The 57,671-nt window shown below is 35.0% G+C and carries 51 protein-coding genes (2 of these 51 running past the window's edge); 26 read left to right on the forward strand and 25 right to left on the reverse strand.

Annotation, left to right across the window (positions count from 1 at the left end):
* The 3 genes from VB264_RS04690 to VB264_RS04700 form a co-directional block, all read right to left on the reverse strand.
* Positions 1-9 carry the 5' end (the start) of a hypothetical protein gene (locus VB264_RS04690; protein WP_309924228.1) on the reverse strand. 438 nt of this gene lie to the left of the window's left edge, so only the first 9 of its 447 coding nucleotides appear in the window; the start codon lies at positions 7-9; its stop codon lies beyond the left edge, outside the window.
* A gap of 78 nt (positions 10-87) precedes the next feature.
* The gene (locus tag VB264_RS04695; protein ID WP_323247195.1) at positions 88-513 is read right to left on the reverse strand and encodes a hypothetical protein; all 426 of its coding nucleotides are present in this window, start codon (positions 511-513) and stop codon (positions 88-90) included.
* Between the two features lie 28 nt (positions 514-541).
* A complete protein-coding gene (locus VB264_RS04700; protein ID WP_323247196.1) occupies positions 542-970 on the reverse strand; it encodes a hypothetical protein in 429 nt (142 codons plus the stop codon).
* A gap of 230 nt (positions 971-1,200) precedes the next feature.
* Between VB264_RS04700 and ileS the strand changes: the two genes are divergently transcribed.
* A complete protein-coding gene (gene ileS / locus VB264_RS04705) occupies positions 1,201-4,716 on the forward strand; it encodes an isoleucine--tRNA ligase (protein WP_323247197.1) in 3,516 nt (1,171 codons plus the stop codon).
* Positions 4,717-4,820: 104 nt separating this feature from the next.
* Here the strand turns inward: ileS and VB264_RS04710 are convergent, their stop codons facing one another.
* Both VB264_RS04710 and VB264_RS04715 read right to left on the reverse strand, forming a co-directional pair.
* Entirely contained in the window at positions 4,821-6,026 is a 1,206-nt protein-coding gene (locus VB264_RS04710) for a hypothetical protein (RefSeq protein ID WP_323247199.1), read from the reverse strand.
* Positions 6,027-6,109: 83 nt separating this feature from the next.
* Positions 6,110-7,306 (reverse strand): hypothetical protein, encoded by a 1,197-nt coding sequence (locus VB264_RS04715; protein WP_323247201.1) that lies wholly within the window; start codon positions 7,304-7,306, stop codon positions 6,110-6,112.
* A 244-nt stretch (positions 7,307-7,550) separates the two neighbouring features.
* Here VB264_RS04715 and VB264_RS04720 point away from each other — a divergent pair, with 244 nt between their 5' ends.
* From VB264_RS04720 to VB264_RS04755, 8 genes are all read left to right on the forward strand, one after another.
* Positions 7,551-8,177, forward strand: a complete 627-nt coding sequence (locus tag VB264_RS04720; RefSeq protein WP_323247203.1) for an ABC transporter ATP-binding protein — start codon at positions 7,551-7,553, stop codon at positions 8,175-8,177.
* Positions 8,178-8,180: 3 nt separating this feature from the next.
* Positions 8,181-9,437 carry an ABC transporter permease gene (locus VB264_RS04725; protein ID WP_323247204.1) on the forward strand — a complete coding sequence of 419 codons (1,257 nt, stop codon included), beginning with the start codon at positions 8,181-8,183 and terminating at the stop codon, positions 9,435-9,437.
* A gap of 169 nt (positions 9,438-9,606) precedes the next feature.
* Positions 9,607-10,074, forward strand: a complete 468-nt coding sequence (locus VB264_RS04730; RefSeq protein WP_407654643.1) for a DUF3299 domain-containing protein — start codon at positions 9,607-9,609, stop codon at positions 10,072-10,074.
* A gap of 307 nt (positions 10,075-10,381) precedes the next feature.
* On the forward strand, positions 10,382-12,001 hold the full coding sequence (locus VB264_RS04735; RefSeq protein WP_323247205.1) for an acyl-CoA carboxylase subunit beta: 1,620 nt from the start codon (positions 10,382-10,384) through the stop codon (positions 11,999-12,001).
* Between the two features lie 309 nt (positions 12,002-12,310).
* On the forward strand, positions 12,311-12,493 hold the full coding sequence (rpmG, locus tag VB264_RS04740; RefSeq protein WP_109742450.1) for a 50S ribosomal protein L33: 183 nt from the start codon (positions 12,311-12,313) through the stop codon (positions 12,491-12,493).
* Between the two features lie 121 nt (positions 12,494-12,614).
* Positions 12,615-12,767 (forward strand): DUF4295 domain-containing protein, encoded by a 153-nt coding sequence (locus tag VB264_RS04745; RefSeq protein WP_309924211.1) that lies wholly within the window; start codon positions 12,615-12,617, stop codon positions 12,765-12,767.
* A 196-nt stretch (positions 12,768-12,963) separates the two neighbouring features.
* Positions 12,964-13,935 (forward strand): signal recognition particle-docking protein FtsY, encoded by a 972-nt coding sequence (ftsY, locus tag VB264_RS04750; protein WP_323247207.1) that lies wholly within the window; start codon positions 12,964-12,966, stop codon positions 13,933-13,935.
* Between the two features lie 8 nt (positions 13,936-13,943).
* A complete protein-coding gene (locus tag VB264_RS04755; RefSeq protein ID WP_323247208.1) occupies positions 13,944-14,501 on the forward strand; it encodes a carboxypeptidase regulatory-like domain-containing protein in 558 nt (185 codons plus the stop codon).
* 210 nt (positions 14,502-14,711) lie between these two features.
* Here the strand turns inward: VB264_RS04755 and VB264_RS04760 are convergent, their stop codons facing one another.
* Entirely contained in the window at positions 14,712-16,385 is a 1,674-nt protein-coding gene (locus VB264_RS04760; protein ID WP_323247210.1) for a glutamine--tRNA ligase/YqeY domain fusion protein, read from the reverse strand.
* Positions 16,386-16,720: 335 nt separating this feature from the next.
* Between VB264_RS04760 and VB264_RS04765 the strand changes: the two genes are divergently transcribed.
* On the forward strand, positions 16,721-17,005 hold the full coding sequence (locus tag VB264_RS04765) for a TIGR03643 family protein (protein WP_323247212.1): 285 nt from the start codon (positions 16,721-16,723) through the stop codon (positions 17,003-17,005).
* Between the two features lie 293 nt (positions 17,006-17,298).
* Positions 17,299-17,766 carry an Lrp/AsnC family transcriptional regulator gene (locus tag VB264_RS04770; RefSeq protein ID WP_309924199.1) on the forward strand — a complete coding sequence of 156 codons (468 nt, stop codon included), beginning with the start codon at positions 17,299-17,301 and terminating at the stop codon, positions 17,764-17,766.
* An 84-nt stretch (positions 17,767-17,850) separates the two neighbouring features.
* Here the strand turns inward: VB264_RS04770 and bshC are convergent, their stop codons facing one another.
* Positions 17,851-19,398 carry a bacillithiol biosynthesis cysteine-adding enzyme BshC gene (gene bshC, locus VB264_RS04775; RefSeq protein ID WP_323247214.1) on the reverse strand — a complete coding sequence of 516 codons (1,548 nt, stop codon included), beginning with the start codon at positions 19,396-19,398 and terminating at the stop codon, positions 17,851-17,853.
* 520 nt (positions 19,399-19,918) lie between these two features.
* Here bshC and VB264_RS04780 point away from each other — a divergent pair.
* Entirely contained in the window at positions 19,919-20,950 is a 1,032-nt protein-coding gene (locus VB264_RS04780) for a PorP/SprF family type IX secretion system membrane protein (protein WP_323247216.1), read from the forward strand.
* Positions 20,951-20,957: 7 nt separating this feature from the next.
* On the opposite strand, the gene VB264_RS04785 is transcribed toward VB264_RS04780, so the two are convergent.
* From VB264_RS04785 to VB264_RS04795, 3 genes are read right to left on the reverse strand one after another with little or no spacing between them, the layout of a single operon-like run.
* Positions 20,958-21,305 carry a hypothetical protein gene (locus VB264_RS04785; protein ID WP_323247218.1) on the reverse strand — a complete coding sequence of 116 codons (348 nt, stop codon included), beginning with the start codon at positions 21,303-21,305 and terminating at the stop codon, positions 20,958-20,960.
* A gap of 10 nt (positions 21,306-21,315) precedes the next feature.
* Positions 21,316-21,783, reverse strand: a complete 468-nt coding sequence (locus tag VB264_RS04790) for an NADH-quinone oxidoreductase subunit A (protein ID WP_309924263.1) — start codon at positions 21,781-21,783, stop codon at positions 21,316-21,318.
* A 17-nt stretch (positions 21,784-21,800) separates the two neighbouring features.
* Entirely contained in the window at positions 21,801-22,421 is a 621-nt protein-coding gene (locus tag VB264_RS04795; RefSeq protein ID WP_323247220.1) for a DedA family protein, read from the reverse strand.
* A gap of 314 nt (positions 22,422-22,735) precedes the next feature.
* Here VB264_RS04795 and VB264_RS04800 point away from each other — a divergent pair, with 314 nt between their 5' ends.
* A complete protein-coding gene (locus VB264_RS04800; RefSeq protein ID WP_323247222.1) occupies positions 22,736-23,251 on the forward strand; it encodes a DUF192 domain-containing protein in 516 nt (171 codons plus the stop codon).
* Between the two features lie 219 nt (positions 23,252-23,470).
* Here VB264_RS04800 and VB264_RS04805 read toward each other — a convergent pair whose 3' ends face one another.
* The gene (locus VB264_RS04805) at positions 23,471-24,022 is read right to left on the reverse strand and encodes a hypothetical protein (RefSeq protein ID WP_323247224.1); all 552 of its coding nucleotides are present in this window, start codon (positions 24,020-24,022) and stop codon (positions 23,471-23,473) included.
* A gap of 117 nt (positions 24,023-24,139) precedes the next feature.
* Here VB264_RS04805 and VB264_RS04810 point away from each other — a divergent pair, with 117 nt between their 5' ends.
* From VB264_RS04810 to VB264_RS04820, 3 genes are all read left to right on the forward strand, one after another.
* A complete protein-coding gene (locus VB264_RS04810) occupies positions 24,140-24,547 on the forward strand; it encodes a MerC domain-containing protein (protein WP_323247226.1) in 408 nt (135 codons plus the stop codon).
* Complete coding sequence (locus VB264_RS04815) at positions 24,514-25,722, forward strand: GTP-binding protein (RefSeq protein ID WP_323247228.1); 1,209 nt, start codon at positions 24,514-24,516, stop codon at positions 25,720-25,722. The genes VB264_RS04810 and VB264_RS04815 overlap by 34 nt, the downstream gene beginning before the upstream one ends.
* Before the next feature lie 313 nt (positions 25,723-26,035).
* A complete protein-coding gene (locus VB264_RS04820) occupies positions 26,036-26,995 on the forward strand; it encodes an AAA family ATPase (protein ID WP_309924180.1) in 960 nt (319 codons plus the stop codon).
* Positions 26,996-27,046: 51 nt separating this feature from the next.
* On the opposite strand, the gene VB264_RS04825 is transcribed toward VB264_RS04820, so the two are convergent.
* The 3 genes from VB264_RS04825 to VB264_RS04835 all read right to left on the reverse strand — a co-directional run bounded on the left by VB264_RS04825 (position 27,047) and on the right by VB264_RS04835 (position 30,239).
* Entirely contained in the window at positions 27,047-27,994 is a 948-nt protein-coding gene (locus VB264_RS04825) for a glycosyltransferase family 2 protein (protein WP_309924178.1), read from the reverse strand.
* Positions 27,995-28,136: 142 nt separating this feature from the next.
* The gene (locus tag VB264_RS04830; RefSeq protein WP_323247230.1) at positions 28,137-29,027 is read right to left on the reverse strand and encodes a DMT family transporter; all 891 of its coding nucleotides are present in this window, start codon (positions 29,025-29,027) and stop codon (positions 28,137-28,139) included.
* 132 nt (positions 29,028-29,159) lie between these two features.
* The gene (locus VB264_RS04835) at positions 29,160-30,239 is read right to left on the reverse strand and encodes an LptF/LptG family permease (RefSeq protein WP_309924174.1); all 1,080 of its coding nucleotides are present in this window, start codon (positions 30,237-30,239) and stop codon (positions 29,160-29,162) included.
* A gap of 590 nt (positions 30,240-30,829) precedes the next feature.
* On the opposite strand from VB264_RS04835, the gene VB264_RS04840 reads away from it, so the two are divergent.
* Together VB264_RS04840 and VB264_RS04845 are read left to right on the forward strand one after the other, a co-directional pair.
* On the forward strand, positions 30,830-31,240 hold the full coding sequence (locus tag VB264_RS04840; protein WP_323247232.1) for an RrF2 family transcriptional regulator: 411 nt from the start codon (positions 30,830-30,832) through the stop codon (positions 31,238-31,240).
* Positions 31,241-31,525: 285 nt separating this feature from the next.
* A complete protein-coding gene (locus VB264_RS04845) occupies positions 31,526-31,711 on the forward strand; it encodes a hypothetical protein (protein ID WP_309924170.1) in 186 nt (61 codons plus the stop codon).
* On the opposite strand, the gene VB264_RS04850 is transcribed toward VB264_RS04845, so the two are convergent.
* Both VB264_RS04850 and panB read right to left on the reverse strand, forming a co-directional pair.
* Positions 31,677-32,402, reverse strand: coding sequence for an RluA family pseudouridine synthase (locus VB264_RS04850; protein WP_323247234.1), 726 nt, complete (start codon positions 32,400-32,402; stop codon positions 31,677-31,679). The two genes, VB264_RS04845 and VB264_RS04850, sit on opposite strands and share 35 nt — an antisense overlap.
* Before the next feature lie 51 nt (positions 32,403-32,453).
* Positions 32,454-33,299, reverse strand: coding sequence for a 3-methyl-2-oxobutanoate hydroxymethyltransferase (panB, locus tag VB264_RS04855; RefSeq protein ID WP_407654644.1), 846 nt, complete (start codon positions 33,297-33,299; stop codon positions 32,454-32,456).
* Between the two features lie 331 nt (positions 33,300-33,630).
* Between panB and VB264_RS04860 the strand changes: the two genes are divergently transcribed.
* Positions 33,631-35,361, forward strand: a complete 1,731-nt coding sequence (locus VB264_RS04860) for a hypothetical protein (protein WP_323247236.1) — start codon at positions 33,631-33,633, stop codon at positions 35,359-35,361.
* Positions 35,362-35,926: 565 nt separating this feature from the next.
* On the opposite strand, the gene typA is transcribed toward VB264_RS04860, so the two are convergent.
* The 6 genes from typA to VB264_RS04890 form a co-directional block, all read right to left on the reverse strand.
* Positions 35,927-37,735 (reverse strand): translational GTPase TypA, encoded by a 1,809-nt coding sequence (gene typA / locus VB264_RS04865; RefSeq protein WP_323247238.1) that lies wholly within the window; start codon positions 37,733-37,735, stop codon positions 35,927-35,929.
* Between the two features lie 331 nt (positions 37,736-38,066).
* Positions 38,067-39,905 carry a sensor histidine kinase gene (locus VB264_RS04870; RefSeq protein WP_323247240.1) on the reverse strand — a complete coding sequence of 613 codons (1,839 nt, stop codon included), beginning with the start codon at positions 39,903-39,905 and terminating at the stop codon, positions 38,067-38,069.
* 125 nt (positions 39,906-40,030) lie between these two features.
* Positions 40,031-40,528: a hypothetical protein gene (locus VB264_RS04875; RefSeq protein ID WP_323247242.1), complete on the reverse strand. Its 498-nt coding sequence runs from the start codon at positions 40,526-40,528 to the stop codon at positions 40,031-40,033.
* A 167-nt stretch (positions 40,529-40,695) separates the two neighbouring features.
* Complete coding sequence (locus VB264_RS04880) at positions 40,696-41,538, reverse strand: phytoene/squalene synthase family protein (protein ID WP_323247244.1); 843 nt, start codon at positions 41,536-41,538, stop codon at positions 40,696-40,698.
* Between the two features lie 34 nt (positions 41,539-41,572).
* Positions 41,573-43,042 (reverse strand): phytoene desaturase family protein, encoded by a 1,470-nt coding sequence (locus tag VB264_RS04885; protein WP_323247246.1) that lies wholly within the window; start codon positions 43,040-43,042, stop codon positions 41,573-41,575.
* A gap of 263 nt (positions 43,043-43,305) precedes the next feature.
* Positions 43,306-43,812: an RNA polymerase sigma factor gene (locus VB264_RS04890; protein WP_323247248.1), complete on the reverse strand. Its 507-nt coding sequence runs from the start codon at positions 43,810-43,812 to the stop codon at positions 43,306-43,308.
* Between the two features lie 360 nt (positions 43,813-44,172).
* On the opposite strand from VB264_RS04890, the gene VB264_RS04895 reads away from it, so the two are divergent.
* The 4 genes from VB264_RS04895 to VB264_RS04910 all read left to right on the forward strand — a co-directional run bounded on the left by VB264_RS04895 (position 44,173) and on the right by VB264_RS04910 (position 51,939).
* Complete coding sequence (locus tag VB264_RS04895) at positions 44,173-46,497, forward strand: TonB-dependent receptor (protein ID WP_323247250.1); 2,325 nt, start codon at positions 44,173-44,175, stop codon at positions 46,495-46,497.
* A gap of 223 nt (positions 46,498-46,720) precedes the next feature.
* Complete coding sequence (locus tag VB264_RS04900) at positions 46,721-48,283, forward strand: site-specific DNA-methyltransferase (protein ID WP_323247252.1); 1,563 nt, start codon at positions 46,721-46,723, stop codon at positions 48,281-48,283.
* A gap of 3 nt (positions 48,284-48,286) precedes the next feature.
* The gene (locus VB264_RS04905; protein WP_323247254.1) at positions 48,287-49,291 is read left to right on the forward strand and encodes a virulence RhuM family protein; all 1,005 of its coding nucleotides are present in this window, start codon (positions 48,287-48,289) and stop codon (positions 49,289-49,291) included.
* A complete protein-coding gene (locus tag VB264_RS04910; RefSeq protein WP_323247256.1) occupies positions 49,291-51,939 on the forward strand; it encodes a DEAD/DEAH box helicase in 2,649 nt (882 codons plus the stop codon). Before VB264_RS04905 ends, VB264_RS04910 begins: the two co-directional genes overlap by 1 nt.
* Positions 51,940-52,086: 147 nt before the next feature.
* Here VB264_RS04910 and VB264_RS04915 read toward each other — a convergent pair whose 3' ends face one another.
* Complete coding sequence (locus VB264_RS04915; RefSeq protein ID WP_323247258.1) at positions 52,087-53,205, reverse strand: DUF2891 domain-containing protein; 1,119 nt, start codon at positions 53,203-53,205, stop codon at positions 52,087-52,089.
* A 283-nt stretch (positions 53,206-53,488) separates the two neighbouring features.
* Here VB264_RS04915 and yiaA point away from each other — a divergent pair, with 283 nt between their 5' ends.
* From yiaA to bla, 3 genes are all read left to right on the forward strand, one after another.
* The gene (yiaA, locus tag VB264_RS04920; RefSeq protein ID WP_323247260.1) at positions 53,489-53,887 is read left to right on the forward strand and encodes an inner membrane protein YiaA; all 399 of its coding nucleotides are present in this window, start codon (positions 53,489-53,491) and stop codon (positions 53,885-53,887) included.
* A gap of 84 nt (positions 53,888-53,971) precedes the next feature.
* A complete protein-coding gene (locus tag VB264_RS04925; RefSeq protein WP_323247262.1) occupies positions 53,972-54,586 on the forward strand; it encodes an HD domain-containing protein in 615 nt (204 codons plus the stop codon).
* A 67-nt stretch (positions 54,587-54,653) separates the two neighbouring features.
* Entirely contained in the window at positions 54,654-55,556 is a 903-nt protein-coding gene (bla, locus tag VB264_RS04930) for a class A beta-lactamase, subclass A2 (protein WP_323247264.1), read from the forward strand.
* 67 nt (positions 55,557-55,623) lie between these two features.
* On the opposite strand, the gene VB264_RS04935 is transcribed toward bla, so the two are convergent.
* Positions 55,624-57,327 (reverse strand): hypothetical protein, encoded by a 1,704-nt coding sequence (locus VB264_RS04935; RefSeq protein ID WP_323247266.1) that lies wholly within the window; start codon positions 57,325-57,327, stop codon positions 55,624-55,626.
* Positions 57,328-57,563: 236 nt separating this feature from the next.
* Positions 57,564-57,671, reverse strand: the final stretch of a protein-coding gene (locus VB264_RS04940; protein WP_323247268.1) for a LytR/AlgR family response regulator transcription factor. It continues 663 nt past the right edge of the window; the window shows 108 of its 771 coding nt (coding positions 664-771); its start codon lies off the right edge, out of view; it ends in the stop codon at positions 57,564-57,566.

The following is a 57,671-nucleotide window of genomic DNA, read 5'->3' on the forward strand; positions in this document are numbered from 1 at the left end:
TAATTTCATGTTATTTAAAGTTTAAATTTTAATAAACTGTTTTTATAAAGACGTAGAAATTATTTTGATGGTTGGAATTGTCGTTTCTTATTTTACCCTGACAAATTGGTTTTTAGTAGAACATTGCACTAATACCAATGTATCATTTTTCAATTGCTCAATTTTCAATGTATTACAAATAAAACCACAGTCAACCGTAGGGCAAATTTTGGGGTCTGAAAATGTAATTACTTTATCTGATAGGCTGTATTTATTTCCTGCAAAACAACAATCTCCTCCTGCCTTACCATCTCGCAAAAAATCTCCTTTTTTTGTAAACTCCCAAACAGAAGGTGTTACAGCAGCAAAGGTTTGAGGCACGTACCAATCACTCCAAGTACCATCGGCTTTTTTGGATTGCATCTGCCCAGTAGATAGCCATTTATTAACCAAACTATTTGGGTCAATTTCTTCTTTTGATTTACACGATGCTAATATTGCAAGAAGTAAAATATAATAATATGGTGTTTTCATAATATTCATATCTAATTAAAGTGTAACATTATTGAGTTTTGTAAAACTTACTTCTACTAAAACATTCCTTTAATACTAGAGTATCTTTATTGGTAAACTCAAAAGACCAATTATTGCAATTCATGCAAAATACAGCTGCACAAGGAGATGCTAATTCTGTAAAAGAAATTTTATTCCCCGATACCAAATATTTGTTGCCAGCAAAGCAACAAGTACCACCGGCTTTCCCGTCCCTCAAAAATCTTCCATCACTCGTAAATTCCCAAATTGAAACAGGTACTGCAACTAAAGTCTGTGGTACATACCAGTCGCTCCAACCACCGTCTGTATTTTTGGTTTGCATCTGCCCAGTAGCTATCCATTTACCAACAATACTTTTTGGCTCTGTTGCTATGTCTGATTTACAACTAATCAAACTAAAAAAACATAATATCATCAATACAAGTATTTTTTTCATCAGTTTATTTGTTAGCTATTAAATGATTGTTTTTTAATATAGAATGCTTCACTAAACAAAGACACCATTCTTATCTAAAACGTTGGAATATTGAAAATACTTTTCTTACTACTTATTCCTTCCAAAAGCCAGTCATTTATTGTACTTTTGCAGGAATTTTCTCAGCCTATTAGATAAAAACATCTCAACAGATAATTTTTAACAACGTAATAAACGAATTATAGTCCATAATGAATTTTGAAGAATATAAAAACCTTGACTATGGTCAGGTTGCAGACGAAATCCTTAAATTTTGGCAAGACAAAAAGATTTTTGAAAAGTCTATCGAAACCCGTGAGGGCAATCCAACTTTCACTTTTTATGAAGGTCCCCCTTCGGCAAATGGAACACCGGGTATTCACCACGTGATGGCTCGTGCGATTAAGGATATTTTCTGTCGTTATCAAACTTTAAAAGGCAAGCAAGTAAAACGCAAAGGCGGATGGGACACCCACGGTTTGCCGGTGGAATTACAAGTAGAAAAAGAATTAGGAATTACCAAAGACGATATTGGTAATCTTAAATCTCCAAAATATGTTTCGGTAGAAGAATACAACAAGAAGTGTCGTGAAACAGTCATGAAATTCACTGACCAGTGGAACGATTTGACTGAGAAAATGGGCTATTGGGTGGATTTGGATAACCCATACATTACTTATGAAAACGATTATATCGAGTCGGTTTGGCATTTGTTGAAAACCCTTTACGAAAAAGGATTATTATATAAAGGCTATACTATTCAGCCATATTCGCCAGCAGCAGGAACGGGGCTTTCTTCCCATGAGCTTAATCAACCGGGTTGTTATCGTGAAGTAAAAGATACTTCGTTGACGGCTCAGTTTAAAGTAAAATTGACTGGCAAATCGGGTTTCTTGTTTGACGGTGCCGATAGTAGCAATATTTATATCTTAGCTTGGACGACTACCCCTTGGACTTTACCTGCGAACTCAGCTTTAACGGTGGGTAAAAACATAGAATATTCTTTAATTAAATCTTTCAACCCTTACACTTACGAACCCGTAAACGTAGTGTTGGCCAAAGATTTAGTTGGCAAGTATTTCAATGAAAAAGGAAAAGATGGTGATTTTTCGAAATATAACGATGGAGATAAAATCATTCCTTGGAAAGAAGTATTCAGTTTCAAAGGGAATTTCCTAGAAGGCATAGAATATGAGCAACTAATGCCTTATGTTCAACCTGAAAGTGCTGCTTTCAGAGTAATCATTGGTGATTTTGTTACGACAGAAGATGGTACGGGTGTAGTACATACTTCTCCGACCTTTGGTGCGGACGACTTTAGAGTGGCTCAACAAAATGGTATTCCTTCTATTTTTGTCAAAGACGAAACGGGCAAAGAAGTACCAATTGTCAATCGCCAAGGTCGTTTTGTAGCTGAAATTACTGATTATGCCAACGAGCCTGTAAAAGAAGCTTATTTATCAGATGAAGAAAAAGAAGAACAACGCATCAAACAAGGAAGAGATAAATATCTATCTGTTGACGAACGCATTGCTATTCAATTGAAAACGGAGAACAAAGCGTTCAACGTTCAGAAATTTGATCACTCTTATCCACATTGCTGGAGAACCGATAAACCTGTATTATACTATCCATTGGATTCTTGGTTTATCCGCACGACGGCAGTAAAAGATAAAATGATTGCACTAAACAATACCATCAACTGGAAACCAGAATCTACGGGCACTGGTCGTTTTGGTAATTGGTTAGAAAACTTAGTAGACTGGAATTTATCTCGTTCAAGATATTGGGGAACTCCTCTACCAATCTGGCGTTCGGAAGATGGCGAAGACGTTTGTATCGGTTCTTTAAAAGAACTAGAAAACGGCATAACACATGCTTTGAAAGATGATGTATTATCGGCAGAACAACGTGCAGCTAACGAGAAGTTTTTAGACTTATTAAAAGCAGGTACTGAAGACTTACACCGTCCGTTTGTAGATGAAGTATATTTGGTTTCAGCTTCGGGTAAAGTAATGACGCGCGAAACAGACCTTATCGACGTTTGGTTTGATTCTGGAGCGATGCCTTATGCACAATGGCATTATCCGTTCGAGAACAAAGATATTTTTGATGAAGCTTATCCAGCCGATTTTATCTCGGAAGGTGTTGACCAAACACGTGGTTGGTTCTTTACCTTACATGCTATTTCGGCAATGGTTTCTGATTCTGTTGCTTTCAAAAACGTAGTTTCTACGGGCTTGGTATTGGATAAAAATGGTAACAAAATGTCTAAACGTTTAGGCAATGCTGTTGATCCATTTGAAACCCTGAAGAAATATGGTGCAGACCCAACGCGTTGGTACATGATTACGAATGCACAACCTTGGGATAACCTTAAATTCGATTTATCAGGCATTACCGAAGTACGGAACAAATTCTTTGGAACGCTTACCAATACCTATAATTTCTTTGCACTGTATGCCAGCTTAGACGGCTACACGCCAACAGGAAAGCTTGATAAAAGCATTGCCACAGAGCTTGACCAATGGATTTTATCAAAACTACAAACATTGATAAAAGAAGTAGATGAGGCTTACAATACTTATGAACCAACTAAAGCTGGGCGTGCCATTCAAGAATTTGTGGGTGACCACCTTTCTAACTGGTATGTACGCTTGGGTAGAAGACGTTTCTGGAAAGGCGAAGTGACCTCAGACAAACAATCGGCTTATGAAACGTTAGCTTACTGTTTGAAAACGATTGCTCAATTGATGTCACCAATTGCACCATTTTATGGAGATTGGTTGTATCAAAAGATAGATAAACCTAGAATTTTTGCTATAAAAGACACAATAAAGAAATATCAGGGTGCGGATAAAAATTCCTTATCTGGGAAAGCAAGAATGTTCTTAGAGTCAGAGTTGAAACAAATTTCTCCGAATCTTCCTTCGGATGATATTATATCTGTTCACTTAACGAACTTCCCGAAAGTACAGCACGAATGGATTAATACTGAATTGGAAACTTCGATGGATTTGGCTCAAAGAATTTGTTCTTTGATTCACTCTTTGAGAAAAACCAATCGTATTAAAGTACGTCAGCCATTGTCGAAGATTTTGATTCCGATATTGAGCGAGCAAACACGTGAACAAATCCGTCATGTAGACGAATTGATTAAGACAGAGGTAAACATCAAAGCAGTTGAATACTTAAATGATGCGTCGGGCGTATTGTCGAAAAAAGTAAAACCAAACTTTAAAGCATTAGGTCCTAAATTCGGTAAAGACATGAAAGCAGTTGCTGCTGTAATTACTGCAATGACTGCCGAAGACTTGAAAGCTTTAGAAGAAAACAAGACGATAAGCCTTGATAATTATACGATTGCCCTAGAAGATGTTGAAATCCAAACAGAAGATTTACCAGGATACCTAACAGCATCAGACGCAGGTATCACGGTGGCATTAGACATCAATATTACACCTGAGCTGAAACAAGAAGGTATCGCTCGTGATTTTGTGAATCGTATCCAGAACTTACGTAAAGATTCAGGCTTTGAAGTAACCGATAAAATCAGCATCCAATTACTAGATTCTGATGCCGAAGTAACGGCTGGTGTGGTAGCCTTCAAAGACTTTATCAGTCAGGAAGTACAAGCACTTTCGCTAGAAGTAGTCAACGAATTAGCCGACGGACAAGATGTTGAATTTGAAGAATTGACTTTGACAGTAAAAGTTGCAGTAGTGTAGTTCGAGTTTACAACTCGAAAAATAGAAAGGGAAGTTTTCATGTATGAAGGCTTCCCTTTTATGTTTAAATTACTTTTTCTTAATACGCCTTAAAAGTCACCTTATTATTTCCCAAGTGCATAGCTAAGTATAAACGAAATCTTTTGGATATCGCCAGTAATATAAACAAAAGAGCTAAGCCCTGCATCTGTTTTGCTATAAGCTAATTCAAAATTCATTTTATTGAGCTTTGTACCTATACCCAATTGATACCCCATTGAGCTACTCAATCCTTGGTAAACAAAATCTGTATTTTTTTCAGCTAATCTCTTTTCTAACGATAGTCCTGCGTTAAGGTACACATCAATCTTTTTAGGTACATTTTTATAAAAGGAATATTGAGGGCCTAAATAAAAGCCTAAATACGAAGTATTAGTAGGTACATTGTAGCTTTGATACAACCTTATATCCTCTTCATAATGGTTATATAACAAATCTATTTTCACACCTAATCTTCTTCTTTTAGAAGGCAATTCAAATAATGCCCCTACTCCAATTGAAGCCGATTTTAAGCCCGATTTGTTATAGTTTTCTTCATAATATGATAGATTTCGATCTACATTATAACTATATGTTCCCAGAGCAGCACGTAAAAAGAAGGTAGTTTTAAACTTTTCTTTTTTTGATACCTCAATAGGTTTACTATCGCCAAAAAAAGTATTATACTTCATTATTAGGGGCATTAGCGCTGCTTCTCTATATTGATATTTAAATATTAATCCCGAATAGTTCGAACAGTCTTCACACAGTTCATAAAGTTGTTTATTATAGATATCAAGGTGTACTTCATAATTACCAGAATTATTCTTTCTTATAAAACGGTGGTCAACAAGCTCTTGAATAGTATCATTTAACTTTTCGATAAAAAAGTGTTCTTTGTTATTATTGTCTTGTAAATAATATAAACTTATCCTTCCTTTTACCAATTGTTTCAAAAACAAAGTGGTATCAACAAGTTCTCTATCGTAGGTTTCTAGTAATTTACCCTGTTGATGGGGTGTAATGTCTAAGGATATTTTTTTTCGCACATAAGTCGCCTCATTTTGTACAACAAAGCTTTGTATTTTGCTTATATCATACTTAACCATTTTTAGGTTTTGATCTTTAAATGTAATTTGTGAAGGAGCTTTTACCCATTTTTTATTATCAATTTCACCCCTGATAGTATCGCCAGTATTATTTACGATATAACCTGCCATAAACTCTTTTTGAGCGTTGATAGAGTAGTGGGATAGAACTGTAAAGAATAAAGCAAATAGAAGTTTTTTCATAAAACTGATAAAATTATTGATAGAAATTATGATTGAGAATATTCGATGGAACGTATTATTTTGGGGAATAAAAAGGGGATATTTTACTTATTTTTACCAAGTGCATAGCTAAGCATAAGTGATATTTTTTGAATATTACCACTAATAAAATAATAATTACGAATCCCTGCATCTGTCCTGCTGTAAGTTAGCTCCATATTTATTTTACCAAGTTTTGTTCCTACTCCAACTTGGTAGCCAATTGCATTGTTCAAATTTTTATAAAAAGAGTCGGAGTTTTTCTCTACTAATCTCTTTTCTAAAGATAACACTGCGTTAATATATACATCAACCTTCTTCGGTACATTTTTATAAATTGAATATTGAGGACCAATATATAGCCCTAAATAAGAAGTATTGGTGGGTGCCACGTAGTTTGTGTACAACGTTACATCCTCTTGATAATAGTTATATAATAAATCCATTTTTATGCCTAACTTTCTTCTTTTAGAGGGTAAATCAACCAATGCTCCTACCCCAAGCGATGCTGATTTTAAGCCCGATTTATTATTGATATCCAAAGCTCTATCTACATTATAACTATAGGATCCTAAAGCAGCACGAACAAAAAATGTAGACTTAAACTTTTCCTTCTTCGATACCTCAACAGGCTTATCATCACCAAAGAAAGCATTATATTTTATCACTAAGGGAGTTAAATCCGCTTCTCTGTATTGATATTTGAAAATTAAATGAGAATAATTTGAACAGTCTTCACATAAATCATGTAGCTGTTCATTATATAAATCAAGGTGTACAATGTAAGTGCCAGATTCAGTCATTCTTAAAAGACGTTGATCAAAAAGCTCTTGGATAGTATCCCTTAATTTCTCAATAAAAAAATGGTCTTTGCCATTCTTGTCCTGTAAATAGTATAAACTCAATCTTCCTTTAACTAATTGTTTTAGAAATAAAGTAGTATCCACAAGTACTCTATTATAACTTTCTAATAAATTATCAAATTTATGCGGAGTAATGTCTAAAGATATTTTTTTGCGCACATAAGTTACCTCGTTGTTGATAACAAAGCTTTGAATATCACTTAGTCCATACTTATTAATAATATTTTGATTTCTAAATACAATTTCTAAAGGAGAATACACCCATTTTTGGTTATCAATTTCACCCCTAATGGTATCGCCTGTATTATTAACAACATAACCTGCCATAAACTCTTTTTGGGCTTTGATAGAGTGGTGTGATAGAACTATCAAGAATAAAGCTAATAGAAATTTTTTCATTGATTTTTTTTAATATAGAATGAATGTTTGAAAATGCTAGAAAGAACTTATTAAATATTGCAATTTGTGGTCTTATAAATTTCGGTTAAAGCTAAATGATAATTGAAATAAAAGCAACTTAATTAATTATGAATAGTTAGATTAACAAATCCCTATTAATTTCTCATTTCCCCAATATTAAACAATTCCACAAATTTCTTGCAATATCATTGCATTAGCTATCTTTGTATAAAACATCAACAGCATGATAGCCACGCAAAACCTTACCTTCTCGTATTCTTCTGAAAAGAGCTTTGCTTTTCCAGATTTTTCCTGTGCCGACCGCGAAACAATGCTTATTTTGGGTAAATCAGGGAAAGGCAAAACAACCTTTTTACATTTAATGGCTCTTTTACTAAAACCAACAGGAGGTAAAATCCAAATCAATAACCAAGAAATTAGCGACTTATCAGTCGGGTCAGCAGCAGATTTTAGGGCAAAAAATGTAGGTATTATTTATCAAAAACCTCATTTTGTTCATTCTCTTTCTGTATTAGAAAATTTAGTTTTGACGAACTATCTAGCAGGGAAATCTCAAGCAAAAGACCTTGCCAAACACCTAGCCGAAAGTTTAGGTTTCGCCGAACATCTTCATAAAAAAACTACCCAATTATCACAGGGTGAACAACAACGTGTGAGTATCGCCAGAGCATTAATGAATAAACCTTCTGTGATTTTAGCCGACGAGCCAACATCTAGTTTGGATGATGACAATTGCTTGAAAGTAGTAGATTTATTGAAAACACAAATTGAGGAAATTGGAGCAAGTTTGGTAGTAGTAACCCATGACCAACGCTTGAAAGATGTGGTTGAAAAACGTATAAACTTATAGCAAATGAACTTACTAAAAATATCTTGGAGTAACCTAAAAGACAAACCCCTTACTAGCTTTTTAAGTATCTTATTGATGGCACTGGGTATTGCTATTATTTCGTTATTACTCTTGGCAGGCAAGCAATTAGAAGAAAAATTTACCCGCAATGTAGCTGGGATAGATATGGTGGTGGGTGCAAAGGGTAGCCCACTACAATTGATTTTAGCTAGTATTTATCAAATAGATGCGCCGACGGGAAATATTTCTTTAGATGAAGCTAACAGACTAACCCGTAATCCTTTGGTAAAATCAGCCATTCCATTATCAATGGGAGATAGCTATCAAGGATATAGAATAGTAGGCTCTAACGAAAAATACCTTCAACATTTTGAAGCAGCATTTGAATCAGGCAAAGTTTTTTCTGAACCCATGGAGATAGTATTAGGGACGAAAGTGGCTAAAAATTTAGAATTAAAGGTTGGTGATACTTTTGCTTCGCAACACGGCTATGACAAAGAAGGCGATGTGCATGAAGAAAAGAAGTTTAAAGTAGTGGGTATTCTAAAAAATACTAATGCTGTTCTCGACCAATTAATGGTTACGCCACTTGAGAGTGTTTGGGCAGTTCATGACGAGCATCATGAAGAAGAAGTGGGTAAAGGAGCAAATGCATTGAAATTATTAGAAGAAGACGCCCCTCCTACTGAGGAAGAACATCACCATGAAGAAGAATCTAAAGAGATAACCTCGATGTTGATAAAATTCAGAAATCCTGCAATGGGTATGATGATGGCTAGAAGTATCAATCAAAATACTACAATGCAAACGGCTTCGCCTGCTATTGAAATCAATCGATTGTTTGCTTTAATGGGCTTTGGGATTGATACGCTTAAAATCATTGCATTGGTCATTATCATCGTTTCTGGCTTAAGCGTATTTGTATCGCTTTACAATTCGCTTAAAGAGCGAAAATATGAAATGGCGTTGATGCTTTCAATGGGTGCTAGCAGAACCAAACTATTCTTCTTATTATTGCTTGAAGGATTGATTATCAGCTCTATCGGGTTTGTGATTGGCATTGCTTTAAGTAGACTAGGATTGTGGTTAATGTCGAAAAACGTTGAACAAAATTTTCATTATGACTTCAACGTTTTATCTTTGCTAACAGAAGAATTATGGTTGTTCATTGGCGCATTAGTAATTGGGTTATTGGCAGCAGCTATTCCTTCATTAGGAATCTATAAAATAGATATTTCAAGAACTTTGGCGGATGAATAATTATCAGATATAGTAAAATATTCCCGCTGATTTACACAGAAAAAATACGGAGATGTCACAGATTAATCAGCGAGAATCAGCGATTAAAAATCTCTAAAATCTGCGGGAAAAACTAATATAAAAATCAACAAAAAAGCTAAAAGCTCAAGGCTGATAGCATACAACTAAAATGAAAATCAAGACTTTAATCACATTCAGTGCCTTGTTGTTGACTTTGATGTCGGCAACTCCTATGAAGAAACCAGTTGCTCTTCCTTCGGAGAAACTTACTTGGGATATTTTGAAAGATGTGGTATTTAAGAAAAAATGGTATCCGCAAGAATCTATTTTTATGCTATACCCTACTTTTGGGCCAGCTGTAAAGAAATTAGAAAACAAGGAGGTTATCATCAAAGGCTATGTAATTCCTGTTGATGCTGCTACTAATATGTATGTGCTTTCAGCATTTCCGTATAGCCAGTGCTTTTTCTGTGGAGGGGCAGGGCCAGAGTCCGTAATGTCGTTAAAGCCTAAAAAGGGAGCTTCACATAAATACAAAACTGACGAGATGCATACTTTTAAGGGTAAACTAAAACTGAATGCTGATGATATCTATGAAATGAATTACATTTTAGAAGAAGCAGACTTAGAAGAATAACGTAATCTACTATTATACAGAAGCCAGAGGAAGCTATTTCTCTGGCTTTTTTTATGCCTAACCTACTCCACAAAAGTTTTTTGTTTTTTATTTAACCAAATAATATTTGGACGAATAAATAAATCTCCATCACATTTAGGTTTAAATAGTATTTCACCAACATTACCAATGCACCATTAAAGCCAATAGCCAAATATTTCATTAAATCTCCATTTTTCTCAAAAATTACATTATCAAAAAATAATTGTAAATTATCAAAAAATAGTACTATTTACATTCATCAATAATCTCAAATCATCATCATACTATGGCTGTAAACAATAAGGAATTTCATCAACAATTGCTTACAGAAATGAAGCAACGATTGGATAAAATAAAAGAAGGAGGAGGACTAAAAAATGTACAAAAACAACATGAACGAGGTAAATTAGTCGCCCGAGAACGCATTAATTATTTAATAGATACTGACACTGAATTTCAGGAAATTGGGGCATTTGTGGGCTACGAAATGTACGAAGAATATGGTGGTTGTCCAGCAGGAGGAACAGTTGGCGGACTAGGCTATATTGCTGGTCAATTATGTGTAATTGTAGCCAATGACCAAACTGTAAAAGCTGGTGCATATTTTCCCATTACAGGTAAAAAGAATCTTCGCTTCCAAGAAATCGCTATGCAAAATCAATTACCGATTATTTATTTGGTAGATAGTGCAGGTGTATTTTTACCCATGCAAGATGAAATTTTTCCAGACAAAGAACATTTTGGAAAAGTATTCTTTAACAATTCTGTGATGAGTGCTATGGGAATCACTCAAATATCTGCCGTATTAGGCAGTTGTGTGGCTGGTGGAGCATATTTACCCATTATGTCAGATGAAACCTTGATGGTGACAGGACAAAGCTCTATTTTTTTAGCAGGCCCTTACTTAGTAAAGGCGGCAATTGGTGAAGAAATCGATGCCGAGACCTTAGGAGGAGCCAATACGCATAATGCTATTTCGGGCAATGCTGATTATCAGTTTGACAGTGAACAAGAATGTCTTGACCAAATAAAAAGGACTATCAGCAAACTAGGGAAATTTGAAAAGGCTGGTTTTAATAGAACTATCCCAAAAACACCTACCAAGCATCTGGAAGAAATACTGGATATTCTTCCTGAGCTTAGAACCAAACCTTATGATATGCGTGAAATCATTGAACGGTTGGTGGATGATTCTGAGTTTGATGAGTTTAAAAAAGATTACGGCAAGACTATCCTGTGTGGATACGCTCGTATTGATGGTTGGGCGGTAGGCATTGTAGCTAACCAACGATTGGTTATTAAAAATACTAAGGGTGAAGTACAAATCGGAGGGGTAATTTATAATGATTCAGCCGACAAAGCTGCACGTTTCATCATGAATTGTAATCAAAAGAAAATCCCTTTGGTTTTCTTACAAGACGTAACGGGTTTTATGGTGGGCAGTCGTTCAGAACATTCGGGCATTATCAAAGACGGAGCCAAAATGGTGAATGCTGTTTCAAATTCGATTGTTCCCAAAATCACGATTATCATAGGTAATTCTTATGGCGCAGGTAATTATGCCATGTGTGGGAAGGCTTTCGACCCTCGCTTTATTTATGCTTGGCCAAGTGCTAAAATTGCAGTAATGGGTGGCGAGCAAGCAGCCCAAACTTTATTACAAACTCAGGTAGCATCCATGAAAGCCAAAGGCAAGGTAATTACGAAAGAGGAAGAAGATAACATTTTGAAAGGTATCAAAGATAAATATAATACGCAAACCACGCCTTATTATGCTGCCGCCCGATTGTGGGTTGATGAAATTATCGACCCTTTGGCTACAAGAAGTATTATTTCAACCAGTATTCATGCAGCTGACCACTCTCCAATTACGAAGGACTTTAAAATGGGACTTTTACAAGTTTAGATAAAGAGCAAATAGCTATTAAAAACGGCTTTGGTGGTGAATATTGTACTAAGCTCTTGAAAATTATGTTCTTGAAAATGATAAGGTTTAAGCATAAATTGGGTTAAAAAGGGCTAAAATTGGCTATTTTTCACATTCTATCAATATTTATTAAAAACTTTTGAAAACATATTTGTCTAAAACTCAAACATTTACTACCTTTGCAGTCCTGTTTCAAAGACACATCTTCGTTTTTCAGTTTGATTGGGTTGTAATTTACTGATAATCAATAGAAAACGATTTTTTATAACCAATTAAGCAAACAAAGCAATGGCTAAGAAAGGCAATAGAATCCAAGTGATTTTGGAATGTACTGAGCAAAAAACTTCAGGCGTTCCAGGGATGTCTCGTTACATCACTAAGAAAAACCGTAAAAACACTACAGCTCGTTTAGAGTTAAAGAAATACAATCCTTTCTTGAAGAAAGTGACTGTTCATAAAGAAATTAAGTAATTCATTTAGTTGTCAATTACAAGTTATCAAGTCTGTGTTATCGTAATTGATGGGTTTGCTCATCAGTTAAGTTGCAGTCAGTCGATAACTCAAAACGGATAACAATAACTTATACAAAGAAATGGCAAAGAAAGTAGTTGCAACCCTTAAGAAAGAAGGTGGCGTAAAATACGCAAAAATCGTTAAAGCAGTGAAAAACCCTGCTACTGGTGCTTACACATTCAAAGAAGAAATCGTTCTTCAAGATGAAGTAGCAGCAGCGTTGAAAGGTTAATTCTTTCGACTTTAAAGAAAGTCCCCTATCTAAATAAGGTTAGGGGACTTTTTTTGTTTTATATTTGGGGAACTAGTTGTTGCTTATTTAATATTAGTTTAAAGAGAAAAAATTGGGTAATTTCAGCTAATGATATTTAACATCCAACGCTTGACTACTACAAACCAAAACGATAACTGAAAACTGATAACCAAACATGGGCTTATTTGATTTTTTTAAGAAAAAAGAAACCTTAAATACCGAAGAAAAAGAAACACTTGACAAAGGATTAGAAAAAACCAAAGAAGGTCTTTTTTCTAAATTGAGTAGAGCGGTAGTCGGCAAATCGAAAGTCGATGAGGAGGTATTAGATGAATTAGAAGAAATTTTAATCTCTTCGGATGTGGGTGTAGATACAACCCTTAAAATTATCCGTAGAATTGAAGAACGTGTAGCCAGAGATAAGTTTGTAACAACGACTGAGCTTGATAGTCTTCTGAGAGAAGAGATTGCTGAGCTATTGGCACAGAATAAGTCGGAGGATGTATCTGAGGCCTTTAAAAGCAATATCAAGCCTTATGTAATTATGGTGGTGGGCGTAAATGGTGTTGGTAAAACAACTACTATTGGTAAGTTGGCTTCACAATTCCACAAGGCAGGTAATAAAGTAATATTAGGGGCTGGGGATACCTTTAGAGCTGCCGCTGTTGACCAGCTTAAATTATGGGGACAAAGAGTAGGCGTAACCGTAATAGACCACGGAATGAATAGCGACCCTGCCTCAGTAGCCTACGACACCGTAAAGCAGGCTGTAGAACAAAATGCTGACGTGGTAATCATTGATACAGCAGGACGCTTACACAATAAAGTAAACTTGATGAACGAGCTTTCTAAAATCAAGCGTGTGATGCAGAAGTTTTTGCCTGATGCTCCCCACGAAATTTTATTAGTGCTTGATGGCTCGACAGGACAAAATGCCTTTATTCAGGCACAAGAGTTTACAAAAACAACTGATGTAACGGCTTTGGCTATTACTAAATTGGATGGAACAGCCAAAGGTGGCGTAGTTATCGGAATTTCTGACCAGTTTAAAATTCCTGTGAAATACATTGGCGTTGGTGAAAAGATAGAAGATTTACAGGTTTTCAATAAAAAAGAGTTTGTTGATTCATTATTCAAAAGAAAATAATCTTTGATATGATCAAGGTTAAAATCTTCATACTTATTCTTGGGTGCCTTTCGATGATTGGTGCTTTTGGACAGAAGACCAAGAAAAAATTGAAAAGGAAAAATACGCTTCCTGCTTCTGTACAAAAGGCTATTATCAATCCCGACACTCCTACTGGTACCAAACCAATTACTAATGAACCTGCTTTGGTTCAGCAAGGAATCTGTGGCACTATTTTCTGGAAATCAGGGAACATGATGCCTTCGCCTGATAGACCTACCCCTAAAGCAAAACCTGTCCAACGAGAATTAGTAGTATACGACTTAACGAATACCGCTGAAACTACTCGTGAAAATGGGTTCTATCAAACCATTGCTACCAAATTTATTAAAAGTGTGAAGTCTGATGAAGAAGGGAAGTTTTGTGTTGATTTAGAAGAAGGACGTTACTCTTTATTTATTCGTGAAGGAAATAAAGGCTTGTATTCAAATTTGTTTGATGGAGATGGAAATATTTTTCCCATTAAAGTAAGTAAAGACAAAATATCTATCACTGTTTTTACGATTGACTATCAAGCTTCATATTAAAACATAAGAGTCCCCTCGAATTTTAAAGTCATAAAACATGAGTCATCCCGAATTTTGAAATCATAAAAAAAGCGGTCGAAAAACTAATTTCGACCGCTTTTTTTATGATTGATGCTCCCCGAATTCCTATTGTTTGAGCGAAGCGAGTCGGTTCGCCGATGCGATTAGGAATTCTTGAATTTCAAAGAAAAATTCGTAATGACTCAAATTCTACTTTCCTTTTTCTTTTACCCAAGTATCTTTCAAGCCCACTGTTCTGTTAAATACCAAATGCTCAGTTGTTGAGTCTGGATCTAAACAGAAATAGCCTTTACGCATAAATTGGTAGTTCGTTCCTACTTGTGCTTCTTTCAAGCTTGGTTCTACAAAAACTTCTGGAATAACCGTCAGAGAATCTGGATTGATAAATTTCTTGAAGTCGTCTCCTACTTGCGAAGCATCTTCCAAAATCAATAGTCTATCGTATATACGCACTTCTGCTTTGCTAGCATGTTGTACAGATACCCAGTGAATAGTACCTTTTACATGAAGACCCGAAGTATCAGCACCTGAACGGCTTTCTGGAATATAGCTACAATGTAATTCGGTAATATTGCCAAATTCGTCTTTTACAAAATCATTGCATTGGATAATATAAGCACCTTTCAAACGAACCATCAAGCCAGGACCTAAACGGAAGAATTTCTTCATCGGAACTTCCATAAAGTCATCTTGTTCGATATAAATCTCACGACTGAATGGCACAATACGGCTTCCCGCATTTTCATCCTCTGGATTATTTTCTACGTGTAGTTCCTCTACTTGTCCTTCAGGATAATTGGTAATTACTACCTTCAATGGATCTAACACAGCCATTACTCGGGTAGCAAGTTTGTTCAAATCTTCTCTGACACAGTAATCTAGTACGCCTACATCAATCAAATTATCTCTTTTGGCCACACCGATTTTTTCGCAAAAATTACGAATTGATGTTGGTGTAAAACCACGGCGACGCAATGCTGAAATAGTTGGCATACGCGGGTCGTCCCAACCATTAACAATACCTTCGTTGACTAATTGAAGCAATTTACGTTTACTCATGACTGTATGAGTAAGGTTCAATCTTGCAAATTCGTATTGATGTGAAGGATAAATGCCTAGCTTTTCAATAAACCATTCGTATAAAGGACGGTGAACATCAAATTCTAACGTACAAATAGAATGGGTAATTTCTTCGATAGAATCTGACTGACCATGTGCAAAATCGTACATCGGATAAATACACCAAGCATCGCCCGTACGGTGGTGTGGTGCATGCTTAATACGATACATCAGCGGGTCGCGCATGTGCATATTCGGGTGAGCCATATCAATTTTAGCTCTTAGTACTTTAGCCCCATCTTCAAACTCACCAGCACGCATTCTACTAAATAAATCTAAATTTTCGTCTATGCTACGGTAACGGTATGGGCTATCTTCACCTGCGAAATTAGGATTCCCTTTTTGTGACGCAATTTGTTCAGATGTTTGGTCATCTACATAAGCCAACCCTTTTTTGATAAGCTCTACTGCAAAATTATATAAGGTTTCAAAATAATCAGAAGCATACAATTCTTCTCCTGCCCAATCAAACCCAAGCCAGCGAACATCTGCTTTGATAGAATCTACGTATTCAGTCTCTTCCTTTTCAGGGTTTGTATCATCAAAACGAAGGTTAGTTTGTCCACCATATTTAGCAGCCAAGCCAAAATTCAAGCATATTGATTTAGCGTGCCCAATGTGTAAATATCCATTAGGCTCAGGTGGAAAACGAGTCAAAACACGTCCTCCGTGTTTGCCCGCTTGTAAATCTTCTTCTACAATTTGTTCAAGGAAATTAAGTGATTTTTTTTCTTCTTCTGCCATAAGCTTAATCGTTATCAATTTGTTGGTTCTCGCATATTAGCACTTGTTTTGCTAATTAACAAAATCGTGACAAGACTATCTTACGAAATTACGGATTTTTTAGGGAATGAATCAGAGTTTTCTAGCAAATCAGATTTTAAAAACATTTTTTAACTCCGAAAGTTATAAAGTGGGGCTGTGGGCCATAAGCTTTTATCAAGCTGATTGCTATTGTACAAGTTCCCAACTCATCGTCTTTATATTATTCAATGCGTTATAAGCCTTGGATAACCATTTCAAAAACTCATCGAATCATTCACTCAATCAGAACTAACTAATTCACCCTTACAATACAAATGAAAGCTTTATTATTAAATGAGCAAGACATCGATAGAATTATAGAGATGGCTTGGGAAGACCGAACTCCCTTCGATGCTATTTTTATACAATTCGGATTAAAAGAACAAGAGGTAATAGCACTTATGCGCCGAGAAATGAAGGCGTCGTCTTGGCGAATGTGGCGTGAAAGAGTACAAGGAAGAGCGACAAAACATCTTGCAAAAAGAACTGTTGACCATACACGATTTAAATGTGCGCTACAAAGAAAAATTTCTCTGAACAAAATTTCTAAACGAAAGTAAGCATTTATACAAAATAAGATTCTGTTTTGCACTTTTCTATTTTTAGCATATAAATTCTGTTTTCACAGAATTTTATGAATAGATAGGTATATAATTGCCGAATAATAAAAATATTATTCTAAAAAATAGCTTTTTTGTAGAATTTCTTACAAAAATCACAAAAAAGCTATTAGATTTGCAATAGATTTCCTATCGCACTAAAAATAACCCATATTAAACAATCATGTAATTTGAAAAACCATTGAAATTATCAATGGCGTTTTTCGCTTTCATCAATTCTAAACTCCGAAGAAATGAGTATTAAACTAGATCAAATAGACCATAAAGTATTAGAAATTTTACAACAAAATGCCAAAATTACTAATGCACAATTATCAAAAGAAATAGGACTATCGCCTGCCCCAACACTGGAACGTGTTAAGAAATTAGAAACTGCTGGAATCATTGAAAGCTATCACGCACAATTAAACCGCGAGAAAGTGGGTTTAGGAGTCACTACTTTCGTAACTGTTACTTTGATAGGACATAAAAAGCAAGTTACAGAATCTTTCGTTTCACAAATAAACTCGATACCAGAAGTCATTGAATGTCACCACGTGACAGGTTCTGGAGATTTTTTGTTGAAAATAATTGCTAAAGACATTGCTTCATATCAGAAATTGATGCTTGAAAAAATCAATGAGATTGAAGAAGTAGCAGGAACACAAACGATGGTCATTCTTTCTACTTTCAAAGAAAGTAAAGTATTACCTATCCCTTGAACTTTATTTAGATAGATAATCCCTCATAAAAAAGGTCGGAAATGATTCAACATTTCCGACCTTTTTCTATGATTTTACTTTTTACTATTCTTCAATAACTATATAAAACTTAAAGTTGAGCGGGTCAAAGACTGCTGATATTTGCGTTAAGAATTCAGGATTGTTCAAATAGAAATTTAAAAAGTTTTCGCTTCTTTCTTGGGGTGTTCCATTCGGGAAAAGCTTCTGTTTTACTCCCAACAGCTGATTTACCTCAGTTTCATGGTTTCTTTCTTCTGCTTTTTTCAAACGCTTTTCTAGGTTTTCAAGCGCATTCAATACTTTTTGTTGCTCTCCTTTTACGGCACCTTCCAACGTTTTATCTATTTTTACCGCTTTTGTCAGAATTTCCTCAAAAACCTGCACAAAGGAATTACTCTCTGTAGAAAGGCTTAAACTATTTTCAGAATGCTTTTCAATAAAGCTTTTCTTCAAACTTATTTCATCCAAAAATAAATCCTGACTGGTTAAGTCTAATTTTTCCATCCTTTTAGCAGTAGCTTTATTGACTATCAAACAGAAGTTACGAGGCATCAAAATAGGGAACGCTACCTGATGGAAATCAAAAATGCCTTTTAATTGAAGCCAATAGGGTACTTCTGATGGACCGCCGATATAGGCTAGGTTTGGAAGAATCACTTCTTCATAAACGGGTCTTAACACCACATTAGGACTGAATTTTTCAGGTTCAGTTTCCAATAGGTCAAGGATTTCCGTTTCAGAAAACTGTAAACTAGTATTCAATACTTTATAAGTATTGCCTTCTTTGACAATACGCTCACGAAGTCCATTTTCTAAATAAAAGAAGTTGATTTCACGGGGAGAGATTTGGGTTTTGTAGCCCAAAGATTCTAGTTTTTCAGAAGTTTTTGAAACGACATCAAAAGCAGTATGGTGTAGTAAATCGTTTTTAATAATAGGGGCAAACAGTTTTTTCAAATTTCTATCATCTGCATCGATACAAATTAAGCCTTGGTCTCCGAATAAATCGTTAGCGTAACATCGTGCTGCATTCGCCAAAGTCTCATTGTTGAGGTATGCATCTTTGAAAATAGCAGGACATTCAGCCATTTCTGTTATCAAAGCCTCTAATTCCTTTGGATTCATTCTGCCCACTGCTCCTTTTTGGGCTGTTTCCCATGCTAATTTCTTGCCGAACAATGAAAAATGATTGATTTCCGCAAAATCATGGTCTTCAGTTGCCATCCAATAGACTGGTACAAAATTGTAAGCTGGGAAAGCATTTTTCAATGATTTCGCCAAGTTAATCGTTGTAACAAGTTTATAGATTACATAAAGAGGCCCTGTAAAAATATTGAGTTGATGCCCCGTAGTGACGGTAAACGTATTTTCCTCTAAAAGAATATCAACATTTGGCTTATTGCTTATATCTGAATACTGTTTTTTTAGCGTTTCTACTAAAATACTACGTTTGGCTGAATCAAATTGTTTTAAAGCGATTTGCTGCTCAAATCCTTTAAGATCTGGATAATTTTCGTAAAAATCTTTAGTTTTTGTGGATTGATTAATGAAGTCTAAGAAAAGAGACGAAAACTGATTGACGTCCTCTAACGGTAGTTGATGTATTTGCATTATTGCCTTATGCGTTTGATATTTAAAATTCAAACAGTCTTGTTTGGATTACAAGTTTAACGTAGAAGTTTTAAACTTTGTTCTTTTCTATCAAAAATTTCAACAAAAAAGCCTTTAGAAAATTTCTAAAGGCTTTCGATATTCTCCATAAGCTATTTAATTATCTTTTATTTCCATAAAATTTTGCAGTAATGCATCTTTATGAAAACTTGTACAATCTTATTTCTACACAAACCCGAATCGATTGTCTTTCTAATATTATCTACGTGATAAAAACAACGAAGGTTTCATAGGGCTTTACTTTTTTTAACTTACCTCTTTGATTTCTAAATATTTATCCCACAAAACAAGCTTATTTGCCCATTATTTTGATGGAAGTGAGTAAATTGACTAATACGCACGAGTAAGCATGATAATAGACACATTTTTTTTTCAAAAGGTTGGATACTCATTAGAATATTAATAGAAAAACCTCTTTTATTATTATCTTTAGTATTAAAATGTGAACTTCATCGCTATTATGCCCAAAATTATACTTGTTTTTTTGATGATTACCATGAGTTTGATGGCATTTGCCCAAACTCAACCTCAGTATAGTCAGTACATGATGAATAGTTATTTAATCAATCCAGCAGTTGGAGGCATTGAAGATTATACTGATATTAAAACGGGTTATCGAAACCAATGGACAGATTTTGAGGGAGCTCCAACTACTTATTATTTGTCAGCTCATATGCCTATTGGCAAGACAGATAGGACAAGTACGGGTGCTCGTCCTAATTTTAGTAAATCTATTCGGCGACCTATGCCATTATCAAACCAATTCAATACTTCGGCAAAAGTGCCTATTCATCATGGTATTGGTTTTATATTAGTGTCTGATAAAACAGGAGCCAATACGCAGAATAGTTTTAATATCAGCTATTCATTACACGTCCCTATTACTACGAAAATGAAACTAGCCATCGGGCTTTCTGGTGGAATATCTCAATACACAGTAGATTTCAGTAAAGTTCAGGTAAAAGACAACCCAGACCAAGCTATTGTTGCAGGCTCAAGGCTTACAGCCCTTCAACCCAATCTGAATGCTGGTGCTTGGCTGTATTCAAAGCAGTTTTTTGTGGGTATTTCAGCCAATCAATTTATTTTTAATAGCTTTAATTATAAAAATACTGATAACCCTAATCAGCGTTGGAGTGGCGATGCCATACCTCATTACTTTCTAACAGCAGGTTTTAGACAAGAACTCAGTGAAGATTGGACGCTCATACCTTCTACACTTATTAAAAGAGTAGCACAAGCTCCAATCAGTTTTGATGTTAACTTAAAAACAGTTTTCAGAGAACGATTTTGGTTTGGCACATCCTATAGACACAAAGATGCTTTTGTGGGATTAGTCGGTGCAAATATTAGTTCATTAATCAACTTGGGATATTCTTATGATTACACCTTATCAGGGCTAAAAGAACGCTCAAGAGGCTCACACGAAATAGTGATTGGTATTATGTTGAATAATCGTCAACGAGTGCTTTGTCCGCAAAATCTATGGTAGGGTATCACTAAACCATTTCCAAATACTTTAAGAAACTCCAAGCTCTTCTATTTGCCAAATATGCTAGCTTGTCTTCGTTTTCATAGGCTTCCTTCTCAAAACAAATATTTCTATACGCTACCTGATGATTTTGTCCTTTGAGCCTATTCAGCAGATATTCTGATAGATACCAAATATAAAATGGGAGGATGAGCAACTCAAGCTGTTGGGCTAGATGAATGCACTCATGATTGATTAATATTTTAGAAGGCAACTTGGTTCTAATAAGCACAAATGGAAAAATCGCCATACCATCGACATTCAGAAAAGGGCAATAGATGGTAAAAAACAACAATTTTTTACGATTTTCCAACATCTTATGGCTTTTACTTGCTATATTTTTCGTTTATTTTATCGTAAAGCGAAGCAGGTATTTTAGATGTATATTCAGTGATTTTTACTTCGGGACGTACCCAATCTAAATGACCTTTTATCCAAGCATAGGCTAAGCCAATTAATAATACGCCTATAAACACAAACATTTCTACTAACGAGAACCATCCCCACAGCCCATCCGTATCAGCAATTAATCGCTGATTTCCAAAAACTGTTGCCCAAGGAAATAAGAAGATAATCTCGACGTCGAAAAGGATAAAAATTAAGGCAATTACATAAAAACGGATATTAAATCGAACGTTTGCATTCCCATCTGGCTCTTCTCCTGACTCATAAGTAGTGAGTTTTTCCACATTCGGACGGTTCGGGCGAATCAGTTTTGCTATAAATAATATTACGGCTACAAAAACTATCGCAGCAATGATAAAGAGTAATATATAACCAAAATCAGTAATCATCTTAAAAGGTATTGGCGTTATTTATTTTTTCTGAAATTCAAGTATCCTTTTACTACCGTAAAAGTAGTGATGGCCAAAAAGAATAAAATAACGTAATGAACATAGTTGATAATCCAAGGGAATTCTACTCCAAAATAATAGCCTCCACCTACTAAAGAACCAACCCAAATTGCACCGCCCGTAATATTCAACAAGAGGTATTTAGGATAATTCATTCGGCTAATTCCTGCTAAAATTGGGGCAAAAGTACGAATGTAAGGCAAAAATCGGCTAATTATTAATGCTTGGCTACCGTATTTTTCAAAAAAATCGCGGGTAGAATCCAAGTGTTTTTGCTTAAAATACCAAGTATCGGCCTTATTTTCGAGGTTACTGCCAAAAAACCGCCCAAACAAAAAGCCCGTTAAGGAACCTACTACAGCCGCCACAAAAAGATATAACAAAACCGTTCCGATGGTATACTTTAGGAAGCCTGTTCCTACAAAAACACCCGTCAAAAAAAGGAGATAGTCGCCAGGAAGGAAAAAGGCAAAGAACAAACCGTTTTCAGCATATACTACAAAAGTAATAGCAAAAAGCCCCGCACCAATGATTTCTTTAGAATCTGATAAGTATTTAATGATTTCGGATATGTCCATTTTAAAATAGATGAAATGCCTGTCGGGCTGAAGTATAAAATACTTTTTTCTGTTAAGAGGCTTTTTTCAACGTTAGTTTAATAACTAAACACTTGAAAGACAAAATTAGTCTATCAATCTGTTTATTTTAATTTTATTAATTGATTTAAAGAGTATTTCATCTAATCAAAAACAAAATACATAACAAAGCGTTCTGATAACATTGAATGTTAGATTAGTAAAATTACTTAAATTTCAGACAAATTCTCTAATCCTAAAATCATTAATTAATCAAATCATTGTTTCCTAAAAAACAATTAAATGAATTAAAGACTATGAAAAAAACAATCATTATCATTTTAGTGCTTCTACTACTTTTGGGAGGGTTTTTCTCTTCTAACCTGATTCGTTTTTTTTATAATTTATCTTCTGATGCCGAGACCGAGGCAGATACGATAAGCGTGATTCCAGAAATGGCAGAACCTGTTTTTAAAAAAGAAGGAGAATTAGAATTTGTAAATACTAAACAAAAATTAACGATTGAGATTGCCGACAATGATAAGGAAACAGAACAGGGCTTAATGTTTCGTCGTTCAATGCCCGACTCTTGTGGGATGTTGTTTATCATGCCCGAAAATGAGCCTCAAAGCTTTTGGATGAAAAATACTTTTATTCCTCTTGATATTATTTTTTTAGATAATCAAAAAAGAGTTGTAACCATACAAGCTAACAGAGCTCCATTTTCAGAAGAAGCAATACCTTCTTACGAGAACGCAAAGTATGTATTAGAAGTAAACGCAGGATTTTGCCAAAGAAAGGGGATTGAAAAGGGGGATTTGTTGAAGTGGTGAGTTGTAGGTTTTGGACTGGAGGATTTTGGACTAGAGGACTTTAGGATTGGACTTTAAGATTATTGGACTGGAAGACTTTATTTAGGATGAGACTGAGGAGTTTTGATTTATCAAACCTTAACAAATAAACCTTAAAGTCCTTTAGTCCAAGAATCCTAAAGTCTTAAAGTCCAATCCTAAAGTCCTCTAGTCCAAAATTCCTCTAGTCCCAACTAAAATCTACTTAACCTCCACATCAAAAGTTCCATCAAAATCTATACTCCCTACCGTATATGAACCATTTTTGATCGGAGAACCATTCACTGGTGGTTGGTGGTGTAAAACCACCTGCAATTTGCCAGTTCCTGCTACAGCCGTTTTTACAGTGGCCGTCAAGCCCACATCAAAACCACGAGAGTCTTTATCTTTTCCAGAAACAGTTAATAATGATGCTGGGGTGGATACATATTCAAACAAATGCTCATCCTTTTGCTCTTGAATCTCTTCTGTTACATTGACAACAGGCGTTTTTGTTTCATCTAGCATCTCGACAGCCAAAGCATACGTTTTGTTCGCATCTAACGAAATCTTGTCAATCGTCGGGGCATTTCCTCCAATACCATCAAGGTCTTTGAATAAAAAAGTTTTAGTAACACCGCCCTCAGTAAATTTCAACCTTACTGTTGTTAGGTTCTCATTGTCTTCCTGTGGCGCAGGTTCATCCTTCTTACATCCTACTACCAAAACAAAGGCTAACGTTGCCATCAAAAGTGTTTTCTTAGTCAATTTCATATTTGTTGAATTTATATAATGCAATAACGTTGCAAATATAATGAATGGGGACAATATTTTTGCACTATTGTTGCAAAATAAAATTCTTGTCGCCATATTTGCAACAATGTTGCAAATATGAAAAAACTATTTTCTAAATACGGATATGATTACCTGGGCATCTTAGGCTCAGGAATCTGCTTGGTGCATTGCTTAGCAACACCATTAATAATGCTTGTGCAAGCTTATTATAAAACAGAAGTCAGTATTAGCTCCCATGAAGGTATCCGATATTGGGATTATATCTTTCTAATTACCTGCTTCGTAGCAGTATTTTTTACTACTAAAGAAAGCACTTCACAGAAAATAAGTAGCTCTTTTTGGTTATTCTTCTTTTTTTTCGCAATCGCTATTTTATTTGAAGACGACTTTAAATACATCAATCTACTGGGCTATTTTGCTTCGGTTGGACTCATCATCACTCATATCATTAATATTAGAAATTGCAGAAGATGTCAAACAAAAAACTCCCCGTTACAGTGCTAAGTGGCTTTTTAGGCGCTGGAAAAACCTCGTTGCTCAATCATATTTTACATAATAAAGACAACCTAAAAGTGGCTGTTATTGTAAATGATATGAGCGAAATAAACGTAGATGCCCAATTGGTGAAACAAGAAAATACCTTATCAAGAACCGAAGAGAAGTTAGTCGAGCTATCAAACGGTTGTATTTGCTGTACCCTTCGGGAAGATTTGATGATTGAAGTTGAGCGACTGGCGAAAGAAAACCGTTTTGATTACCTTTTAATTGAATCCACGGGTATTTCAGAACCCTTACCTATTGCCCAGACTTTTAGCTATATCGATGAAGAAAATGGCATCGATTTATCTAAATTCTCCAGACTAGATACTATGGTGACGGTGGTAGATTGTTTCAATTTTGCCAAAGACTTTGGGTCTATTGATACAGTGTGGACACGTGGCATGAACGACGAAGACCCAAGTGATACTAGAACTATCGTAAACTTGCTTACTGACCAAATTGAATTTGCCAATGTTATTATCTTGAATAAAACAGATTTATTAACACCTGAAAAAGTGGGCGAATTGAAGGCTATTATTCAAAAGCTAAATCCTAATGCTAAGATACTCTCATCCGAATTTGGGAAAGTACAAGCAAAAGAGATTTTGAACACTGGCTTATTTAATTTTGAGGAGTCCTCAAACACTACAGGCTGGATACAAGAATTAGCCAATGCAAAACATACTCCCGAAACAGAAGAGTATGGCATTAGCTCATTTGTATTCAGAGACCCTCGCCCTTTTCATCCAGAACGATTCTGGAATTACATCAATAACTATTGGCATGGAGGCATTATTCGCTCGAAAGGTTTATTCTGGATAGCCTCTCGCCCCAAAGATGCCCTTAATTGGGGTCAGGCTGGCGGGTCAGTCCGTGCAGATTGGGCTGGTTCATGGTGGGCGGATATTCCCTCTTGGGAACGTCCATTTTATCCCGCTTGGCTTGAAAACAAGAAAACCATCATGGCACGATGGGATAAACGCTTTGGAGACAAAATCAATGAGCTAGTAATCATTGGGCAAGATTTAGATAAAGAAGCCATTATTGAGGAGCTGGAGGAATGTCTTTGTGTAGAAGAAGAAATTGTACGAATGCAAAAGAAAGGAACATTCATTGATCCATTTCCAGTATTTCAATAAAAATCTTAAGTAAAATAAAGGTAGTGTAATACTAAAACCCATAGGCTTTTGGCTTATGGGTTTTTATCTAAGAAAGCGTTTCCGTTTACAATAAAACCTGTACTTGTTCAAAATATATTAGCGTATAGTCTCTCTTAAAAAAGAAGGGGTTCCGAACGATTTTAGAACTGTAAGATACAGATTGCCAATTTTTTTTCGTAAAATTGCTTTACAATGAACACGTACATATAAGCTTTATATGGTAGATGCCAACGTTTACTAGGTTTTCATAAATGGATAAACATTGGCTAATGAATCTTACCTCAATACAATAATGACTTCACGAGAAAAAATAAATCAAGTTTTTGAAGAAATGGGAAAAGTAGTGGTAGGTCACGAAAAACTGACGAATCGACTACTCATTGGCTTATTTACAGGCGGACACGTTTTGTTAGAAGGTGTACCGGGCTTGGCCAAAACATTATCTGTAAATACCTTATCAAAAATCCTTAAGTTAGATTTTCACCGTATTCAATTTACGCCCGACTTATTACCTGCCGACCTTATCGGAACGATGATTTATAGTCGGAAATCTGATGATTTTGAAGTAAAAAAAGGACCAGTTTTCGCTAATATTATTCTAGCGGATGAGGTAAACCGTGCTCCAGCAAAGGTACAATCTGCCCTTTTGGAAGCCATGCAGGAAAAGCAAGTGACTATTGGTGATTTTACCTATCCGCTTGATAAACCATTTTTAGTTCTGGCAACTCAAAACCCTGTAGAGCAAGAAGGGACTTTTCCTTTACCAGAAGCGCAAGTAGATAGGTTTATGCTAAAAGTATTTGTTGACTACCTAAATAAAGAGCAAGAATTGGAAGTAATGAGGAAGATGTCGAACATGGATTTTAATTACCAGCCCAAACCTATCCTGAATAAGGAAGACATTTTTAAAATCAGAAAGGAAATCAACGATATTACTATTTCTGAAACGCTTGAACGATATATTATTGAACTTATTTTTGCCACGCGTAAGCCGGGGGATTATGGATTGAGAGAAGAAGCCCGCTATGTACAATTTGGAGCATCGCCTCGTGCAAGCATCAATTTGAATTTAGCAGCCAAAGTATTAGCGTATTTAGATGGCCGAGATTATGTATTACCAGAAGATATCAAAGAAATAGCCCCAGATGTATTGAATCACAGAATTATGCTTAATTATGAAGCTGAGGCTGATGGTATCACTACGATGCAAGTAATCGATACTATTTTAAGAAGAGTAGCAATTGGCAGGTAAAAAGGTTGTAGAAGATTTTCCACATAATCTTCTACAACAAAATTGAGTATTTTATTCTACAAATTCTTTGTTCTGAATTTCACTTCGTATAATGAAAAGGGGGCGGTTTTTAGACTGGAAAAAGACTCGCAAAATATATTCTCCGAGCACTCCCAACGCTAGTAATTGCACGCCACTGAAAAGAATAATCATAAAAAGCAACGCAGGAAAACCTTCTATTACTTCTTGAAGATAATATTTTTTTATCAATACACTTATAAAGTATATCAACGAAACGACAATGGCAAACAAACCCAATCTTGTTACAAATTTGATGGGGAATTCGCTAAAATTAAAGATGCCACTATAGGCTAATTTAAAAAGCTGTTTGAAAGAATATTTTGATTCTCCAGCTTGACGTTCTTCTCTAGCATACTCTACTCCTATCTGTTTAAACCCTACCCATGTGCGCATTCCTCTTAAATAACGACTTTCCTCGGGCATTTTATTTAAGATATTCACTACTCTACGGCTCATCAAAGCGAAGTCTCCACTATCCAAGGGAATATCTACATAAGCGATACTCTTCAATAAACGATAGAATAGATAATAGGCACTACGTTTTACAAAGCCTTCTTTACGCTGTTTACGAACAGCATACACGACATCATAGCCTTGTTTTAAATAAGGATAAAACTCTAGGAGTAATTCAGGAGGATCTTGGAGGTCGCCATCAATGACCATTACAGCTTCAGAGCCTTTGGAAATGGCTAAACCTGCTGTAAGGGCTAGTTGATGCCCGTGGTTTCGTGCTAAAAATAAACAATGATATCTTTCATCACTTAATGCCAGCGCTTGCATCAATTCTGCGGTATTATCACGGCTTCCATCATCTACTAAAACAATTTCAATGCTTACTTGAGCCGAATCCATTAATGCATTTAACCTTTCTATCAAAAAGGGGAAAGTTTCACTTTCGTTATAGAGAGGGGCGATAATTGAAATTTGGGGGATATTCAACGAATTAAACTGTTTTTAGGTAAAGACTTTATGAATGGGTTTCTATAATAGAAAATATAATCAGCCTCAAATATAGCCTAAAAAATTCAGATTAAACTTTCTGTCAGCCTGAATCCTATATGTTTTGCTATCAAACGAAGCTTTAACTGTTTGAAAATTTAGTTTTTTTAAGGAGTGGGTACAACAATACCGAGATTAGAATGATAAATGTTCCTGCATAGAACCCCACGGTCATTCGTTCTTTTTCTCCAAAGAATATATAAGCCAAAATAATTCCATAAACAGGCTCAAGGTTTAATGTAAGGTTAAACGTAAAGGCTGAAAATTTACGAATTAGCTCTACTCCTTCTGCAAAAGCATAAACTGTACACACAAAAGCTAAGATACACAACCATAGCCAATCTAAGCCCTGCGGAATAAGGATAAAATCATTATCTGCTTGAATAAACAAATACAAAACAGGTATGAAAGTAATGAATGCCGCACCGAGCATCTCATAAAATGTAATGATTTGGGGACTATGTTTTTTAGCAAACTGAGCATTAATGACAGAAAACAACGCACTTAAAAAGGCGGAGAATATTCCGACTAATAAGCCCATGATGTGGTCTACTTCAAACAAGAAAATTAAATATAAACCTACGATTACCATTAAACCTAGTCCTACTTCAATGATCCTTATTTTCCTTTTTTCCCATAAAGGTTCAAGTAAGCTTGTCCACAACGACCCCGTAGAAAAACCTGCAAGGCATATTGCTACAGTTGAGATTTTGGCTGCATAAAAAAATGTAAACCAATGTAAAGCAATAATGCCCCCTGTGGCTAATAACTGCCAAGTAGCTTTTACAGAAATTTTAATAGGTACATTTTTAAGGTATAAATAAAGGAATAGTCCTGCGGAGGCCAGAAAAGTTCTAAAGAAAACAATACTTAAAGAATGGGCAGAAATTAAGGCTCCTAGAATAGCCGTAAACCCAGCAATGAGTACTACAAAATGAAGTTGAAAATAATCTTTTATGCTGTTTGTTTTCATGAAGCGGTTTGGTCTGTGTTAGCAATTAGCTGTATGTCAATTAGCAATGCCAAAATATTGATTTATCTGTTAGAAAAAGTGCCTGAATGATGGAGAATAAGATACTCCGCATGCTAAATTCAAAACTCCACACTATCTAGGCACGGTATAGTATAAAATAAAACCAATCACCGTAAAAACGATATTAGGCAACCAAACGGCTAGTAGCGGAGGCATTCCTCCTGATTGAGCAATTCCCTTGCTCATCATAAAGAATAATATGTATAAAAACGCCAACATAAAGCCTAGGGCAATCTGAAAGCCTACCCCACCTCTTGCTTTCCGAGCAGATACAATTACCCCGATTACACTCAGAATGATGACGGCAAAAGGATTGGCAAATCGTAAATATTTTTCAATCAAGAAAATCTCAATACCATCTGCCCCTCGTGTTCTAATCTGATTAATGGTATCTTCTAATTCTGAGTTTGTTAGCGTTTCATGAATCTGGTACTTGCTTTCAAAATCTTTGGGAAGTAAGTTAAGCGTGGTGTCTATTTTAGTACCATAAGTTAGCTTTTGTTTGCCATTAGGCAGAAAAGTCCTCACTCTATAATCGAAAATCGACCATTTCTTGCGAGTAGAATCCCACGTAATATGGTCGGCTAATAATTTCATTTTTAATTCATGCCCATCTATTTTATCCAAAGAAAAGCGATAGCCCGTTTGCGAACCCGTATCATAGCTTTCCATGTAAGCATAATCTTGTGGACCAATTTTGATATGCACATCTCTATCGCTATAATAGTATGAGCCTACTACATATTTTCGTTCAAAGGCAATACGCGTTTTATTAGCATTAGGAATTATCCACCCTACCATAAAGAAGGTTAGAATCCCTACAATAGACGAGGCTATAAAATAAGGTCTGATAAAACGGGTGAAGCTGACGCCCGTACTTAGAATAGCAATGATTTCTGTACGCGCTGCCAAGTTTGCCGTAAAAAAAACAGTAGCAATAAACACCATTAACGGACTAATATAATTAGCCCAATAGGGAATAAAGTTCAGGTAATAATCAAACAAAACAGCATGAACAGACGCTTTATTATCGATGAAGTTGTCAATTTTCTCGGTATAGTCAATCACCATAATAATAGAGACGATGATTAAAACCGCAAAAAAGTAAGTTTTAAGAAATTTTTTAATGATGTATAAATCGAGAATCTTCATTTTTTTTCAGGTAACAATAGCCTAAATTACCGCTATTGAAATAGTAATATGCTACAAAGCTACGAATAAATAAATGTCTGCGGTTTGAAGAAGCATTCTATAAGATTAAAAAATGTTAAAAGTTAATATTCTTCGTTATAAGAGAATAAGTAATTGTGTGCGTCTAAACAAGATTGCTCAAATTATTATTTTTCACATATTTACGCTATGTTTTACCTATATGTGTAAAAAAATACCCACTTTTATACAACATCTACAATTTTAGTATTGTTTTGTAGCGCAAATGTGGATTAAAAGGATAGTGACGTGCTTTTATACATATCCTAGTAGTTTACATTCAGCAAAAGCCCCAATGATTTATCATTATTTTGTGATAATATTTATTTTTTCCCAGAGTTTATTAAAATTATTTGAGCTTGTTGCATTATCAATAATATAATAAATTATGATAATTTATGTACTTTTGTCTATCAATCGAATGGAATTCCTGAACTTAGTAGATATATTACTATTTTATTCAAAGTGCAAGCAGTTGATAATTTATCAAAACCATTTTATTGGCGAAGCAACTAAATTAAAACTTCATCATTATGATTTCTAAAAAAGCTAAATATGCTTTGAAAGCCCTAAAAGTTCTAGCTCGTGAATATGAAAAAGGGCCATTACTTATTTCAAATATTGCTGAATCAGAAAATATTCCCAAAAAATTTTTAGAAGCAATCCTTCTTGAATTACGCAATCATGGGCTTTTACAAAGCCAAAAAGGTAAAGGTGGCGGTTATTACTTAAGAATACCACCTGACCAAGTTTCTTTCGCTAAAATCATTCGTATCATTGACGGCCCCATTTCGCCAACGCTGTGTGTATCATTGCATTTTTATGGCAAATGTGATGATTGCGGAGACGAGGAAAGTTGTTCATTGAGAAATGTTATGGAAAAATGGAGAGATGCCAATCTTGCCGTTTTAGAAGAAAATACATTAATAGATTTAGTAAAATAAAAAATAGCCCTAGCATCAGCTAGGGCTATTTTTTTGATTTATATCCGCTTTTGAATTAGTATTCTTTAAAGTGGAAAAGATTAATTACTACACTATCTTAAAAAACCATATTTCAATGTTTTAGCCTCAAAAAACACTTCTTCCTAAGATTAGAAAGCATTTTTATTATTTTCGCATAATAAGTATTAAATAATTGTAATATTTTCAACCTATTAAATATTGTTATATTGAGAATTATTGTTATTTTTACAACATAATTGTTCACAATAACCACTATCTAATAAAATGAAAAAGTTCAACCAATTCATGATTCTACAATGGCTAGTATTTTTACCATTAATACTTCCTTTAAGCATTGTTTCAGGCATTCTTCATGGTGTTAAACACTCTATCAGCGACCTCGTAGAGCAGATATCAAGAGATGTTTCTCATCCTATTATTCATGAAGAAAATCCAGATTCTTTTGCTTGAAATCGTCTGGATCAAGTTCAAGAAACTCTTCCCAGAAAGCATTCGTTGGAACAGCAGCTTTACAGATAATCGGTTCTTTCTTAATGGGATGAATAAAATACACCCTTCTGGCATGTAAGTTAATACTTGCATCAGCATTGGGGCGATCAAAACCATATTTTAAATCTCCGCGAATAGGGCAACCCATTGAGGCTAACTGAACTCTGATTTGATGAGGGCGGCCAGTAATGGGTTCTACCTCAATCAAGAAATGCTTGTTGATTTCTCCCAATACTTTGTAATTAAGTTCTGCTTTTTGCGAGCCTTTTACTTCAGTTTCATGCGCCGTCACTACATTCTTAGCTTCGTCTTTTACAATCCAATGAATCAACTTTCCTTTTGCTTCTTTAGGTTTACGCCTAACTATTGCCCAATAGGTTTTTTGAATATCTCTTTTTCTAAATAGCTCCATCATGCGTTCTAGTCCTTTAGACGTTCTGGCAAAAATAACCAAGCCACTAACAGGCCTATCTAGGCGATGAACAGGATGTAAAAATACATCCCCTGGTTTATTATATTCTTTTTTGATATATTCCTTAACGGCGTCCGTCAATGTTCTATCCCCTGTTGAATCTCCTTGCACTAAAATTCCAGCCCTCTTGTTGACAATAATAATATGATTGTCTTCATATACTACGTGAAAATCTTTCATTTTCTATTTTTGATTTTACGAGTTGAATTACTCTTTAAACTCGATTTTTGATTAATAACTCTCTTTTTGATTCGGAAAATCAACTGATTTTACATCCTGAATATACTGTGTAATTGCTTCATTCATAATTCCATCCAAGTCAGCATATCTTCTTAAGAATCTTGGTTTAAATTCCTTATTGATGCCAAGCATATCATGAATTACTAAGATTTGCCCATCCGCATCGGGGCCTGCTCCTATTCCTACAGTTGGTATGGTGATACTCTGAGACACTTTTTTAGTAAGACTTGAAGGTATTTTCTCAAGTACAACACCAAAAGCACCAATTTCGTCCAACATTTGTGCATCTTCTATCAATTTGTTGGCTTCTTGGTCTTCTTTTGCTCTTACATTATACGTTCCAAACTTATAAATTGATTGTGGCGTCAAGCCTAAATGCCCCATCACAGGAATACCTGCACTCAATACCCGAATAATCGACTCTTTGATTTCTGAACCACCTTCCATTTTGACGGCATGTCCACCTGACTCCTTCATGATTCTGATAGCCGAACGAAGTGCTTCAGAAGAATTTCCCTGATATGAACCAAAGGGGATATCAACGACAACCAATGCTCTTTTTACAGCCTTCACTACCGAAGTAGCATGATAAATCATTTGGTCGAGTGTAATAGGCAAAGTAGTTTCATGTCCAGCCATCACGTTCGATGCCGAGTCACCAACGAGGATTAAATCTACGCCTGCTGCATCAACAATACGAGCCATAGAATAGTCGTAAGCAGTAAGACAAGAGATTTTTTCACCCCTATTTTTCATTTCTTGCAAAATATGTGTAGTAATTCGTTTGATTTCGTTATTCACTGGCATGATTTTTTGAGCTTTTTTTTCGTTACACATAACATATAGGATAAATACATACTTTTAACGTGAATGATTTCTTTTTACATGAAAAATAAACCGATTTTCATTCCAAATTAAGTAGGCATATTTACATATTGTCAGCGTAATATTAAATAATGTACAAATTTAAGATTTATTAGTATCTAAAATAGTTAAAATATATTTCGATATGCTTTTTTTCAAAATAAGTGCTTTTTTCAGAGAATATCACTAAATATTTACTAAAAAAGGGGTACTTTTACTTGATAAATTTTATATTCATTGTTATATTCATTTTATCTAATAAATCTATTTCAGTCCCTATCATTTATACTAAATCAAACAAGTTATGAAACAGATTTTTTCAACAAGAAGTCTATTGCAAAACAAGTCTGCTCAGATTGGCCTGGGTTTATTGACGTGTTTAGCACTAAGCAATCCGTCATTTGCTCAAGACTCTAGTAAAAAACCGACGATTGTAAGTACAATCACAGACAATGGAATTACTACGACGACCTACTCAAATGGTCAAATCGTTAAAACGGTTGCAGACGGGTATTATTTAGATTCTGCTTTTTATAAAAATAGCAATGTCTTAAAAGCTACTCAAGGCAAACGTTACTGGAAACTTACTGATAGAGTAGGGGTGTCAATCCCTGTTGGAAACACAGTAAATGGCAAAGATATAACGATGTTCTTGAAACCGGGTGGTTCTAACTCACTTTCTGTTACACGTCAATGGGGTATTATTGGTCTTGGTTTAACTGGAGGTTATCAGTTCTTTCAGGTTGGTGATGATTATAATGGTCCAGATGGACGTATCTATAAAAACTATGATGCTTTAGTATTGTCTGGAAAAATCCCTGCTGGTATTACAAGAAATGATTTGAAATATGATAAAATTTCAAGCATGCAAGATTTTTATTTATTGATTGGACCATCATTGGACATTCCGATTGGTAAAAAATTAAATGTTAATCTTGATGCTCGTGGTGGTTTGTTCAATACTTCTGCTCCTCGTTTTGGTGCTTATTTACAAGACGGGAATTTTGGTGCGCAGTCATTAATTTTTAGAATGAACTCTTCTGCTTCAAAAAATAAACTTGGCGGACTTATTGCCTTAGATGTAACCTATAAAGTAGGTGAAACATGGGCATTAGGCCTTAACGCACAAGGTTTCATTACAGAAACTCCATTTACTACAGTAGGTCAAGACGTTTCTCAAGGATCTACTAAAACTTTAACCAAAGAAGATTTAAGCACACATGGAGGTTATACCTTTGGGCTTGCGTTATCACATACATTTGGTGAAGACAACGGCAAAACTGTTTATACGCTATTACCTCCTCCGCCAGCACCAATCGTGGTGTATGCTCCAACAATATTAGGAGAAAACGGAAAGATGTATGATTATAAATCTGCTGAAAAACCTGTATTCAAATGGAAAAGCAATGCTCCTAATCCAGATCAGGAAGAATATTTATTCAAACTTTACAAAGCTGACGGTTCAGATACGCCAATCTATCAGCAGACAACTAAAAACACTAGCTTAACATTGCCTGACAATGTTGCATTAGCTAACGGTGATGAAGGTGACTTCTACTACTACTCTGTACAGTCAGTAGTTCAGAACAAACACTTCTCAGAAGCAGATGCTGCTAGCTTTGGTTATAAAGCAAAACCTGTAGCTTCAATTACACCAACTAAACCTACTACTGACCAGTATATGTTTAAGGTATTTGGAGGAACTACAGCACCAAGCTCTATCAAACCAAAAGTACGTCGTAAAGTAACAAAACCTGCTGTAGCTGTTGTTCCTAAGAAATTGGTACCTCGTAAAAAATCTACGAAGCCTGCAAGCAACTATGTTAACTACGAAAACGTAACAGAGAATCCTAAAGTAAAATGGCCTGATGATCTTCCATTACCGAAGAATCCATCAATCTATGAATACGAAGTTCAACGCTTGAATCCTGGTGATTGTAAGCCTGTTGGTCCAGTAGCAAAATATAGATTCTATATTGACCCTAAAAATCCTGATGATATCCGTATTCTTCCTGACAAACCGAAGAAAAAATAATTAGGATTTAAAAATAAAAAAAAGCATTCTGAATTCAATTCGGAATGCTTTTTTCGTTTGTATGAATTCAACTAAACATTTATTGTTCCAAAATAAATTACTTGATTACCTGTAGCGGTAACCCTTGCGGTTACCGTATCGTTTAACAAAGCATCGATTCAATAAACGGTAACCGCAAGGGTTACCGCTACAAGTTGTTACAAGTAGTCGTCTAAAATAGACGATACGTTTTAATAGCATAATGTATTATATAAATACATTATGCTTGATAATTTTTGGAAACAGATTTGACAATTAGTTACTAACAATAAATCTATACAGATTTATACAGCCAGTAAAGAATACAGAAAAGGAAATGGAAGTAATGGAAAGAAGACTAAAAAAGTACAATGAAGATGAATAAATCTAGAGATGTGTCAATACTTCGAAAAAAAGTTTATTTTTTTTTACTTATCACGCAACCTTTAAAAAAGGTGGCTTGTCTATATAAGTACAAATAATAAAGCAATTAGTGGTAACATAAACAACCCCTCCGACATGAATCAGAGGGGTTTCGTTTTTTATATTAGTCTGCTTTTTGTTCCATACGTTTACGCATACTTGGATCCAAGTAAATTTTACGCATACGAATCGACTTTGGTGTTACTTCTAAGTATTCATCCTTTTGGATGTATTCCATAGATTCTTCCAAAGAGAACTGGATTTTCGGAGCAATTTTAACGTTTGTGTCTGTACCAGAAGCACGCATGTTAGTCAATTGTTTCGCATTTTGAAGGTTTACTTCAATATCATTCTGACGGTTGTGCTCTCCAACTACCATACCTGCATAAACTTCTTCAGTAGGGTCGATAAAGAAAACACCTCTATCTTGTAATTTATCTACAGCATAAGGAGTAACAACACCAGAGTTCATAGAAATTAATGAACCGTTGATACGACCAGGGATTGTTCCTTTGTAAGGCTCATAAGCTTTGAAACGGTGTGCCATGATAGCTTCACCGAAAGTAGCTGTCAATACTTTAGAACGCATACCAATCAAACCACGTGAAGGAATGTTGAATTCTAAGTGTTGTAAGTCACCTTTAGGTTCCATAATCAACAACTCACCTTTACCTTGTGTAGCCAATTCGATTACTTTACCAGCAGACTCGTCTGGAACGTCAACTACTAATGTTTCAATTGGTTCTAAACGCTCACCATTTTCACCTTCTTTGAAAATTACTTGTGGTTGACCTACTTGTAATTCATAACCTTCACGACGCATCGTTTCAATTAATACAGACAAGTGAAGAATACCACGACCAAATACTAAGAATTTATCTTCAGAATCAGTAGTAACTACTTTCAAGGCTAAGTTTTTCTCAGTTTCTTTGAACAAACGATCACGTAAGTGACGAGAAGTTACAAATTTACCTTCTTTTCCAAAGAATGGTGAGTTATTGATGGTAAACAACATATTCATTGTTGGCTCATCAATCGAGATTCTTGGTAATGCTTCTGGAGTATCATAGTCAGTAACAGTATCACCGATTTCAAAATCTTCAATACCCATCATTGCACAAATTTCACCAGCACTTACTTCAGCAACTTTTACTCTTCCAAGTCCTTCAAATACTTGAAGTTCTTTGATTTTCATTCTTTTTACAGAACCATCTGCTTTCATTAAAGCTACTTGCATACCTTCTTTGAAAGTTCCACGGTGAACACGACCAATAGCGATACGACCAACGAATGAAGAATAATCTAAAGATGTAATCTGCATTTGTGGGATACCTTCGTTTTCTGGTGCTGGAGGAATCGTATCGATGATTACATCTAATAATTCAGTAATATCTTCCGTTTTACGTTTCCAGTCAGTACTCATCCAACCTTGTTTAGATGAACCGTATAAAGTAGGGAAATCTAATTGGTCTTCAGTAGCACCTAAGTTGAACATCAAGTCAAATACTTGCTCGTGTACTTCGTCAGGGCGACAGTTTTCTTTATCTACTTTATTGATGATTACGATAGGTTTTAAACCTAAGTCGATAGCTTTACCTAATACAAAACGAGTTTGAGGCATTGGTCCTTCAAAAGCATCCACCAAAAGGCAAACACCATCAGCCAATTTCAATACTCTTTCTACTTCACCTCCAAAGTCAGAGTGACCCGGAGTATCAATAATATTAATTTTTACGCCTTTGTAGCGAACAGATACGTTTTTAGAAACGATAGTGATACCACGTTCACGCTCCAAATCGTTGTTGTCAAGAATTAAATCTCCGAACTCTTGGTTATCACGAAATAACTTTGAAGCATGGATGATTTTATCAACAAGGGTAGTTTTACCGTGGTCAACGTGAGCAATGATGGCAATGTTACGAATACTTTGCATGATTTCAATTTGAAAATTTGAAACGGGCTCGCCCGTGCGATGAATTAATTTGAAAATGAAATTGTAAGAATTATACTCTTCAAACTATCTGATTTCCAAATTTACATTTAAGGGTGCAAAGGTAATGATATTATCTTAGAAAAATGCTATTAGCTTGAAAAAATAACAAAGAAATAAATTGAAGCCCCAGATTTGGCATAAAAGAGTTAAATGATTGTAAATCAATGGCTAGAACTAGATTTGGAAATATTAATTTGAAGGATTTAATATAAATTATAAAAGAAAAAATAGCAATAATACAATTTATCAAAATGCGTGCTTTAGTTAAGTCCTATTTAATATTCAGGGGCACTTTCAGTTCTATTAATGTTCCTTTAGATGGTTGCGTCAAGATTTGCAGACTCCCGTTCATAGCAAGGGCTCTTTCTTTCATATTATTTAACCCATTTCCCTGTTTGATATTAACTTCTTCAAAACCAATTCCATTGTCTTTTACAATCACAGTAAAATATTCTTCGGTAAAATAAATAGCAATTTCAACATGAGTAGCCTGTGCATATTTGACACTATTATTAACGGCTTCCTTAAAAACAAGGTATATATTATATTGCTTTAAAGGCGAAAACTGAATCTTACTTAAGTCTGCTACATTAAAACGATAATCAATATTTTTGGGCTCTAACATTTCAGCCGTGAACTCTTTCATTTTTACGATTACGCTATCCAAGCTTTCCTCTGTTTGTTTTGTCGTCCAGACAATATCACTTAGCGAGCGTTGTACTTTTTGTGAGCTCTCACTAATTCTATGAACCAAATCTTTTACAGAACTAGGATTTCTATCAATCTGATTTTCAACAACCTGACTCAAGATTCCAATACTACTTAAGGTAGAACCAATGTCATCGTGTAAATCACGTGCTATTCTATTTCTCATTTGATCATTGGCTTTCAATTGAGTAATTACCTCTGCCTGAAATTGTTCTTTTTCTTTCCTGTCTTTATTGATTCTATAGGCCAAAGCAAACGATAGAAGCACTACTTCTAGCGCCGACCCTACCTGTAGAGCATTCCTTGTAAAATTATCGCTTGGCAAAATATTTGAAAGCTGCATAATAAATATCAAAGCACTTATCAACATGATAGACCATGCACTTAAAAAAAAGAGTGCTTCTTCTGAGCCCTTCATCCATACGTAGGTGGCAATTACCAACACATAAATTACTGCTAAAAAAGCAATTGAATTTAATAATATAATGCTAGTAGTACCTAAACCCAACCAATGCCCAACTAGAAAGAGCAAAATGAGCATGATTAAAACACGAGAAATTTTGTCGGAAATGGGTAAATAACGCTGAACATTCAGAAAACTATTCGCAAATAATAGACTGAATATTATACCCATTGAAATAAAAATGGGTGTAAAGCGATTAAACCAAACAGCATTTGGCCATATAAATTCATGCGAAATCCCTTTGTTATATGCAAAAAAGCACGCAAATGAGGAAACGTAAATAACATAATAGAGGTACACCTTGGTACGAACTGTACAAAAAATAAAGAAATTGAAGATTGCCATTACTATCATAATGCCCAAGTAAATCCCCTGCATTAAATCTTTAGGGTGATTATCTTCAAAATAGACTTTAAGCGGAGCAACCCGCATGGGGAATAATAAAGGCAAGGATGTCTGGAAACGTATATAATAAGTACAGGTTTCGCCAGCAGGGAGGTTTAAATCAAATAAATAGAAGTTGGTTTTTAAATCTCTCTCTGCAACAGGCACATAAGTGCCCGATTTTTTCAAGGTTACTTTTTTGTGGGAGTCTATTTTATAAAAAATAATACTATCAATAGTCGCCTCGGCAATCTCTAAGAATAGGCTTTGTGATGTTTTATTATGCAAAGTTACTCTTGCCCAAATGACAGAAGAAGTAATGCCAAAATTAGGATTTGTTTGTAAGCTCCTAGTAAAATAGGCATCAATATCACGTCGCTTACTTACGTCATCAAAAGTCAATGACGCAGTCTTATCTTCAAAGATTTCAATTTCTCTACCAATGATTCGGGCCTCGTTAGGGTTATCAATAACGACCTGACGTTGAGAAAATGCTTCAAAGAAAAACAGCTGTATAAATAAGAAGATTAGACAGCAACCTTTTACCTCTTTCATAATAATTGTTGTGCTAGCTTTCACCAATGTGCGTAGTAAAAGAAAGCAATGAATGTTTTTCAATAAACCCAAGGTTTTGTGAATATCCTGTTTACTGACGTTATTAACTTACAAAAAACCTGTGCCTAATCTAGTCTCTTTTGGTATTTTCTCAATACAAAATATGTTAACGGTACAAAAAAGGAAAAAACCTTCAAATATGCTTTTCCTAAATATATATCAGGCTCTACTTCTACTAGATAATCACGGAGTAATCTTACTGGTGAAAATCTCGAATTTGCTTGATGATGACCATAATTTATCAGCAGTGTTTTTGATGACCCATCTTCCGAAACATGATAATATCCATCGGTATTATTTGTCATTAAAGCTTTAAGGTGTGGTTCATCAAGTCCGTTTTGCTGAGCTTTTAAATTATAGCCAATGATTGCGTCTCCTTCAACATGTGTGGTAAATACTTTGAAGAATTTTCTAATACCCAAAATCTTTGTTAATACACCAATATTAACTCCCATAAATTCCCAGCCAACCAAATCGGAAGTTATGGGCTGTTTGCCTTTTTCAAAAATAGTTTTTAATTGATTTTGACTAAGAAAGTAATACTTTCTATAGATGTTTTCCATGTTAAATGTAGGTTTTAGAGATATATGACAATTTAGAGATACATTAGAGGTAATCTAATAACTCAAAATTACAAATATTATGATATTTCTGAGCAAAAAAGGTATAATACAACAAAACCACTAGACACATGATGTATCTAGTGGTTTTGATGATAATACCGAAAAAATTAAAGTGAATTGAGCCTTATTTGAAAATACGTACTTGCTAATAAAGCAATTTTTTGAAAATCTGGCACTCTGATTCTCTCATTCTGAATTTTGGAGGCAGGACAAAGCTTTATTTTATCAAAAAGCCTCAGATAATACCTATATGCCAGATATACTCCTGATTTTGCCCCTTTTGGCAATGCAAGGATTCCTCGCAAAGCAGCATCAAAGTCTGCTTGAATATCATCTTCAATCGTTTTTTTGTCCTCTAAAGTAAAATTTCTGAAATCTACGTTCGGGAAATACGTTCTTCCTCTTTCTTGAAAATCTGACTTAATATCTCTTAAAAAATTAACTTTTTGAAAAGCAGAGCCTAATCGTCTTGCATCGTTTTTCAGTACATCATACATCGCAGTATCGCCTTCACAAAAAACCCTTAGACACATCAGACCCACTACTTCAGCCGAACCATAAATATATTCTTTATATCCTTCCTGATTATAGTCGGCAAAATATAAATCCATTTCCATCGAATGTAAAAACGCTTCAATCAACTCATGGTCAATTTTATATTGATTCACAATCAATTGAAAAGAGTGCAACACAGGATTGAGGCTAATCCCTTCTTTAATACACACATACGTTTCGGCTTTAAAACGGCTCAATAATGTTTTTTTATCGAAACCCTCAAAGGTATCTACGATTTCATCAGCATAGCGAACAAAACCATAAATTGCATAAATGGGTAAATGAAAACGTTTGTCTAAAGTTTTTATACCTAAAGTAAAAGACGTGCTGTAATGTTCAGTAATGAGCTTACTACATCCGAGGGTTGTCTTTGTATATAAATCCATGTGGTTCATTAACTGGTAGTTGATTTTATTTGCTGAGTTTGTACTAAACTTTGAACGCCTTACTTACTTCTTCAGCCACTACTATGCCCGAAATCAATGATGGTGGTACACCAGGACCCGGTACGGTTAACTGTCCTGTATAAAATAAATTTTTCACTTTTTTGCTTTTCAAAGATGGCTTTAAAAGAGCAGTCTGCATCAACGTATTTGCCAAACCGTATGCATTACCTTTAAAAGCATGATAATCAGCTTTAAAGTCGTTGTGAGCATAACTTCTTTTGAAAACCACTGCATCGCGAATAGGAACACCACAATATTGCTCTAGTCGTTCCATGATAATATGATAATATTGCTCTCGGATTTCGTCAGTATCTATTAAATCTGGCGCTACAGGTATCAACAAAAATAAATTTTCACACCCTTCAGGAGCGACACTATTATCTGTTTTTGAAGGAGCAGAGACATAAAATAATGGCTTTGATGGCCACTGTGGTGCTGTATAAATCTCATGGGCATGCACCTTGAAATCTTCGTCAAAAAATAAATTATGATGTAATAATTTAGGAATCTTTTTATTAACCCCTAGATAAAATAAAAGCGACGAAGGAGACATCACTCTGGAGTTCCAATAATCTTCATCATAATTTTGGTATTTGTCTTCTAGTAATTTATCCTCCACATGATGATAGTCTGCACTGGCTACTACTACGTCAGCTATAAACTCACCTTGATTAGTGATTACTTTTTTTACAGCACCTGTTATTACCTCTATTTTCTGAACCTCATGATTTAAAAGCAACGTCACTCCTTTCTCTTTTGCCAAGGCAACCATTCCTTCTACGATTTTGAACATTCCCCCCATCGGATACCAAGTTCCCAATTTCATTTCTGCATAGTTCATTAAGCTATACATGGCTGGAGTGTTTTCGGGAGTAGCCCCTAAAAACAAAATAGGGAATTCCATTAATTTCAAGATTCTCTCGTCTTTAAAAAACTTGCGAATATGTGAGGCGAAAGATTGAAATACATCTAAGCGAACTACATCATATAGTAATTTCAAGCTCAAAAATTCTGTAATACTCACAGAAGGCTTCCATACAAATTGATTCATTCCTACATCATATTTGTACTCAGCTTGACGCAAAAATTCTTTAAATTTCTCTTTACTTCCCGCTTCCATTCCTTCAAACAAATTGCCTAATTCATCAAGGCTCGCTGGTAGCTCTACCGTCTCATTCCCTGCAAAAATCACGGCGTATGAAGGATCTAGGCGAACTAAATCATAATAGTCAGCTGGTTTTTTATTAAACTTAGCAAAGTAATTATCGAAAACATCAGGCATCCAGTACCAGCTTGGACCCATATCGAAAGTAAAGCCTTCTGCCTCAAAAACCCTTGCTCTTCCCCCCGCAATACTATTTTTTTCCAAAATAGTAACCTCATATCCTTTATCTGCTAAACTTGTTGCAGCTGATAATCCTGAAAATCCTGACCCTATTACGATTACTTTCATTGAACAATGTTCCCGAAGGAGATTTATACATTTCCTTATTAGCTTGTAACAAAGATAAACTTGTTTTGTTTGATTGATTTATAATTGATGTCTTTTTAAGACAATCAGCACAACAAAAAAGTCGAACTACTGCTCGACCTTTTGTGAGATTCTTCTGTTAACCAAAAAACTATAGACTATGGTTTTGCTGACTGGCAGTAACCATAGTATTAACTAACTGATGAGAGTTCCTGATAATGATGAAGTGTAACTCAAACAATCAACTAATACGCGTACATGTGTAATCTATCTTTCAACTCTTTACGAGCTATATGAATTCTATTTTTAACTGTTCCGATTGGAATATTTAATTTCTCTGCAATTTCATGATATTTAAACCCTCTGAAATACATGATAAAAGGCGTTTTATAAGACTCCTCTAAGGTTGAAATAGCACTGTTGATATCATTCATAGCAAAACTACTAATAGCTAAATTATCGGTGCTACTTTCCATTGAATTAATATAATGAAGGTTATCCGAAGTATCTATGAAAGTATTCTTCCTAATCATCCTTTGATAATTAGTGATGAACGTATTTTTCATAATAGTGTACAACCAAGCCTTTAGGTTAGTACCCTCTGTATATTTATCACGATTAGTGAAAGCTTTTAATAAAGTATCTTGAAGTAAATCATTGGCTTCTTCATAGTCTCTTGTAAGTTTCATAGCGAAGGGCTTTAATGACTTTGATACTTTTCCAATATGATATGTAAATTCTAATGCCGTCATAGCTTCAATTTGTTGATGTTTTGTTTAACAAATGTATGAATTATTTAAACAAAAAAGCAAATGTTTTCTGAATTAATTTTACAAAAAACGATAGTAATCTGTTTAAAAAAATTATCTAAACCTACAAAAAAGCCCAAAACAGCAAATAAAGCGACAAAATAACACAATTAACATTGTTTATCTTAATCTAAAATCAATTAAACAGATTCAACTTTTTGGATATATTAAATCATTCGTTGGTATGTATATCTTTTTGTTTAATGATGAACAATAATAAATTTTAATGCAATATTGTTGCAAATAGTAGAAATCCATTGCGAAAATATCCGTAAATTGCATGCTCAATCTTCATCATCGTTCATGAAAAGCATATATATTATACTTACGATATTTATCTTAAATGGGATTTCGACAATCGCACAATCTCAAAATTGTTTTTGCACACTTCAGGGAGTAGTCCATGAAAAAGATATTCACCAAATAGTGCCTGGTGCGGTTATTTATATAAAAGGCACCAACATCTCAACTTTTGCAGATGCCAAGGGTGTATATTCTTTTAAAAATCTGTGCCAAGGGAATTATGTATTAATCTGTCAAGCGGTAGGTTTCCAGAAAGTGGAGGTACCTGTCAATCTCACTGCTGAACACCACGAAGACTTTTCTTTAGAAGATAAAGATGAGCATTTGCAGGAAGTAGTAGTCAGTGGAAAAAAAATGATAGATGTTACTCAAGCAAAAGGCATCTTAGAAGGACAAGCCTTAGACCAAACCCGTGGACAAAGTCTAGGTGAATCCCTAAAGGGCATTACTGGCGTAACAACCCTACAGACTGGAAGCTCTATTTCCAAACCCATCATTCATGGAATGCATTCAAATAGGGTGTTGATTTTAAATAATGGCATTCGTCAGGAAGGCCAACAATGGGGCAGTGAACATGCCCCTGAGATTGACCCCTTTGTTGCCAAAAAATTAACCGTTATCAAAGGAGCCGCTGGCGTTCGCTACGGCTCGGATGCTATTGCAGGCGTTATCATGGTAGAACCCGCCCCCCTACCCGATTCTGTTAATATTCATGGTGAAATCAATACGGCTGGTTTTTCAAATGGACGCATGGGTGTGATTTCTGGTATTGCAGAAGGTGGCTTGGCTCAACTGAAAGGTTTCTCATGGCGTGTGCAAGGCACTTACAAACGTGGAGGCGATTTAAAAACGGCCAATTATTACATGGCCAATACAGGAGTACAAGAAAGGAATTTTTCAGTAGCGCTTGGCTACAACAGAATACATTATGGTAGCGAGCTATTTTTTAGTTATTTCGATACTCAGTTAGGTATTTTTGCTGGTTCACACATTGGTAACACAACAGACTTACAGAACGCTATTAATAACCCCCAACCTAACGAAGCTTATACGCCGACTTCACCAAGTTATAACATCAATCGCCCTAACCAAGACTTAGCCCATCATTTATTAAAGCTAAAGAGCTTTGCTATTGCTGAAAATTTGGGGAAATGGACACTTACACTGGCTCGTCAATATGACTGGCGTTTAGAGTATGACGTTCCGAGAGGAAACAGAAATCTAAATACCTTAAATTTTAAGCTTACGACGTATACAGGTGAGTTATTACTCGACCATAAACCACTTTTTAATAAAATTGCAGGTTCAGTGGGTATCAGCGGAATGTATCAGGAAAATCTTTCCTCCTCTTATGAATTGAAAAAACCCTTGGTGAATACTGTACTCATTCCTAATTATCAAGTAAGTACCGTAGGAATATTTTTGATAGAACGTTATTTGAAAAATCGCTGGGAATTTGAAACGGGTCTCCGCTATGACCTTAGAAATGCAGAGGCTTATGGACTTACCTTCAATAATCAGGCTTATAACAATTCATTTAGTTTTAATAATTTCTCTGCTACTGCTGGTACTACTTATACGCTGAATAATGAATGGGATTTTAAATTCAATGCAGCGCTTGCTTGGCGAGCACCCAATATGAATGAATTATTTTCTGATGGCATTCACCACGGAGCGGCGGCTTATGAAAAAGGGAATATCAACCTACAGCCCGAAGTGGCACATAATTTAAGTTTCTCTGCCAATTATACTAGCGAAAAATTTAGTCTGGAATTTAGTCCCTACTTGAATTTCATTGATGATTTTATTTATCTAAAACCCCGTTCTGAAAATGGCGTATTGCAAACTGTGCTTACTGTACGTGGCGCTTTCCCAGCCTTTGACTATACCCAAGTAAACGCTCGCTTTGCAGGAATTGACCTATCTGCCAATTATTTGATTACTGAGAAAATATCAATTACCGAGAAATATTCGATGGTAAGAGCCAAGGACGTTTTGAATAATCAATACATGGTAAACATTCCTTCCGACCGTCTGGAAAGCACTTTAAAGTACGATTTCAAAAAGCATGGTGCCTTTATCAGTATCAGCAATTCATTAGTAGCCAAACAAACCAGAGTAGAAGCAAATAGCGATTTCCTACCTCCTCCACCTAGTTATAGTCTTTGGAAAGCAGATGCAGGCTTCACTATCAAAAAAGTAAGTATTGGACTAAGTGTAAGTAATGCCTTTAACTTAGCCTACCGAGAATACCTCAATCGATTTAGGTACTTTACGGATGATATGGGGAGGAATGTTTCGGCTCGTCTTAAATATAGTTTCTAAACCAAGCCCCGATGCAATAAGCTATCCCAACAATGCGATTGCTTATCCCGTCTGTGCAGGAGCTAATAGTAGCAATGCTGTCGCTTATCCCGTCAGTGAAGGAAGTTGTCAGTCTTAAAAGAGAAAGATACTTCCTTCAAATAAGATTCTGTCGGTTAAATAGCCCTAAAAAATACTAACTTTGCTCTACATAATAACGAATTGTATTTGAGAGACTAAATATATGCCAACATTACACTGGATAGGAAAAGACAAAGTAATCAATCATCATATTGATGTACCCTTTAAAGTATTGGAACATTCTTATGGGTTTGATGACGGAATCCAAACAAAACAAGAAACCCAAAGCGGTAATAAAATTATACATGGCGACAACCTTGAAGCACTAAAAGCCCTATTGCCCGAGTACGAAGGAAAAGTAAAATGTATTTATATTGACCCCCCTTATAATACAGGCAACGAAAGTTGGGTGTATAACGATAATGTAAATGACCCAAAAATTAAAAAATGGCTGGGACAAGTAGTTGGAAAAGAAGCTGAAGATTTAACAAGGCATGATAAATGGCTTTGTATGATGTACCCAAGATTAAAACTATTACAAAAATTACTTGCTGAAGATGGAGTTATTTTTATTTCTATTGATGACATTGAAGCTTCTTTTTTAAAGTTAGTATGTGATGAAATCTTTGGTCGTAATAAATTCTTAGGTCAATTAATTTGGAAATCAAGACAAAATAAAGACAATAGAAATACATCAAGAATATCAATTGATCATGAATATGTTATATGCTACGGGCATAAATTAAATGGATTAGAAAGAGATAAAAGTCAATTTTCTAATCCAGACAACGACAAAAGAGGTGATTGGGTGAGTGCTAATATGGTAGGACTCGCTGATAAAAAGGCACGTCCAAATCTCCATTATAATTTAATCAATCCAGAAACTAATATTGACTATGGATGCCCTAAAATGGGTTGGAGATATGATATAAATACGATGACAAAACTTATTAATGAGGGGAGAATTTTATGGCCAAAAAACAAAGATGGTAGACCTAGAAAAAAACAGTTTATAGGGGATTACAAAGAAGAAGTAACTGGATTTTCTTCAATAATTGGAACTGAAGTTTATACTCGTGATGGTACAAACGCTTTACGAGAAATTTTTAATGATAAAAAATTTGATTTCCCAAAACCTATTGATTTCGTCAAAACAATTATTGACCAAGCCACTGCCAAAAACTCTATTGTCCTTGATTCATTTTCTGGTTCTGGTACAACCGCCCATGCGGTTTTAAATCTCAACAAAGAAGATAATGGAAAAAGAAAGTTTATTTTAATTGAAATGGAAGATTATGCTGAAACAATTACAGCAGAAAGAGTTAAAAGAGTTATTAATGGTTATGGAAAAGTAGAAGGCACACTCGGTAGTTTTGATTTTTATGAATTAGGGCAACCCATCTTTTTAGAGGATGGGAATTTGAATGAATTGGTAGCACTTGAAAAAATTCGTCAATATGTGTTTTATACAGAAACCAAGACATCAATAGGGACAAACAAACTGGAGGATAACAAACATTTTTTGGGCATTCAAAATAACACAGCCTATTATTTCAACTACGAACCAGAGGAAGTAACTACTTTAGACCATGAGTTTTTAGCGACTATCAAAACCCAAGCCGAACAATATATAATCTATGCTGATAATTGTCTGCTTACCCAAGATTTTTTGACAAAACACCATATTATTTTCAAAAAAATACCAAGAGACATAACAAGATTTTAAGCGATGGAAAGTCAACAAAATAGTTTTTTAATCTATAGCACTCCTAATAATAATGTTAGAGTAGATGTTTTCATTCAAGATGAGACCGTTTGGCTTACTCAAAAATCTCTCTCGGAATTGTTTGATACTTCTACCCAAAATATCACAACCCATCTTAAAAATATATACGAAGATGCTGAATTACAAGAGAGTTCAACTTGTAAAGAAATTTTACAAGTTCAAATTGAAGGTACAAGAGAAGTTTCTCGTAAAACGAAATTTTATAATCTTGATGCTATCATTTCAGTAGGTTATCGGGTAAATTCAGCCAAGGCAACACAGTTTAGAATTTGGGCAACCCAAACCCTAAAAGAATTTATCATTAAAGGTTTTGTATTGGATGATAATCGCTTAAAACAAGGGCAAGCTGTTTTTGGCAAAGATTATTTCAAAGAGTTACTTCGCAGAGTTCGCTCTATCCGAGCCAGCGAACGCAGGATATATCAACAGATAACTGATATTTTTGCGGAGTGCAGTATTGACTATGATAAAAACTCAGAGATTACACAGAGCTTTTACGCTATGGTACAAAACAAATTCCATTTTGCCATTACGGGTAAAACTGCCGCAGAAATCATCCATCAATCATCTGATAAGACAAAAGATAACATGGGGCTTACGACATGGAAACACGCACCCGATGGCAGAATTTTAAAGTCAGATGTAATTATTGCAAAGAATTATCTAACTGAAAAAGAGATAAGCCAATTAGAAAGAACAGTGACGGGCTATTTTGATTATATTGAAGGGCTTATAGAACGAGAAAATAGCTTTACAATGGCACAATTAGCAGAAAGTGTGAATAAATTTCTTTCGTTTAATGAATACAAAATACTACAAGGTAAAGGCAAAATATCAAAACTTCAAGCGGATAAAAAGGCTGTAAAGGAATATGATGAGTTTAACAAAACACAGAAAATCGTTTCAGACTTTGATAAAGAAGTTAAAAAAATAGGAAAGCAGAAATAATGGAATTAAAACCCTATCAGCAAGAAGTAATCAATGACCTTTCATTATTTTTGGAATACATACAAGAAACGAAAGACGTAAAAGAGGCATTTTATAGTTTTTGGGCTAAACACCCCAAAACACCTTTATATCCATCAATAGGTACAGCGATTGAACCTTATAAAAATAATGTTCCACGTGTGCCACATATCTGTATAAAAGTACCAACAGCGGGTGGTAAAACTTTTATAGCTTGTAATGCTATCAAAACTATTTTTGATGCCTTTGCTTATGACAAACCCAAAGCTGTAGTTTGGTTAGTGCCTTCAATTACTATTTTAGACCAAACAATTAAAAATCTAAAAGACCCAAACCATCCTTATCGCCAAAAAATAAATGCTCATTTTGGAAATAAAGTTGAAGTCTTCGATAAGGCTGCATTATTACAAGGAAGCGGATTTAATGCAACTTCTGTAAAAGAACAGTTGAATATCTTCGTATTAAGTTTTGACAGTTTAAGAGTAAAAAACAAAGAAGACCGCAAAGTCTTTCAAGAAAATGGAAATTTACAGTCATTTGAAAGTATTTTAGGCAAGGAAACTGAAATTACTTTGGGTGCTGTGATAGAGTATTTGAATCCATTAGTCATTGTTGACGAAAGCCACAATGCAGAAAGCGACTTGAGTGTAGAAATGTTGAAGGTCGTAAACCCCTGTTTTATACTTGACCTCACCGCTACACCAAGAAAGAATAGTAACATTATAAGTTTTATTGATGCCTTAGAGCTAAAAAAGGAAAACATGGTAAAACTTCCTGTAATTGTTTATAACCATCAAGATAAAACAGAAGTAATCAATTCAGCCCTGCAACTACAAAAGCGATTGGAAATACAAGCCATAGGAGAAGAAAAGAAAGGGGGAAAATACATTCGTCCAATTGTTTTGTTTCAGGTACAACCCAAAAATGGTAAAGAGTTTTTGAATGAAGAGGAGGAAAAATCAAATGTTCAAAAGCTTAAAGAAAAACTGATTGAATTAAAAATACCTGTCGAACAAATCAAAATAAAAACGGCAAATATTAATGAAATAAAAGGTATTGATTTAATGAGTAAAGAATGTGAAGTTCGTTATATCATTACAATTAATGCTCTAAAAGAAGGTTGGGATTGTCCATTTGCTTATATATTGGCATCGTTAGCAGACAAAAGTTCAGCAGTTGATGTCGAACAAATTTTAGGAAGAGTATTACGTCAGCCTTACGTAATGAAGCATAACTTTCCCTTGCTCAACTTGAGCTATGTATTAACAGCTTCGTCAAAATTTCTTGATACCTTAGATAACATTGTAAAAGGCTTAAATAAAGCAGGTTTCAGTGATAAAAGTTTTAGAAAAAAAGATGAATATGATTTGATTAGCGACAATGTTATTGCTAAAGATTTATCCAAACAAGAATTTTTAGATTTCAGTATTATTTCAGACGATGTAGATGAAATTGACACTTCAAGAATTGTGAATTGGGATAAAATACAGCAACAACCTTTAAACTATAATCAAGATACAATCTTTGTTGAGGTTAGTCCCCTTTTGGAAATAGAGCAAACAGCTATTCAACAAAATGAAGTATTCGAAAAAACACTTGTAGAAATAGAAACGAATCGCTCAATTACTCTACCAAACGAAATACAAAAGCTTGTGAAAACATTTAGCATCAAAGATATTTTTAAAGAACAAGCTGGGAAAATTATTTTACCACAATTTTATCAAAAAGTTCCTGAAAATGAAATCTTTCAACAAGATGAATATGAATTGCCTTTGGAAAAACAAAGCCTTTTAAAAGGTTTTGCATTAAGGAAAGCTGATACTAATATTGCTTTTGATAGTATTACATCTGAACTATACAAAGTAGATTTAGATGAAACAAAAAAAGAACATACACCAACATTTGTAAGGCTAGACGGAGAAGTGAAAGAAAGTATAATGGCTTATTTTCTTGACCCAACAAGAAAAGACAACAGAGTAAGGAACTTCACCAAGCGTCTAATGGACTTGATAGGTAATATGCTTCCTATTCCTGACAAAGAAATTGAGAAATATTTGAATAGAATATTGGAAGACTTTAGCGATGATCAGTTTAATGATTTAGCTGCCAATGAATATACATATAAAGATAAAATCAAGAATAAAATTATTGCACTTTCAGAAGCATTTGCAGAAAAACAATTTAAAGACTGCTTAGACACGGACAAAGTGTTTATTAAACCTTCTTTTATTTTACCAAAAAGTATTTCACCAGGCGATACGGCAAAAGATATTCCTAAATCACTGTATGAAAAAGAAGGAGGAATGAACAGTTTTGAAGAGCGTGTAATCAACGAAATTGGTAATATGGCAAACATTGCCTTCTGGACAAGAAACCTTGAACGCAAAGGTTTTAGAATCAATGGTTTTATTAACCACTATCCTGATTTTATTATTCAGACCAAAAGTGGGAAAACTATTGTATTGGAAACTAAAGGAGACCATTTAGATGCGGAACAAAAAATAAGACTTGGAGGACTTTGGGCAAGTAAAGCAGGGAATAATTACCGTTACTTTATGGTTTACGAAAGAAGAACCGTTGATGGTGCATATAGGTTAGAAGATTTTTTAAATATCATTAAATCTATCTGACTTCTCTCCCCAACTGGTGCAAGTATTAAGCGAAGCGTTACTTGTACCTAAAATATTTCAGTTTGAAACTGAAATATTTTAGGTACAAGTCCAAGCCACAGGCTTGAACTAGTTGGGGAGCAAATGCTAAACAGAGATAACAACACACTACTCCCCCTCCAAACCCAAAGCATACATAGCAAACGACCCTAACCAATGGTCGCCACCATAATTACCATTTGCAATGTTGGGTAAGGTTTTTTGCAAAAACGTCGTAGCCTTTTCTTGAAATTGTTTCTTGCGTAAGTCTGTAGTGGGTAATTGTTTGGCTATGCCTAATAAACACCACGCTTTACTTAATGCTAATCCATCTAAATGTACAATCTGATAATCAGAACGGTCGCTTACAATGGGTAATTGCAATACGTTTTTAAGCCCTTCTGCTGTGTAAAATTGATTAAACCATTTTTGAAATGCTTGTGGCGTTAATACTCTTCGCATCAAATCTGCAATTTCAAGACTAGGCGACAGGAAGTCTGTTCCGTCTGGCTCAAGGGTAGCGGCAACAGCTTTATTAGTGAGATAATAGTCTTTGCTTCGTTGTACCAATAATTGTTCAAAAGAAGTATTTTTAGTAGTACGAGCCCAATCTAACGCAAAAACCATCCCAAAGGCTGTATTTGGGTGTACACCTGTTCGATTAGGATAGGTTTGTTTAGGTAAGTATTCAGTCCATTTTTGTACGATTACTTGCGTCAAAGGTTGTAAGCTTTTATGCCAACGTTTAGCCATTGGGTCATCCCAAGTCAATAATTCTTCGTCTAATTTGAGCAACCAAGCCCACCCGTAGGTACGTTCAAAGCCTTTCGCCAGTTTATATTGGCTAAAGTAATCCGCTTCTTTTTGTAGATTTTCTGCTAAAAAACTGTTTTCTAACACCGCAATGATTTGCTGTGTTTCGGGCAAATTGGGGTAAGTCTTCAATATCTTTACCAACATCCAATGCCCATGAACGGAAGAATGCCAATCTAAACAACCATAAAAGGCTGGATGCAATTGTTTCGGACTTAGTGTTACTTCTTGTGCCGTTTCTATCGTATGATTGGGTTTGTTGGGATATTCTGTTTGAATACAATGTAGGGGCAGATTTGCTAAAAATGAAGCTCCCTCAGCACTTAGCCCTACTTTTCTACCATCTTTTGATACTGTTAAATATTGGTTTTGTTGCCCATAAACTGATAATCCGCAAGCTAACAACGCAGTGAGTAATACATTTTTGATAATCATGGGTAAGGTTTTTAATTGTTGATTGGTTTATACTATTTTTGAATAAACATTGATAAAGTGTTATTAGAAAGGTATTGATACTATTTCTATTTTGCAAAAATTTTAATCATAAAGTAACCATTGCGACTAAAATATAAGAAAATAATAAACATATCATCCTTAAGATTTGTCCTTGTTTCACTCCCCAATAATTTCTATCATCATTGATATAGATTTTGTCGAATTTTATTATATGTTTGTAAATAGTAAATAGATTTTTCAAACGAATTAAACCACAAAATCAATGTATCAAAAACCATCAGCTGCTTTTATCGGAGCATCATGGGTTGCCTTAGGCACAGGAATGATAGGCTTTCTTATAGGACTTTGGAGATCTGAGATGTTACTTAATGAAATCGGATATTATTTTACCGTATTGATGTACGGACTTTTCTCTGTTATTTCTGTTCAAAAAAGTGTTCGTGACCGACTAGAAGGCGTTCCTGTTACTGATATTTACTATGGGCTGAGCTGGTTCTCTACTATTTTATCAATCCTCCTCTTAGTCGTTGGACTTTGGAATGCAACTTTGTTGCCAAGCGAAAAAGGCTTTTATGCATTTGCCTTCCTCCTATCTATTTTTGGAGCAATTGCTGTTCAAAAAAATACCAGAGATTCTTTGAATGCTGAGAAGAAAGACTAATACAAGATTAAAATCGTAATAAATTCAATAATAATAACACTGTAGAGACACAGTGTTATTATTGTTTTATAATCCTCTAATTCTATGCTTCAAGAAACGTTTATCTTATTATTGACAAAGTATTCAAACAACCATGAGCTTATCAATGAGCTATGGTTGGAAATTGAGAAGCACTATTCAAGCAAAAAAAGATATTACCATACATTACAGCATCTTGATAACTTATTAATGCAACTTAATAAAGTAAAAACAAACATTCAAGATTGGGATACTGTGCTATTCTCCCTTTATTATCATGATATCATTTACAATGCTTTAAAATCAGATAATGAAGAAAAAAGTGCTGAATTAGCTATTAATAGCATGCAACAACTTGCTATTCCATCTCAGATGATTGACGCTTGTAAACAGCAGATTTTAGCAACAAAAAGCCATTTGGTGAATCAACAAAATGATACAAATTATTTTACAGATGCTGACCTTTCTGTGCTTGGACAAGACTGGGAAATCTATCTTAAATATTGTCAAAATGTAAGAAAGGAATATTCTTATTATCCCAATTTAATTTACAATGCTGGACGTAAAAAGGTATTAAAGCATTTTTTAGCAATGGATCGCATTTATAAAACTGATTATTTCTTCAACGAATTTGAAAAGCAAGCAAAACAAAACCTCACGAATGAATTAGAATTACTTTAATATATTATTTTAGGTTCATCTTAACAGATTAACAAACCCTTTTTTAGATACTTATTTTAATTCTCTCATGAACAAAATATTCCTCATTACTTTATTCTTATGCTCGGTTGTTTCGGCTACTATTTTCGGGCAAAAAAGTGCTTTAAAGGCAAAAATTGAGCAAATTCTCCAAACAAAAAAAGCTACTGTAGGGCTAGCTGTTTATGGTCTTGAAGATAAGGATACATTAAGCATTCATAATACCACGCATTTCCCGATGCAAAGTGTGTTTAAATTTCATATTGCTTTGGCGGTTTTGAATGAAGTTGATAAAGGACGCTTTAGTTTAACTCAAAATATTTTTATCAAAAAAAGTGATTTATTACCCGACACATGGAGTCCGCTGAGAGAAGATTATCCTAATGGCAATGTAAATGTTTCTTTAGCTAAAATTCTTGGTTATACTGTCTCTCAAAGTGATAATAATGGGTGTGATATATTACTCCGACTTATCGGGGGAGAAAAGGTAGCTAATCGATACCTCCACAGTATTGGGATAAAAGATGTAGCAATTGTGGCAAACGAAGAAGCCATGCATAAAGATTGGGATGTACAGTTTTTGAACTGGACTACCCCACAAGCGACCATCGCATTGCTTAAAAAGCTTTATGAAAGAAAAATGCTATCTCTGAAAAGTCATGATTTTTTATGGAAAATCATGGTTGAAACTTCAACGGGTAAAAACAGAATCAAAGCTCAGTTACCTTCAGGAACAATAGTGGCTCATAAAACAGGAACATCTGGCACTAATCAAGCAGGAATAACCTCCGCAATCAACGATATAGGCATTGTAACTTTACCCAATGGCAAACATTTTGCTATTTGTTTTTATGTAGCAAACTCTAAGGAGAATGAGCAAACTAATGAAAAAATCATTGCCGATATTTCGAAGTTAGTTTGGGATTATTACCTCAATAAGAGCAAAAAATAGTTGTTCATGCTAAACGTAAAAAGGCTTATCTGTGCAGGTAAGCCTTTTTTACTATCTATTTATCCTATTAACGGAAGTTAACGATGTAGCTGAGCTCGTTTCTAAATTCATTAAAACTTGTCTGACTAGAACCTGGCGTTGGTTTGTTAGAGGTATAGAAAAGCGCTGTTCTCAATTGTTGTCGCTTGGTTATATTATAGCTAACAAGCCCTGTAGCACTCATGAGTAAACTTTTACCTTGTTCCGTAATGCCTTGTGTCAACGAGTTATTCACGTTAACCTGTAATTTTTTAATGAATGTACCATAAAAGCCCACCGTAACCCCTTGATAAGTATTGTTTAATACCGTACTGGTTAGTTCTGTTCTATTGACATTTACAAAAGCACCCATGCTCTTTTTCGGGAAATTAATTGAATAGTTAGCCATGTATTGCTTTGTATCAATCGTTCTGTTTGACGCTTCTCCGCTAGTAATTATCTGGTTAAAATCACTGAGTTGATTTTGGGATGCCGAAACGCTGATAGTCTGAATAATAGTAGGCTTAATAATCGTATAACGTGGCGAAACAGTGGCATTTTGGGTAGTTTGCACAATACGCAATGAATCTGGATATAAACGCAATGTATTAGGCATCTGATTGTTCGAGAAGTTACTATAATTCATATCCAATGCAAATGCCTGAGAGATATCTAGACTTAGGCTACCAGAACCGATAATTCGTTTATTCGTCGACCGTTTTTGATTCAGTAAATTATCGTGCTGAAATCCTAAACTACCACTTATTCTCAATCTGTTTTTAAAGATATTCAGGCTAGGTCCAAACGTCCATGATTCAACATCTGAATTGAAGAAATATGAACCCATTGTTTTGTATTCAGGGTCAACACGTTTATAGTCAACTTTAAGTCTATAGTTTTTAGCACGGTAATTTAGTGAGGCATCTAGTGCAGTGTAAAATTCGGTAGTGCCATTTACATCAATATATTTTCTTATGTCTTGAACCGCTTTGCTATCTTCTGCAATAGCAATAGGCGAATTAAGGTCACGAGTATAAACACTTACGGCTCCTCTTGTTTCTAACGTTAATCTTTTGAAAAAGGTAATGCGCGTATTATAACCCAATACATTATTTGAGGCTGGTGCTATATATTGGTCTGCTTTTACATCTTTACGAGAGACCGTCGTACTATCATCTCTGGCCTGTAAATAACTTAGTTCAAAAAAAGTACGGTCGGTACCATAGCCTATTTTACCTGCATAAGCCGTTCGAGAGAACGAGTAAGGAACTAAGGCTTGTGTTGTGGTATCAATCGTAGTAGCACGGTTGAGCTTTCCATACATAAATCCTACGCGCAGTTTGCCAGGGTGTAGTTCTACCCCACCCCCCAATATTGTGTGTCCGCCTAGTGTATACGGCGAATAGTCAATATTACGATACCCCCCATGCAAGGTAATCCATTTGTAGGTAGGGCTAATACCAAATTGGTTAAAGGGCTGCCTAAAAGATCGGTCGGCTTCGCTATACGTACCCGAAAAAGGAATACTTAATCCATAAATATTTAACGTAGCTGCTACGTTGAACAGGTACGAAAACGGCTGACGGCGATTTGCGATACCGCTCGCATCATAAAAAGTCCCACGGCTTTCAAAAGTACCATTAAGGCTCACAGGCTTTTGCCCTCGAATATTTGAAAAATCCTGAGCAGAAGCTGGTATAAGGGTTGAAACAACGATGAACAGTATTACACAACCATAGTAGCATCTCTCCAAAAAAGATTTAATTAGAGTAAGAGTTATTTTCATAAGTACAACAACTAATTACAAAAGCTTAGGCACTTTGCTGTAATTTATCATTAGAGTGTTAAAATCGGTTTTAGTGACATTGGGAAGGCACTTTATCTACAATTACTGAGGATTATGTAGCATCAAAAGCCTATTATACTTTTTGCTTTATCAAAACTCTTAGGGACAAGTACAGTACTTATAAAAGTGGCAATAGAATAGCATTACAACTGTTTAAACAATTGAAAAAATACATCTTTATAGTTTCGACCAATCGGAATTTCTTCATCTCCAAGATGAACCATATTTTCATTAAATGCAGTAAGATAATT

The sequence above is a fragment of the Arcicella aquatica genome (genome assembly GCF_034928825.1).
GTDB classification, from domain to species: domain Bacteria; phylum Bacteroidota; class Bacteroidia; order Cytophagales; family Spirosomataceae; genus Arcicella; species Arcicella aquatica.

Coding starts and splice junctions, on each gene's coding strand:
- VB264_RS04695 (WP_323247195.1), bottom strand. CDS start 513: ATGAAAACACCATATTATTATATTTTACTTCTTGCAATATTAGCATCG.
- VB264_RS04700 (WP_323247196.1), bottom strand. CDS start 970: ATGAAAAAAATACTTGTATTGATGATATTATGTTTTTTTAGTTTGATT.
- ileS (WP_323247197.1), top strand. CDS start 1,201: ATGAATTTTGAAGAATATAAAAACCTTGACTATGGTCAGGTTGCAGAC.
- VB264_RS04710 (WP_323247199.1), bottom strand. CDS start 6,026: ATGAAAAAACTTCTATTTGCTTTATTCTTTACAGTTCTATCCCACTAC.
- VB264_RS04715 (WP_323247201.1), bottom strand. CDS start 7,306: ATGAAAAAATTTCTATTAGCTTTATTCTTGATAGTTCTATCACACCAC.
- VB264_RS04720 (WP_323247203.1), top strand. CDS start 7,551: ATGATAGCCACGCAAAACCTTACCTTCTCGTATTCTTCTGAAAAGAGC.
- VB264_RS04725 (WP_323247204.1), top strand. CDS start 8,181: ATGAACTTACTAAAAATATCTTGGAGTAACCTAAAAGACAAACCCCTT.
- VB264_RS04730 (WP_407654643.1), top strand. CDS start 9,607: ATGAAAATCAAGACTTTAATCACATTCAGTGCCTTGTTGTTGACTTTG.
- VB264_RS04735 (WP_323247205.1), top strand. CDS start 10,382: ATGGCTGTAAACAATAAGGAATTTCATCAACAATTGCTTACAGAAATG.
- rpmG (WP_109742450.1), top strand. CDS start 12,311: ATGGCTAAGAAAGGCAATAGAATCCAAGTGATTTTGGAATGTACTGAG.
- VB264_RS04745 (WP_309924211.1), top strand. CDS start 12,615: ATGGCAAAGAAAGTAGTTGCAACCCTTAAGAAAGAAGGTGGCGTAAAA.
- ftsY (WP_323247207.1), top strand. CDS start 12,964: ATGGGCTTATTTGATTTTTTTAAGAAAAAAGAAACCTTAAATACCGAA.
- VB264_RS04755 (WP_323247208.1), top strand. CDS start 13,944: ATGATCAAGGTTAAAATCTTCATACTTATTCTTGGGTGCCTTTCGATG.
- VB264_RS04760 (WP_323247210.1), bottom strand. CDS start 16,385: ATGGCAGAAGAAGAAAAAAAATCACTTAATTTCCTTGAACAAATTGTA.
- VB264_RS04765 (WP_323247212.1), top strand. CDS start 16,721: ATGAAAGCTTTATTATTAAATGAGCAAGACATCGATAGAATTATAGAG.
- VB264_RS04770 (WP_309924199.1), top strand. CDS start 17,299: ATGAGTATTAAACTAGATCAAATAGACCATAAAGTATTAGAAATTTTA.
- bshC (WP_323247214.1), bottom strand. CDS start 19,398: ATGCAAATACATCAACTACCGTTAGAGGACGTCAATCAGTTTTCGTCT.
- VB264_RS04780 (WP_323247216.1), top strand. CDS start 19,919: ATGCCCAAAATTATACTTGTTTTTTTGATGATTACCATGAGTTTGATG.
- VB264_RS04785 (WP_323247218.1), bottom strand. CDS start 21,305: ATGTTGGAAAATCGTAAAAAATTGTTGTTTTTTACCATCTATTGCCCT.
- VB264_RS04790 (WP_309924263.1), bottom strand. CDS start 21,783: ATGATTACTGATTTTGGTTATATATTACTCTTTATCATTGCTGCGATA.
- VB264_RS04795 (WP_323247220.1), bottom strand. CDS start 22,421: ATGGACATATCCGAAATCATTAAATACTTATCAGATTCTAAAGAAATC.
- VB264_RS04800 (WP_323247222.1), top strand. CDS start 22,736: ATGAAAAAAACAATCATTATCATTTTAGTGCTTCTACTACTTTTGGGA.
- VB264_RS04805 (WP_323247224.1), bottom strand. CDS start 24,022: ATGAAATTGACTAAGAAAACACTTTTGATGGCAACGTTAGCCTTTGTT.
- VB264_RS04810 (WP_323247226.1), top strand. CDS start 24,140: ATGAAAAAACTATTTTCTAAATACGGATATGATTACCTGGGCATCTTA.
- VB264_RS04815 (WP_323247228.1), top strand. CDS start 24,514: ATGTCAAACAAAAAACTCCCCGTTACAGTGCTAAGTGGCTTTTTAGGC.
- VB264_RS04820 (WP_309924180.1), top strand. CDS start 26,036: ATGACTTCACGAGAAAAAATAAATCAAGTTTTTGAAGAAATGGGAAAA.
- VB264_RS04830 (WP_323247230.1), bottom strand. CDS start 29,027: ATGAAAACAAACAGCATAAAAGATTATTTTCAACTTCATTTTGTAGTA.
- VB264_RS04835 (WP_309924174.1), bottom strand. CDS start 30,239: ATGAAGATTCTCGATTTATACATCATTAAAAAATTTCTTAAAACTTAC.
- VB264_RS04840 (WP_323247232.1), top strand. CDS start 30,830: ATGATTTCTAAAAAAGCTAAATATGCTTTGAAAGCCCTAAAAGTTCTA.
- VB264_RS04845 (WP_309924170.1), top strand. CDS start 31,526: ATGAAAAAGTTCAACCAATTCATGATTCTACAATGGCTAGTATTTTTA.
- VB264_RS04850 (WP_323247234.1), bottom strand. CDS start 32,402: ATGAAAGATTTTCACGTAGTATATGAAGACAATCATATTATTATTGTC.
- panB (WP_407654644.1), bottom strand. CDS start 33,299: ATGTGTAACGAAAAAAAAGCTCAAAAAATCATGCCAGTGAATAACGAA.
- VB264_RS04860 (WP_323247236.1), top strand. CDS start 33,631: ATGAAACAGATTTTTTCAACAAGAAGTCTATTGCAAAACAAGTCTGCT.
- typA (WP_323247238.1), bottom strand. CDS start 37,735: ATGCAAAGTATTCGTAACATTGCCATCATTGCTCACGTTGACCACGGT.
- VB264_RS04870 (WP_323247240.1), bottom strand. CDS start 39,905: ATGAAAGAGGTAAAAGGTTGCTGTCTAATCTTCTTATTTATACAGCTG.
- VB264_RS04875 (WP_323247242.1), bottom strand. CDS start 40,528: ATGGAAAACATCTATAGAAAGTATTACTTTCTTAGTCAAAATCAATTA.
- VB264_RS04880 (WP_323247244.1), bottom strand. CDS start 41,538: ATGAACCACATGGATTTATATACAAAGACAACCCTCGGATGTAGTAAG.
- VB264_RS04885 (WP_323247246.1), bottom strand. CDS start 43,042: ATGAAAGTAATCGTAATAGGGTCAGGATTTTCAGGATTATCAGCTGCA.
- VB264_RS04890 (WP_323247248.1), bottom strand. CDS start 43,812: ATGACGGCATTAGAATTTACATATCATATTGGAAAAGTATCAAAGTCA.
- VB264_RS04895 (WP_323247250.1), top strand. CDS start 44,173: ATGAAAAGCATATATATTATACTTACGATATTTATCTTAAATGGGATT.
- VB264_RS04900 (WP_323247252.1), top strand. CDS start 46,721: ATGCCAACATTACACTGGATAGGAAAAGACAAAGTAATCAATCATCAT.
- VB264_RS04905 (WP_323247254.1), top strand. CDS start 48,287: ATGGAAAGTCAACAAAATAGTTTTTTAATCTATAGCACTCCTAATAAT.
- VB264_RS04910 (WP_323247256.1), top strand. CDS start 49,291: ATGGAATTAAAACCCTATCAGCAAGAAGTAATCAATGACCTTTCATTA.
- VB264_RS04915 (WP_323247258.1), bottom strand. CDS start 53,205: ATGATTATCAAAAATGTATTACTCACTGCGTTGTTAGCTTGCGGATTA.
- yiaA (WP_323247260.1), top strand. CDS start 53,489: ATGTATCAAAAACCATCAGCTGCTTTTATCGGAGCATCATGGGTTGCC.
- VB264_RS04925 (WP_323247262.1), top strand. CDS start 53,972: ATGCTTCAAGAAACGTTTATCTTATTATTGACAAAGTATTCAAACAAC.
- bla (WP_323247264.1), top strand. CDS start 54,654: ATGAACAAAATATTCCTCATTACTTTATTCTTATGCTCGGTTGTTTCG.